The 56,398-nt window shown below is 55.6% G+C and carries 56 protein-coding genes and 3 pseudogenes (2 of these 59 running past the window's edge); 38 read left to right on the plus strand and 21 right to left on the minus strand.

The features are described 5' to 3' along the window. The 5 genes from abgT to uspE form a co-directional block, all read left to right on the plus strand. Positions 1-374, plus strand: partial view of a p-aminobenzoyl-glutamate transporter gene (gene abgT, locus A6013_RS00780; protein ID WP_045261473.1) — the 3' portion only. Its footprint begins 1,153 nt before the window's first position; 374 of the gene's 1,527 nt are visible here — the last part of the coding sequence; the start codon falls outside the window, past its left edge; its stop codon occupies positions 372-374. 10 nt (positions 375-384) lie between these two features. Beyond that, positions 385-900: a methylated-DNA--[protein]-cysteine S-methyltransferase gene (gene ogt / locus A6013_RS00785; RefSeq protein WP_028012946.1), complete on the plus strand. Its 516-nt coding sequence runs from the start codon at positions 385-387 to the stop codon at positions 898-900. A gap of 183 nt (positions 901-1,083) precedes the next feature. Further along, a complete protein-coding gene (fnr, locus tag A6013_RS00790) occupies positions 1,084-1,836 on the plus strand; it encodes a fumarate/nitrate reduction transcriptional regulator Fnr (RefSeq protein ID WP_006174991.1) in 753 nt (250 codons plus the stop codon). A 176-nt stretch (positions 1,837-2,012) separates the two neighbouring features. Then, a complete protein-coding gene (locus A6013_RS00795) occupies positions 2,013-2,165 on the plus strand; it encodes a hypothetical protein (RefSeq protein ID WP_223824746.1) in 153 nt (50 codons plus the stop codon). A 109-nt stretch (positions 2,166-2,274) separates the two neighbouring features. Beyond that, positions 2,275-3,225, plus strand: coding sequence for a universal stress protein UspE (gene uspE / locus A6013_RS00800; protein WP_028012944.1), 951 nt, complete (start codon positions 2,275-2,277; stop codon positions 3,223-3,225). Positions 3,226-3,265: 40 nt separating this feature from the next. Here uspE and A6013_RS00805 read toward each other — a convergent pair whose 3' ends face one another. The 3 genes from A6013_RS00805 to pntA form a co-directional block, all read right to left on the minus strand. Continuing rightward, complete coding sequence (locus A6013_RS00805) at positions 3,266-4,375, minus strand: mechanosensitive ion channel family protein (protein WP_045261475.1); 1,110 nt, start codon at positions 4,373-4,375, stop codon at positions 3,266-3,268. 106 nt (positions 4,376-4,481) lie between these two features. Continuing rightward, complete coding sequence (gene pntB / locus A6013_RS00810) at positions 4,482-5,870, minus strand: Re/Si-specific NAD(P)(+) transhydrogenase subunit beta (RefSeq protein WP_013096868.1); 1,389 nt, start codon at positions 5,868-5,870, stop codon at positions 4,482-4,484. Positions 5,871-5,880: 10 nt separating this feature from the next. Next, positions 5,881-7,410 (minus strand): Re/Si-specific NAD(P)(+) transhydrogenase subunit alpha, encoded by a 1,530-nt coding sequence (gene pntA / locus A6013_RS00815; protein WP_069732370.1) that lies wholly within the window; start codon positions 7,408-7,410, stop codon positions 5,881-5,883. Between the two features lie 535 nt (positions 7,411-7,945). Here pntA and ydgH point away from each other — a divergent pair. The 3 genes from ydgH (at position 7,946) to folM (ending at position 11,220) form a co-directional block, all read left to right on the plus strand. After that, positions 7,946-8,890 carry a DUF1471 family protein YdgH gene (gene ydgH / locus A6013_RS00820; protein ID WP_014883599.1) on the plus strand — a complete coding sequence of 315 codons (945 nt, stop codon included), beginning with the start codon at positions 7,946-7,948 and terminating at the stop codon, positions 8,888-8,890. Between the two features lie 185 nt (positions 8,891-9,075). Continuing rightward, entirely contained in the window at positions 9,076-10,458 is a 1,383-nt protein-coding gene (locus tag A6013_RS00825; protein ID WP_028012940.1) for an amino acid permease, read from the plus strand. A 39-nt stretch (positions 10,459-10,497) separates the two neighbouring features. Beyond that, positions 10,498-11,220: a dihydromonapterin reductase gene (gene folM / locus A6013_RS00830; RefSeq protein ID WP_069732371.1), complete on the plus strand. Its 723-nt coding sequence runs from the start codon at positions 10,498-10,500 to the stop codon at positions 11,218-11,220. On the opposite strand, the gene A6013_RS00835 is transcribed toward folM, so the two are convergent. After that, a complete protein-coding gene (locus tag A6013_RS00835) occupies positions 11,217-11,552 on the minus strand; it encodes a GlpM family protein (RefSeq protein ID WP_069732372.1) in 336 nt (111 codons plus the stop codon). The two genes, folM and A6013_RS00835, sit on opposite strands and share 4 nt — an antisense overlap. A 128-nt stretch (positions 11,553-11,680) precedes the next feature. Here A6013_RS00835 and rstA point away from each other — a divergent pair, with 128 nt between their 5' ends. Then, positions 11,681-12,397 carry a two-component system response regulator RstA gene (gene rstA, locus A6013_RS00840; RefSeq protein ID WP_028012938.1) on the plus strand — a complete coding sequence of 239 codons (717 nt, stop codon included), beginning with the start codon at positions 11,681-11,683 and terminating at the stop codon, positions 12,395-12,397. Between the two features lie 244 nt (positions 12,398-12,641). Continuing rightward, positions 12,642-12,902 carry a hypothetical protein gene (locus A6013_RS00845; RefSeq protein ID WP_069732373.1) on the plus strand — a complete coding sequence of 87 codons (261 nt, stop codon included), beginning with the start codon at positions 12,642-12,644 and terminating at the stop codon, positions 12,900-12,902. 175 nt (positions 12,903-13,077) lie between these two features. On the opposite strand, the pseudogene A6013_RS24875 reads toward A6013_RS00845, so the two are convergent. Beyond that, positions 13,078-13,224 (minus strand): annotated as a pseudogene (locus A6013_RS24875) (DJ-1/PfpI family protein); the annotation flags it as partial. 326 nt (positions 13,225-13,550) lie between these two features. On the opposite strand from A6013_RS24875, the gene A6013_RS00850 reads away from it, so the two are divergent. Continuing rightward, entirely contained in the window at positions 13,551-13,937 is a 387-nt protein-coding gene (locus A6013_RS00850; RefSeq protein WP_069732374.1) for a hypothetical protein, read from the plus strand. Positions 13,938-13,979: 42 nt separating this feature from the next. Here A6013_RS00850 and A6013_RS27485 read toward each other — a convergent pair. Further along, positions 13,980-14,153, minus strand: a pseudogene (locus A6013_RS27485) (KilA-N domain-containing protein); the annotation flags it as partial. A gap of 35 nt (positions 14,154-14,188) precedes the next feature. Here A6013_RS27485 and A6013_RS24880 point away from each other — a divergent pair. From A6013_RS24880 to tus, 3 genes and pseudogenes are all read left to right on the plus strand, one after another. Next, positions 14,189-14,440 (plus strand): annotated as a pseudogene (locus A6013_RS24880) (site-specific integrase); the annotation flags it as partial. A gap of 29 nt (positions 14,441-14,469) precedes the next feature. Then, positions 14,470-15,768: a two-component system sensor histidine kinase RstB gene (gene rstB / locus A6013_RS00860; protein ID WP_048999470.1), complete on the plus strand. Its 1,299-nt coding sequence runs from the start codon at positions 14,470-14,472 to the stop codon at positions 15,766-15,768. Between the two features lie 73 nt (positions 15,769-15,841). Further along, positions 15,842-16,771 carry a DNA replication terminus site-binding protein gene (tus, locus tag A6013_RS00865; protein ID WP_059356968.1) on the plus strand — a complete coding sequence of 310 codons (930 nt, stop codon included), beginning with the start codon at positions 15,842-15,844 and terminating at the stop codon, positions 16,769-16,771. Here the strand turns inward: tus and fumC are convergent, their stop codons facing one another. Next, a complete protein-coding gene (gene fumC, locus A6013_RS00870) occupies positions 16,772-18,166 on the minus strand; it encodes a class II fumarate hydratase (RefSeq protein WP_047368424.1) in 1,395 nt (464 codons plus the stop codon). Between the two features lie 137 nt (positions 18,167-18,303). Beyond that, positions 18,304-19,950, minus strand: a complete 1,647-nt coding sequence (fumA, locus tag A6013_RS00875) for a class I fumarate hydratase FumA (protein ID WP_028012930.1) — start codon at positions 19,948-19,950, stop codon at positions 18,304-18,306. A gap of 199 nt (positions 19,951-20,149) precedes the next feature. Between fumA and manA the strand changes: the two genes are divergently transcribed. Both manA and A6013_RS00885 read left to right on the plus strand, forming a co-directional pair. Continuing rightward, on the plus strand, positions 20,150-21,325 hold the full coding sequence (manA, locus tag A6013_RS00880) for a mannose-6-phosphate isomerase (protein WP_069732376.1): 1,176 nt from the start codon (positions 20,150-20,152) through the stop codon (positions 21,323-21,325). Between the two features lie 99 nt (positions 21,326-21,424). Next, on the plus strand, positions 21,425-22,957 hold the full coding sequence (locus tag A6013_RS00885; RefSeq protein WP_069732377.1) for a YdgA family protein: 1,533 nt from the start codon (positions 21,425-21,427) through the stop codon (positions 22,955-22,957). A gap of 38 nt (positions 22,958-22,995) precedes the next feature. Here A6013_RS00885 and A6013_RS00890 read toward each other — a convergent pair whose 3' ends face one another. Together A6013_RS00890 and A6013_RS00895 are read right to left on the minus strand one after the other, a co-directional pair. Next, entirely contained in the window at positions 22,996-23,850 is an 855-nt protein-coding gene (locus tag A6013_RS00890) for an alpha/beta fold hydrolase (protein WP_069732378.1), read from the minus strand. A gap of 15 nt (positions 23,851-23,865) precedes the next feature. Then, complete coding sequence (locus tag A6013_RS00895; RefSeq protein ID WP_048959888.1) at positions 23,866-24,846, minus strand: MBL fold metallo-hydrolase; 981 nt, start codon at positions 24,844-24,846, stop codon at positions 23,866-23,868. A gap of 107 nt (positions 24,847-24,953) precedes the next feature. On the opposite strand from A6013_RS00895, the gene A6013_RS00900 reads away from it, so the two are divergent. Beyond that, positions 24,954-25,850 carry a LysR family transcriptional regulator gene (locus tag A6013_RS00900; protein WP_045261486.1) on the plus strand — a complete coding sequence of 299 codons (897 nt, stop codon included), beginning with the start codon at positions 24,954-24,956 and terminating at the stop codon, positions 25,848-25,850. A 1-nt stretch (position 25,851) separates the two neighbouring features. Here A6013_RS00900 and A6013_RS00905 read toward each other — a convergent pair whose 3' ends face one another. Beyond that, positions 25,852-26,880, minus strand: coding sequence for a Mal regulon transcriptional regulator MalI (locus A6013_RS00905; protein WP_028012924.1), 1,029 nt, complete (start codon positions 26,878-26,880; stop codon positions 25,852-25,854). Positions 26,881-27,057: 177 nt separating this feature from the next. Here A6013_RS00905 and malX point away from each other — a divergent pair, with 177 nt between their 5' ends. The 3 genes from malX (at position 27,058) to add (ending at position 30,969) form a co-directional block, all read left to right on the plus strand. Beyond that, a complete protein-coding gene (gene malX / locus A6013_RS00910; RefSeq protein ID WP_028012923.1) occupies positions 27,058-28,650 on the plus strand; it encodes a maltose/glucose-specific PTS transporter subunit IIBC in 1,593 nt (530 codons plus the stop codon). Positions 28,651-28,698: 48 nt separating this feature from the next. Beyond that, the gene (locus tag A6013_RS00915) at positions 28,699-29,871 is read left to right on the plus strand and encodes a MalY/PatB family protein (protein WP_069732379.1); all 1,173 of its coding nucleotides are present in this window, start codon (positions 28,699-28,701) and stop codon (positions 29,869-29,871) included. Between the two features lie 96 nt (positions 29,872-29,967). Continuing rightward, on the plus strand, positions 29,968-30,969 hold the full coding sequence (gene add / locus A6013_RS00920; RefSeq protein ID WP_028012921.1) for an adenosine deaminase: 1,002 nt from the start codon (positions 29,968-29,970) through the stop codon (positions 30,967-30,969). A 55-nt stretch (positions 30,970-31,024) separates the two neighbouring features. Here the strand turns inward: add and A6013_RS00925 are convergent, their stop codons facing one another. Continuing rightward, complete coding sequence (locus A6013_RS00925) at positions 31,025-32,065, minus strand: oxidoreductase (protein ID WP_048956290.1); 1,041 nt, start codon at positions 32,063-32,065, stop codon at positions 31,025-31,027. A gap of 241 nt (positions 32,066-32,306) precedes the next feature. Here A6013_RS00925 and blr point away from each other — a divergent pair, with 241 nt between their 5' ends. From blr to gstA, 12 genes are all read left to right on the plus strand, one after another. Beyond that, complete coding sequence (blr, locus tag A6013_RS24885; protein ID WP_168733269.1) at positions 32,307-32,432, plus strand: division septum protein Blr; 126 nt, start codon at positions 32,307-32,309, stop codon at positions 32,430-32,432. Between the two features lie 233 nt (positions 32,433-32,665). After that, on the plus strand, positions 32,666-32,881 hold the full coding sequence (gene ydgT / locus A6013_RS00930; protein WP_013096896.1) for a transcription modulator YdgT: 216 nt from the start codon (positions 32,666-32,668) through the stop codon (positions 32,879-32,881). Positions 32,882-32,967: 86 nt separating this feature from the next. After that, positions 32,968-33,408, plus strand: a complete 441-nt coding sequence (locus A6013_RS00935; protein WP_025758365.1) for a DUF2569 domain-containing protein — start codon at positions 32,968-32,970, stop codon at positions 33,406-33,408. A 76-nt stretch (positions 33,409-33,484) separates the two neighbouring features. Next, complete coding sequence (gene rsxA / locus A6013_RS00940) at positions 33,485-34,066, plus strand: electron transport complex subunit RsxA (RefSeq protein ID WP_028012919.1); 582 nt, start codon at positions 33,485-33,487, stop codon at positions 34,064-34,066. After that, positions 34,066-34,644, plus strand: a complete 579-nt coding sequence (gene rsxB / locus A6013_RS00945; RefSeq protein WP_028012918.1) for an electron transport complex subunit RsxB — start codon at positions 34,066-34,068, stop codon at positions 34,642-34,644. The genes rsxA and rsxB overlap by 1 nt, the downstream gene beginning before the upstream one ends. Beyond that, positions 34,637-36,658 carry an electron transport complex subunit RsxC gene (rsxC, locus tag A6013_RS00950; protein ID WP_049138878.1) on the plus strand — a complete coding sequence of 674 codons (2,022 nt, stop codon included), beginning with the start codon at positions 34,637-34,639 and terminating at the stop codon, positions 36,656-36,658. The genes rsxB and rsxC overlap by 8 nt, the downstream gene beginning before the upstream one ends. After that, a complete protein-coding gene (gene rsxD / locus A6013_RS00955) occupies positions 36,659-37,711 on the plus strand; it encodes an electron transport complex subunit RsxD (RefSeq protein WP_028012916.1) in 1,053 nt (350 codons plus the stop codon). It begins immediately after the preceding gene. A gap of 10 nt (positions 37,712-37,721) precedes the next feature. Then, positions 37,722-38,342 carry an electron transport complex subunit RsxG gene (rsxG, locus tag A6013_RS00960; RefSeq protein ID WP_045261492.1) on the plus strand — a complete coding sequence of 207 codons (621 nt, stop codon included), beginning with the start codon at positions 37,722-37,724 and terminating at the stop codon, positions 38,340-38,342. A gap of 2 nt (positions 38,343-38,344) precedes the next feature. Further along, positions 38,345-39,031 (plus strand): electron transport complex subunit E, encoded by a 687-nt coding sequence (locus tag A6013_RS00965; protein ID WP_023617347.1) that lies wholly within the window; start codon positions 38,345-38,347, stop codon positions 39,029-39,031. Continuing rightward, positions 39,028-39,663, plus strand: a complete 636-nt coding sequence (gene nth, locus A6013_RS00970) for an endonuclease III (protein WP_028012914.1) — start codon at positions 39,028-39,030, stop codon at positions 39,661-39,663. The genes A6013_RS00965 and nth overlap by 4 nt, the downstream gene beginning before the upstream one ends. 592 nt (positions 39,664-40,255) lie before the next feature. After that, positions 40,256-41,764 carry a dipeptide/tripeptide permease DtpA gene (gene dtpA / locus A6013_RS00975; RefSeq protein ID WP_028012913.1) on the plus strand — a complete coding sequence of 503 codons (1,509 nt, stop codon included), beginning with the start codon at positions 40,256-40,258 and terminating at the stop codon, positions 41,762-41,764. A gap of 105 nt (positions 41,765-41,869) precedes the next feature. Further along, positions 41,870-42,475: a glutathione transferase GstA gene (gstA, locus tag A6013_RS00980; RefSeq protein ID WP_028012912.1), complete on the plus strand. Its 606-nt coding sequence runs from the start codon at positions 41,870-41,872 to the stop codon at positions 42,473-42,475. A gap of 60 nt (positions 42,476-42,535) precedes the next feature. On the opposite strand, the gene pdxY is transcribed toward gstA, so the two are convergent. The 5 genes from pdxY to anmK all read right to left on the minus strand — a co-directional run bounded on the left by pdxY (position 42,536) and on the right by anmK (position 47,118). Beyond that, positions 42,536-43,396, minus strand: a complete 861-nt coding sequence (gene pdxY / locus A6013_RS00985) for a pyridoxal kinase PdxY (protein ID WP_048956288.1) — start codon at positions 43,394-43,396, stop codon at positions 42,536-42,538. Positions 43,397-43,462: 66 nt separating this feature from the next. Continuing rightward, positions 43,463-44,737 (minus strand): tyrosine--tRNA ligase, encoded by a 1,275-nt coding sequence (gene tyrS / locus A6013_RS00990; RefSeq protein ID WP_028012910.1) that lies wholly within the window; start codon positions 44,735-44,737, stop codon positions 43,463-43,465. Positions 44,738-44,862: 125 nt separating this feature from the next. Then, on the minus strand, positions 44,863-45,519 hold the full coding sequence (gene pdxH, locus A6013_RS00995) for a pyridoxamine 5'-phosphate oxidase (protein ID WP_028012909.1): 657 nt from the start codon (positions 45,517-45,519) through the stop codon (positions 44,863-44,865). Positions 45,520-45,576: 57 nt separating this feature from the next. Then, positions 45,577-45,900 carry a C-type lysozyme inhibitor gene (mliC, locus tag A6013_RS01000; RefSeq protein ID WP_028012908.1) on the minus strand — a complete coding sequence of 108 codons (324 nt, stop codon included), beginning with the start codon at positions 45,898-45,900 and terminating at the stop codon, positions 45,577-45,579. Between the two features lie 93 nt (positions 45,901-45,993). After that, entirely contained in the window at positions 45,994-47,118 is a 1,125-nt protein-coding gene (anmK, locus tag A6013_RS01005; RefSeq protein WP_028012907.1) for an anhydro-N-acetylmuramic acid kinase, read from the minus strand. A gap of 255 nt (positions 47,119-47,373) precedes the next feature. Between anmK and slyB the strand changes: the two genes are divergently transcribed. Next, the gene (gene slyB, locus A6013_RS01010; RefSeq protein ID WP_028012906.1) at positions 47,374-47,841 is read left to right on the plus strand and encodes an outer membrane lipoprotein SlyB; all 468 of its coding nucleotides are present in this window, start codon (positions 47,374-47,376) and stop codon (positions 47,839-47,841) included. 195 nt (positions 47,842-48,036) lie between these two features. Beyond that, entirely contained in the window at positions 48,037-49,398 is a 1,362-nt protein-coding gene (locus A6013_RS01015; protein ID WP_063153894.1) for a GGDEF domain-containing protein, read from the plus strand. Between the two features lie 37 nt (positions 49,399-49,435). On the opposite strand, the gene slyA is transcribed toward A6013_RS01015, so the two are convergent. Further along, entirely contained in the window at positions 49,436-49,876 is a 441-nt protein-coding gene (gene slyA, locus A6013_RS01020; protein WP_028012904.1) for a transcriptional regulator SlyA, read from the minus strand. A gap of 186 nt (positions 49,877-50,062) precedes the next feature. On the opposite strand from slyA, the gene A6013_RS01025 reads away from it, so the two are divergent. From A6013_RS01025 to A6013_RS01035, 3 genes are read left to right on the plus strand one after another with little or no spacing between them, the layout of a single operon-like run. After that, the gene (locus A6013_RS01025) at positions 50,063-50,299 is read left to right on the plus strand and encodes a DUF1656 domain-containing protein (RefSeq protein ID WP_028012903.1); all 237 of its coding nucleotides are present in this window, start codon (positions 50,063-50,065) and stop codon (positions 50,297-50,299) included. Positions 50,300-50,301: 2 nt separating this feature from the next. Beyond that, on the plus strand, positions 50,302-51,162 hold the full coding sequence (locus tag A6013_RS01030; protein WP_069732380.1) for an HlyD family secretion protein: 861 nt from the start codon (positions 50,302-50,304) through the stop codon (positions 51,160-51,162). Further along, complete coding sequence (locus A6013_RS01035) at positions 51,162-53,195, plus strand: FUSC family protein (protein WP_049138886.1); 2,034 nt, start codon at positions 51,162-51,164, stop codon at positions 53,193-53,195. The genes A6013_RS01030 and A6013_RS01035 overlap by 1 nt, the downstream gene beginning before the upstream one ends. On the opposite strand, the gene sodC is transcribed toward A6013_RS01035, so the two are convergent. The 3 genes from sodC to A6013_RS01050 form a co-directional block, all read right to left on the minus strand. Further along, the gene (gene sodC / locus A6013_RS01040) at positions 53,174-53,692 is read right to left on the minus strand and encodes a superoxide dismutase [Cu-Zn] SodC (RefSeq protein ID WP_028012900.1); all 519 of its coding nucleotides are present in this window, start codon (positions 53,690-53,692) and stop codon (positions 53,174-53,176) included. The two genes, A6013_RS01035 and sodC, sit on opposite strands and share 22 nt — an antisense overlap. Positions 53,693-53,772: 80 nt before the next feature. Further along, positions 53,773-54,669 (minus strand): aldo/keto reductase family oxidoreductase, encoded by an 897-nt coding sequence (locus A6013_RS01045; protein WP_069732381.1) that lies wholly within the window; start codon positions 54,667-54,669, stop codon positions 53,773-53,775. A 48-nt stretch (positions 54,670-54,717) separates the two neighbouring features. Beyond that, positions 54,718-54,957: a DUF1289 domain-containing protein gene (locus tag A6013_RS01050; protein WP_028012898.1), complete on the minus strand. Its 240-nt coding sequence runs from the start codon at positions 54,955-54,957 to the stop codon at positions 54,718-54,720. A 149-nt stretch (positions 54,958-55,106) separates the two neighbouring features. Here A6013_RS01050 and eptA point away from each other — a divergent pair, with 149 nt between their 5' ends. Further along, positions 55,107-56,398: the 5' portion of a phosphoethanolamine transferase EptA gene (gene eptA / locus A6013_RS01055; protein WP_048960364.1), read on the plus strand. It continues 334 nt past the right edge of the window; 1,292 of the gene's 1,626 nt are visible here — the first part of the coding sequence; it begins with the start codon at positions 55,107-55,109; the stop codon falls past the right edge of the window.

The raw sequence follows: 56,398 nt of genomic DNA on the forward strand, positions 1-56,398 counted from the left end.
TACCGGCGTTTGTCGGCCTGGCGCTGCTGTCATCCCTGCTGTGCATGTTTATTGCCAGCGGCTCCGCCATCTGGTCAATTCTGGCGCCGATCTTCGTGCCGATGTTTATGATGCTCGGGTTCCACCCGGCGTTTGCCCAGATCCTGTTCCGCATCGCGGACTCCTCGGTGATCCCGCTGGCGCCCGTCTCACCTTTCGTTCCGCTGTTTTTAGGCTTCCTGCAGCGCTATAAGCCCGAGGCCAGACTGGGTACCTACTATTCGCTGGTTTTACCCTACCCGCTTATCTTTTTAGGGGTATGGCTGGTGATGCTGGTGGCATGGTATCTTGTCGGCCTGCCGATTGGGCCGGGGATATACCCGAGGCTAAATTAAGGGATTGAAAATGCTGAGATTACTCGAAGATAAAATTGCGACGCCGCTCGGGCCGCTGTGGGTGATCGCGGACGAGCAGTTCTGCCTGCGCGCCGTTGAGTGGGAAGAGCACAGCGACCGCATGGAGGAACTGCTTGATATTCATTACCGCGCACAGGGTTATGAACGCATCAGCGCCACCAACCCGGGCGGGCTGAGCGACAAGCTGGCGGCGTATTTTGAAGGCGATCTCAGCATCATTGACACTCTGCCAACCGCCACGGCAGGTACCCCTTTTCAGCGCGAAGTGTGGCAGGCGCTGCGGTCGATTCCGTGCGGGCAGGTCATGCATTACGGCCAGCTCGCGGAGCAGCTAGGCCGCGCAGGCGCCGCACGCGCGGTGGGTGCCGCCAATGGCTCTAATCCGGTCAGCATTGTGGTGCCCTGCCATCGGGTCATTGGCCGTAACGGCACCATGACAGGCTATGCCGGTGGCGTGCAGCGCAAGGAGTGGTTACTGCGTCACGAAGGGTATCTCTTGCTGTAGATCCCAGGCTTTTTGTGCTTAATTTTCTACCGGTTAGGCTAAAAATCCATAATCAAGCTGTGGAATTTCAAGAAGATGGCAACACGTTGCCGTCTCTTGTCCTTATTGAGGGTTTGTCAGGCTTACGTACTTACCAAAAAGATGTTAAAATTGACCAATATCAATTAAGGCTTGAGCAAACCTATGATCCCGGAAAAGCGAATTATACGACGCATTCAGTCTGGCGGTTGTGCTATCCATTGCCAGGATTGCAGCATCAGCCAGCTCTGTATCCCGTTTACCCTGAATGAGCATGAACTCGATCAGCTTGATAATATCATCGAGCGCAAAAAGCCGATTCAGAAAGGGCAGACGCTGTTTAAAGCGGGAGACGAACTGAAATCGCTCTATGCTATCCGCTCTGGCACCATCAAGAGCTACACCATCACCGAACAGGGTGACGAGCAGATCACCGGCTTCCACCTGGCAGGCGATCTGGTGGGCTTTGATGCCATCGGCACTGGTCACCACCCGAGCTTTGCTCAGGCACTCGAAACCTCGATGGTTTGCGAAATTCCGTTTGAAACCCTGGACGATCTGTCCGGTAAGATGCCTAACCTGCGTCAGCAGATGATGCGTCTGATGAGCGGTGAGATCAAAGGCGATCAGGACATGATTCTGCTGCTTTCCAAAAAGAATGCAGAAGAGCGTCTGGCCGCGTTTATCTACAACCTCTCCCGCCGCTTCGCCGAGCGCGGTTTCTCGCCGCGTGAGTTCCGTCTGACCATGACCCGTGGCGATATCGGTAACTACCTGGGCCTGACCGTTGAGACCATCAGCCGTCTGCTGGGTCGTTTCCAGAAGAGCGGAATGCTGGCCGTTAAGGGTAAATACATCACTATCGAAAACGGCGAAGCGCTGGCCGTTCTTGCCGGACACGCCCGCAACGTGGCGTAACTCTCCGCATGTTGATAACCAGACTGATAAATTCACTTGATTTATTGGTCTGGTATCATCGCTTCCGCTTTAAGACATTTGCACCGTAGCACGTCCCCATACAGCGCCTGAAAGGTTGTCGTTGAGGTTATGAATTGAGAGAAAGTTTGTTTTTCGTTTCAGTCGTGATCGCCTCAGTGACCTTTATATTCATCTGGATCATGCTTGTCGGTCCGATGAAGGGGGAGGAAAAAACCTACGTTCAGGATTCCACGACCTTTGCGATAGCGGTGATGGTGCTGCTATTCATTGCGTTTATCGCGGTGACATCCACCGTGCTTTTCCTCTGATAAATTTTCATGAATTATTGATCTGGCAAAAGCTCCCCTCTGTTTCATTCAGGATATATAGGTTACTCTTTTAATTACAGACTGTGGTGACAGTAGTAAGGAGACCTGTATGGCCAAGTATCAAAACATGCTGGTAGCTATCGATCCGAATCAGGACGATCAGCCGGCATTACGACGTGCTGTGTATTTACATCAACGGATTGGTGGCAAAATCAAAGCGTTTTTGCCGATCTATGACTTCTCGTATGAGATGACCACCCTTCTGTCGCCTGACGAGCGCACCGCTATGCGTCAGGGCGTCATCAGCCAGCGTACCGCGTGGATCCGTGAACAGGCGAAGTATTACCTGGAAGCGGGCGTGCCTATTGATATTAAAGTGGTCTGGCATAACCGACCTTTTGAGGCCATTATCCAGGAAGTGGTTGCCGGTGGGCACGACCTACTCCTGAAGATGGCGCACCAGCACGACAAGCTGGAGTCCGTAATCTTCACTCCGACCGACTGGCATTTGTTGCGTAAATGCCCTTGCCCGGTCTGGATGGTGAAAGACCAGCCGTGGCCTGAAGGCGGGAAAGCCGTTGTGGCGGTGAATCTCGCGAGCGAAGAGGATTATCACAATTCGCTCAACGAGAAGCTGGTGAAGGAGACCATCCAGCTTGCCGATCAGGTTAACCATACCGAAGTACATCTGGTGGGCGCCTATCCGGTTACCCCGATCAATATCGCCATTGAGCTGCCGGAATTTGACCCAAGCGTCTATAACGACGCGATCCGCGGTCAGCACCTGCTGGCGATGAAAGCGCTGCGCCAGAAGTTCAGTATTGACGAGAACATGACGCACGTGGAAAAAGGGCTGCCTGAAGAGGTGATCCCGGATTTAGCCGAACATCTGCAGGCCGGGATTGTGGTGCTGGGCACCATTGGCCGGACCGGTATCTCTGCTGCCTTCCTCGGCAATACCGCCGAACAGGTGATCGACCATCTGCGCTGCGACCTGCTGGTCATCAAGCCGGATGAGTATCAGACGCCGATTGAGCTGGACGACCCGGAAGACGATTAACGTAAACATCAAAGCCCGCCGCTCCGGCGGGCTTTTCTCATCAGCTCTCCATTACCGGCTTCGGCTGTTCACCTGACTCATCCTGCATCCACGGCGCGTGCAATACCATGCTGGGCAGCGCCAGCTTAATCTCCTGGGCGTTCAGCCCTTCAAGAATACGGATATTGATCTCCTGCTGGATATCCATGTATTTATTGTAATCCGCGGTATTAACGATATGGACGACTTCAAACGTCAGGCGGTCGCGGTCAAATCCCAGAAAATGGGCACGATCGAATTTTGTCTCGCCGACATCAGTAATGATCTGCCTGACCATATCCCCCACGTAGCGCAACTTATCGGGCGGCGTGTCGCTGGCAACGCCAAAGGTAAAGACGATGCGACGCGTCTGCATGCGTTTGTAGTTGTGAAGCGTCTGCTGAAGCAAAATGGCGTTACCGCAGACGATCTGCTCCCCGCTCAGGCTGCGGATGCGGGTCGTTTTCAGGCCAATGTGCTCTACCGTCCCCGCCACGTCGTTGAACACCACAAAATCGCCAATTTCAAACGGCTTATCAAAGCCGATAGAGAGCGAGGCAAACACGTCGCTGAGGATCGTTTGTACGGCGAGGGCGATGGCAATACCCCCTACCCCAAGGCTGGCAACCAGAGCAGTGATGTTGACGCCCGCGTTAGCAAGGATAGACAGCAGCATCACTGACCAGACGATGGCACGGAGAATAAGCCCCGTGATCACCAGCGTGACCGGGTTTTTATGGCTTCCAGGCGCCAGCATGACGTGACGAAGCCACGACACCACCCCCTGATCCATCCACAGCGCCACCTGGATGGCGAAAACCAGGAACCAGGCGTGGCTCACGGTGCCAAAGAGATGATCCGGCAAGTCAACGAAACGCAGGCTGAAGAGCAGCGCCACCACAAACAGCAGGAAGCGGCTGGTGCGGTTAAGCATATCGGTCAGGATAAAACGCATCCGGTTGGTGGTCGGGTGCTTGTCGCCCCAGGTGGTGATGCCTTTCTTAACGAATGCGATCAGGCGCGTTAGCAGCCAGTACACCAGCAGCGTCACAAAGACAACCGTGGCGGCGCCTATCCAGAATGTCGGCGTCATCATCAGCGCGATGATGTCGAAGCGGGACAGAAATTGCATTACACCTCCTCGTATTACACAAAGGGTAAAGTATAGACAGAGGAGAAACGCTGGCCGCAGAAATAGGAAAACCGCCCCGAAAGGCGGTTTGTCAGGAGAAAGCGAATTACAGCGCTTTCAGAATCGCATCCACGCTGGCTTTGGCGTCGCCAAACAGCATATGGGTATTCTCTTTGAAGAACAGCGGGTTCTGCACGCCAGCATAGCCGGTGTTCATCGAGCGTTTGAAGACAATGACGTTCTGCGCCTTCCACACTTCCAGAACCGGCATCCCGGCGATTGGGCTGCGCGGATCGTCCTGTGCCGCCGGGTTAACGGTGTCGTTAGCACCAATAACCAGCACGGTGTCGGTGTCGGCGAAATCATCATTGATCTCGTCCATCTCCAGCACGATGTCGTATGGCACCTTCGCTTCCGCCAGCAGTACGTTCATGTGGCCCGGCAGACGTCCGGCCACCGGGTGAATACCAAAGCGAACTTTGATACCGCGCGCGCGCAGCTTCTCGGTGATTTCCGCCACCGGATACTGCGCCTGCGCCACCGCCATACCGTAGCCTGGGGTGATGATCACTGAATGCGAGTTTTTCAGCATTTCTGCGGTGTCTTCCGCGCTGATCTCACGGTGTTCACCCACTTCTTCGTCAGAGCCGGTAGAAGATCCGTCAGAACCGAAGCCACCGGCGATAACGCTGATGAACGAACGGTTCATCGCCTTACACATGATGTAAGACAGGATGGCACCGGAAGAACCGACCAGCGCACCGGTGACGATCAGCAGGTCGTTGCTCAGCATAAAGCCCGCAGCCGCCGCTGCCCAACCGGAGTAGGAGTTCAGCATCGAGACAACCACCGGCATATCCGCACCGCCGATGGACGCCACCAGATGCCAGCCAAACGCCAGCGCGATGATGGTCATCACCAGCAACGCCAGTACCTGCAGGCCCACGCTTTCGGTACGCACGAAGACCACCAGGAGCACAAACGACACCACCAGCGCCGCCAGGTTCAGCTTGTGACGGTTAGGCAGCATCAGCGGTTTAGAAGAGATCTTACCGCGCAGCTTGCCGAACGCTACGATAGAACCGGTGAAGGTTACTGCACCGATGAAGATACCGAGGAACACTTCGGTCAGATGAATGTTGACCAGAATCGGCTCCATGCCCGGTTCGTGATACAGGTAGCTGTTGAAGCCCACCAGCACCGCTGCCAGGCCCACGAAGCTGTGCAGAATCGCCACCAGCTCCGGCATCTCGGTCATTTCCACGCGCTTCGCCAGGCGAATACCAATCGCGCCGCCGATGATCATCGCCACCAGGATCCACGCCACGTTGCCGGTATCCGGCCCGAAGATGGTGGCAATCAGCGCAATCGCCATCCCGGCGATACCAAAGTTATTTCCCTGCTGAGACGTTTCGTGTTTGGAAAGCCCCGCCAGACTGAAAATAAACAGGATTGCAGCAACAATGTATGCGGCTGTCACTAATCCTCCAGACATATGCTACCCCTTAGCCTTTACGAAACATTTTCAGCATGCGCTGAGTCACGGTGAAACCACCGAAAATATTGATACTGGCGATCAGCACCGCGATAAAGCTCAGGAAGCTGATCCAGCCGCCGTGTCCAATCTGCAGCAACGCCCCTACCACGATGATCCCGGAGATAGCGTTGGTCACCGACATCAGCGGCGTATGCAGCGCATGGGAGACGTTCCACACCACGTAGTAACCCACAACGCACGAGAGTGCGAAGACGGTAAAGTGGCCGAGGAACTCTTTCGGCGCGACGTCAGCCAGCCAGCCGAACAGAATAATGACCAGCGCCATGATGGCGTATTTGCGCCACGGAGAAGCCGGTTTTGCCGGTTCTTTTGGCTCGGGTGCCGCTTTCGGCGCTGCCTGGGGCTGGGCTGAAACCTTAATAGGCGGCGCAGGCCAGGTAATTTCACCTTCGCGAACGACGGTGACGCCGCGCACCACCACATCGTCAAAATCGACGGTGATGTTGCCGTCTTTCTCTTTGCAGAGCAGCTTCAGCAGGTTAACCAGGTTGGTGCCGTACAGCTGAGACGACTGGGTTGGCAGGCGGCCAGGCAGGTCGGTATAGCCGATCACCTTCACGCCGTTAGCGGTCGTGGTCACCTGATTGGCAACGGTATACTCGCAGTTACCGCCGTTTTGCGCCGCCAGGTCGACAATCACGCTGCCCGGCTTCATGGAGTCGACCATCTCACGGGTGATCAGCTTCGGCGCCGGTTTACCCGGAATAAGCGCGGTGGTAACAATAATGTCGACGTCTTTCGCCTGCGCGGCGAAGAGTTCCATTTCGGCTTTGATAAAGGCTTCGGACATCACCTTCGCGTAACCATCACCGCTGCCCGCTTCTTCCTTAAAGTCCAGCTCAAGGAATTCGGCCCCCATGCTCTGAACCTGTTCCTTCACTTCGGGACGGGTGTCGAACGCGCGCACGATAGCGCCCAGGCTGTTTGCCGCACCGATTGCGGCAAGACCCGCCACGCCCGCGCCAATTACCATTACTTTTGCCGGTGGGACTTTCCCCGCCGCGGTGATCTGGCCGGTAAAGAAGCGTCCAAATTCGTGGGCTGCTTCAACAATGGCGCGGTAGCCGGCAATGTTTGCCATGGAGCTCAGCGCATCCAGCGACTGCGCGCGCGAAATACGCGGCACGGAGTCCATCGCCATCACGGTCACGCCACGGGCCGCCAGCTTCTCCATCAGTTCAGGATTTTGTGCAGGCCAGACGAAGCTCACCAGCGTGGTGCCTGGATTCAGCAGCGCAATCTCACTCTCTTCCGGCGCGTTGACCTTCAGAATCACGGGCGACTGCCAGACTTCAGCACCGTCCACCACTTCCGCGCCAGCCTGAATAAAGGCTTCGTCATCGAAACTCGCCAGCTTGCCTGCGCCGCTTTCAACCGCGACGGTAAAACCCAGCTTAAGCAGTTGCTCCACCGTTTTCGGTGTTGCCGCTACGCGGGTTTCATTGGCTAACCGTTCTTTTGGTACCCCAATACGCATAGTTTTCCCTTCCATCGGTTTTTGATGATGGTTTGTCGATAAATGCCCGCGGTTTGTATCAATTTTCGCCAGCATGATAGCGACGAGAAATGAGTAACCCCGCAAAATAAAACAGTAACAAACTGTCTATAACCTACTGAAAATAGCGCTTGTGATCTACCGCCAGAAAACACTATTTCTTACTTTATCTGTGAAAAATAAGCGATCGGCGTCACTGACAGTGATATTTACCTTAAATTCATCGCCAGAACCGATAAATCGCGTAAGCGAAGCGGTAAAAACATGATATAGCGCCATAAGAGAACAAGTTATTAACATAAAATTAACTTGTAAAAGTCATATGCTTTATCAGTTTTGCTTGTCAAACGCCTGTTTTTTCAACATATCACTAAATGTTATCGAATTCGGTAATTGAGTGAGCACAGGCAGTGAAAAATGGCGCAGACAGCGACGGGTTTTAAATGCCATAATCGGGGCCGTCTCAAATAAACAACAATACCAGTACATGGTTTGCGCAAGGCGAAGGATTATTTTTATGAAGCTTAAGAACACACTCCTGGCGTCCGCACTTCTCTGTGCGACCGCCCTGTCTGCGAATGCCGCAACAGAGTTAACGCCAGAGCAAGCGGCAGCGTTAAAACCTTTTGACCATACGGTCATTGTGGGTCGTTATAATTCTATTGGCGATGCCGTCGCCGCCGCATCAAAAGCCGCGGATAAAAACGGGGCGGCCTCGTTTTACGTAGTTGACCAGTCCGATTACGGCAACAGCGGTAACCAGCGCGTGACCATTGCGCTGTATAAAGATAATGCACCAAAGGCTGACGCGCCGAAAAATCGCGTGATCAACGGTATCGTTGAGCTGCCGAAAGATCAGGCCATTGAGCTGGAACCTTACGACACCGTTACCGTTCAGGGCTTCTATCGCAGCCAGCCAGAAGTGAACGATGCCATCACCAAAGCCGCGAAAGAGAAAGGTGCCTACTCTTTCTATATCGTGCGTCAGGTGGATGCTAACCAGGGCGGCAACCAGCGTATTACCGCATTCATCTACAAAGAAGATGCGAAAAAACGCGTTCTGCAGAGCCCGGATGCCATCCCTGCGGATTCTGAAGCGGGTCGCGCGGCGATAGCCAAAGGCGGCGAAGAAGCGAAGAAAGTTGAAATTCCGGGCGTAGCGACCACTGCGGCGCCAAGCGCTGAAGTGGGCCGTTTCTTTGAAACGCAGTCCACGAAAGGTGGCCGTTACTCCGTGACGCTGCCGGACGGCACTAAAATTGAAGAGCTGAACAAAGCCACTGCCGCGCAGATGGTGCCGTTCGACAGCATCAAGTTTACCGGCAACTACGGCAATATGACGGAAGTCTCTTATCAGGTCGCGAAGCGTGCGGCGAAGAAAGGGGCGAAGTATTACCACATCACCCGCCAGTGGCAGGAACGTGGTAACAACGTGACCATCAGCGCCGATCTGTACAAGTAACAAAACCGTTGATGAAAGGCGGCGCAATGCCGCCTTTTTTTGTTACTTTTTTTGAAAATCTGCCACACATCATTGCATGCTTTCGTTACACTCCGTAAAATCCCGCGCCTTAGTGTGATCCACCATTTTTATGCGCCTTAGCGAAATAATTATTCTGGATTGGGACTTTTCATAACAGGAAGCCAATGGAAAAGAAACTTGGCCTGAGTGCTTTAACTGCACTTGTATTGAGCTCAATGCTGGGCGCGGGCGTATTCAGTTTACCGCAGAACATGGCGGCCGTCGCAAGCCCTGCCGCCCTGCTCATTGGCTGGGGCATTACCGGTGTCGGGATATTGCTGCTGGCGTTTGCCATGCTGTTGCTGACGCGCATTCGCCCGGATCTGGACGGCGGCATTTTCACCTATGCACGTGAAGGTTTCGGCGAGCTGATCGGCTTCTGTTCCGCCTGGGGCTACTGGCTGTGCGCGGTCATCGCCAACGTCTCTTATCTGGTGATTGTCTTCTCGGCGCTCAGTTTCTTTACCGATACCCCTGAGCTGCGCCTGTTTGGCGACGGTAATACCTGGCAGTCTATCGTCGGCGCCTCGGTGCTGCTGTGGATTGTTCACTGGCTGATTTTGCGCGGTGTCCAGACCGCCGCCAGCATCAACCTGGTGGCGACGCTGGCGAAGCTGGTGCCGCTTGGCCTGTTTATCGTGCTGGCCTTCATTGCGTTCCGTCTCGACGTGTTTTCGCTTGATTTCAGCGGCATTGCGCTGGGCGTTCCGGTCTGGGAGCAGGTGAAAAACACGATGCTGATTACCCTGTGGGTATTTATCGGCGTTGAGGGTGCCGTCGTGGTTTCTGCACGCGCGCGTAATAAGCGCGATGTGGGCCGCGCCACGCTGCTGGCCGTCCTGGCGGCGCTGGGCGTGTATCTGCTGGTGACCCTGCTGTCGCTGGGCGTGGTGGCGCGTCCTGAACTGGCCGAAATGCGTAACCCGTCCATGGCAGGACTGATGGTGAAAATGCTCGGCCCGTGGGGCGACGTGGTGATAGCCGCAGGGCTGATCGTCTCCGTCTGCGGCGCTTATTTGAGCTGGACCATCATGGCGGCTGAAGTGCCGTTCCTGGCCGCGACGCACAAGGCGTTTCCACGCCTGTTTGCCCGTCAAAATCAAAATAATGCGCCATCAGCCTCACTCTGGCTGACCAACATCAGCGTTCAGGTCTGTCTGGTGCTGATCTGGCTCACAGGTTCAGACTATAACACCCTGCTGACCATCGCCTCGGAGATGATTCTGGTACCCTATTTCTTAGTGGGTGCGTATTTGTTAAAAATCGCCACGCGTCCGGCGCACTATGTTGTGGGCGTAGGGGCCTGTATTTACGGCCTGTGGTTGTTGTATGCTTCCGGGCCGATGCATCTGCTGCTGTCGGTTGTGCTGTATGCGCCGGGTCTGCTGGTGTTTATCTATGCCCGCCGCACGCATCAGCTGGAGAACGCGCTGAAACGCCGTGAAATGGCCTTAATCGGGCTGTTACTGGTTGCTGCCGTACCGGCAACCTGGATGTTAATGGGATAGCACTGTCTTTCCCATTGTTGAACTGTAAAGGAGAATACGATGGGAAATGCACCGCTTCGCCCAATACTGATCACCGGTGGAGGCCGCCGTATCGGCCTCGCCCTCGCCCATCACTTTCTCAACCTTCGCCATCCGGTTATTGTCAGCTACCGTACGGAATACCCGTCGATTGAGGGGCTGCGCAAAGCCGGAGCGATCTGCATTCAGGCTGATTTTTCCACCGACGAAGGCATTCTGGCCTTTGCCGAACAGGTTAAATCCACCGCGACGGGGTTGCGCGCCGTGATCCATAATGCCAGCGCATGGTGTGCCGAGAAGCCCGGCACGTCCCTCAGCGATACGCTCTCCGCCATGCTGCAGATCCACGTTAACGCCCCTTATCTGCTTAACCACGCGCTGCAGGATCTGCTGCGCGGCCACGGGCATGCGGCGGGCGACATTATTCACTTTACCGATTATGTGGTGGAGCGCGGCAGCGACAAGCATATCGCCTACGCGGCCAGCAAAGCCGCGCTGGATAACATGACCCGCTCCTTTGCCCGCAAGCTCGCACCTGAGGTGAAGGTGAACGCCATCGCCCCGGCGATGATTTTGTTTAACGAACACGATGATGCGGAATACCGCCAGCAGACGCTGAATAAGTCGCTCATGAAAATAGCGCCCGGTGAGAAAGAGGTGATCGACCTGGTGGATTACCTGCTCACCAGCTGCTACGTCACCGGCAGAACCTTTGCCGTGGACGGCGGCCGCCCGCTGCGCTAGTGAAAGCGGCTCCAGAAGAAGATTAACACCCAGGCGCTGAGCCCCCAGCAGACCACTGCCCCGCCCAGCGCCAGGGGAAGCCGCAGAAAACCGGTGAAATACCACAGGGAAAGCAGGTAGAGAAAGTACGGTATGATTGACCACATGCCAAACACGATGGTCGTGCGTAGCGCTTCCGTACCCCGCTCAGAGGCCACAATATAGTGGGCAATCAGCGCAAAGGTCGGGAACAGCGGGATAAGCCCGGCAATATAGTAGTTTTTGTTTTTTGCCAGAATGCCAATCAGTAACACCACCAGCGCCCCCAGCGCGGCTTTGATCACCAGCCCCATATTTTTTCCTATAACAATCAAATAACAAGAAACGTCAGAATAACGGAAGCGGCGTTAATTTTGAAAGATTAATGGAAGGTTAAGGTTCCGCGGTGTATTTTGGCTTTTTTCACGAAAACAGACGCTGTATGAATAAGATTGTATATGTTGAAGACGAACCCGAAGTCGGGCAATTGATCGCTGCCTATCTGGGTAAACATGATATGGACGTCATTGTTGAGCCTCGCGGCGATCGTGCCGAAGAGGTGGTCGTCCGTGAAAACCCGGATTTAGTGCTGCTGGACATCATGCTGCCAGGCAAAGACGGCATGACGCTCTGCCGGGACCTGCGCGCCCGCTGGGACGGTCCTATCGTTCTGCTTACCTCACTGGACAGCGATATGAACCATATTCTGTCGCTGGAGATGGGCGCCAATGATTACATTCTGAAAACCACACCGCCTGCCGTCCTGCTGGCCCGCCTGCGCCTGCATTTGCGCCAGCACGCCAGCATTGAACGCGAAGCGCCCGCGCCGTCCCTGACGCCGCACAAAGCGTTGCGCTTCGGTACGCTGTCTATTGACCCGGTTAACCGCCAGGTCCTGCTTTCCGGCGAGCTTATCGCCCTTTCTACCGCAGACTTTGACCTGCTCTGGGAGCTGGCCACGCATGCCGGGCAAATCATGGACCGCGACGCGCTGCTGAAAAACCTCCGTGGCGTGAGCTATGACGGTATGGATCGCAGCGTTGACGTGGCGATTTCGCGATTACGCAAAAAACTGCAGGATAACGCCACCGAGCCCTACCGCATTAAAACCGTGCGTAACAAGGGTTATCTGTTTGCCCCACACGCCTGGGAAACCTGATCGTCGGATAGGATAATCTGCGCGAATTGAAGGCATTGTGCGAAAATGCCCTCCTTTCGCGCATTTATTTTTACGTTTGCGCAACATTTAACTTGCTAAGCACGCAAACTATTCCATAATTAGCTTCTCGACTCTCCTTTCTTCAGCTCATCCTGCTCTTACGATCGTTTTACTCATTTTCGCCGTGAAGCTTTCACGACATCGCTCCCAGAAATCTTGAAATGAGGATTTAAGCCCATGAATTATGTATAGCTACGGTCAGGTAGAAGCGATAAAAACCAATCTTGAGTGGATTGTTAATCAGGCAACCCTTAACCACACCTCCCCCTCACGCACCGATCAAAAAGCGCTCTTTGACCTGCTGGAACTCATCCAGTCTTACGAAATACTGCTGGATCTCATCAGCGAATACGGGGCGGATGTGATTGATACGCACATTGCGGAAGGCCTGGCCGTGACCGAAAAACTCATCGCCAAGGTAAAAAACAGCGCGAAAGCCATATAACACGCTCGACAGACGTGAAAAACCCGAAGGGTTTTCATGTATATTCTGCACATAGCGTTTTTGCGGTGAGATCCAATGAAAAAGCTGTTTGTGCAGTTTAGTGTGCAGAAAATCTGCAATTTACTGGAAAGGCTATAGCTTCTCTCCCGTTCGCAAAGCTATTAACGGCTCGTTACAACGCATCTGCCTCTACGATTATTTGGGGATGCCTGGCGGAAAGGGTTTTCGCACATGCCCAATGCGTGGTCACTCTTTTTCCATTTAGCTTTCCGGTGAGCGCCAGGAGTAATGCCCCCGTACAAACTGAACCAAACCGCTTGCTGCATAACTTTGTAAAAAATTCAACACCTTCAGAAACAAACGCTCGCATCAGATTGCTCATTTCAAAATTACCAGCAGTTAAATCGATTTCCTTGCAGGTTTAATGCATCTGTCGATGTAAGTCATGAACGTCTATTTATCCACTCAAGGGAATAGCAGATGATTTTTCCGCTGTAGGGATATCCCTTTTAAATCCACTTACAAATGCGCTCGTGTTGGAAGAATTTCATGTATGGTATTCTTTAGTTGTTTATATTTAGTACATTGTCCACAGTAGTTACATCCTATGCTCAATTACATTGTCATTAATTAGTTAGCGAGATAAGAATGAAATCAAATGTAAAGTATACTTTTCATCACTTCGGCATCCCGTTACAGGATGGCGTTTTTGAAGGTGCATACAGCGAAAAAGCGGGGATGTATACAGTCGATAACCCAGGTCAGTTTCGTGTGCAGTGGCATAGATTTAAAGATAGTTCTCCACTCCACAATCTGATAAAAACTGTGCCTCACGTCGCCTTTAAAGTGGACAACCTGCTAAGAGCTATCGAAGATGAAGAAGTCATTCTTGGTCCCTATGAGCCCATTGACGGTTTCGTTGTTGCCATGATTAATGACAATGGCGCACCGATTGAACTGATAGAAACTACACTCTCAGATGATGAAATCTGGGAAAGAGCAAGGTCCGGTCAAGGCGACCTTTACAGGAAGTAATTTTATCTGGGAGCCGTTGTGAAAGTGGCTCTCTGTGAATACTTATTTGAAGCCTGGCAAATAAATCTGAACTTCGCTCATCATCCACTCACGAGCCACATGAAGAAATTGTTTCCTACCACCAGCTTCCCACCGGGCCATTTTGCTGGCGCAATGACTAACCTCTTTCGTTTCGGTATTAATAATATGATTAAGCTTGTTCAGCCGAGAAATTGCTTCAAAACTGAACGAGAAGACAGGCCTACCGAACGATAAAACGATCGGGCATTCGCCGCAGACGCCCCTATCAGCTGCGTCATACATACGCGTGCTGGATGTTGTCGGCAGGTGCTAATCCTGCTTTTATAGCGAATCAGATGGGTGATGAGAATGCAGAGATGGTCTTCCATGTATACTCTGCGTGGATAAATGTTCTCGATAGCGATCAGGTACCATTTTTGAATCAGCGCTTTGGCGGATATGCAAATGTCCCTATAGTGCCCCTGAAGGTAAAAACAAAGTAGTTAATTACTTGATGTCCCGGTGATATTTAATGAAAAAGCTGTTTGTGCAGTTTTATCTTTTACTGTTTGTCTGCTTCCTGGTGATGACCATGCTGGTCGGGCTGGTCTATAAATTTACCGCCGAACGTGCGGGCCGGCAGTCGCTGGACGATCTGATGAAAAGCTCGCTGTATCTGATGCGCAGCGAGCTGAGAGAGATCCCGCCACACGACTGGGCGAAAACCCTGAAAGAGCTGGATCTTAATCTGTCATTCGATTTACGCATTGAGCCGTTGAAAGATTTTGAGCTGGATCCGCCCGCCATGCAGCGTCTGCGCGACGGGGACATCGTTGCGCTGGATGAAAAATACACCTTTATCCAGCGCATTCCGCGCAGCCATTACGTGCTGGCCGTCGGGCCGGTGCCCTATCTCTATTATCTGCACCAGATGCGCCTGCTGGACATGGCGCTGATGGCCTTTATCGCCATTTCGCTCGCATTTCCGGTCTTTATCTGGATGCGGCCCCACTGGCAGGACATGCTGAAGCTGGAATCTGCCGCGCAGCGTTTTGGCGAGGGGCATTTTACCGAACGCATTCACTTCGACAGCGGTTCCAGCTTTGAGCGTCTGGGCGTGGCCTTTAACCAGATGGCCGATAACATCAACGCCCTGATCGCCAGTAAGAAGCAGCTGATCGACGGAATTGCGCACGAGCTGCGCACGCCGCTGGTTCGCCTGCGCTACCGTCTGGAGATGAGCGAAAATCTGACCGAGGCAGAGAATCAGGCGCTTAACCGCGACATTGGCCAGCTTGAAGCGCTGATTGAGGAGCTGCTGACCTACGCGCGTCTCGACCGCCCGCAAAACGAGCTGAACCTCACCACGCCGGATCTGCCCGCCTGGCTGCAAACCCACATTGATGACGTTCAAAGCGTAAACCCGCAGCGCACGCTGTTGACGCGCGTCACGCCGGGTGACTACGGCGCGCTCGATATGCGCCTGATGGAGCGCGTGCTGGACAACCTGATGAACAACGCCATGCGCTACAGCGAAAGTACGCTCCAGATTGGCCTGGATTTGCAGGGCAACCGGGCCAGCCTGACGGTGGAGGACGACGGACCGGGAATTGCCCCGGAAGCGCGAGAGACCGTGTTTGAACCGTTTGTCCGCCTCGATCCCAGCCGCGATCGCGCCACCGGCGGATGCGGCCTGGGGTTGGCGATTGTCTACTCTATCGCGCAGGCGATGGGCGGCACGGTGCATTGCGAGGAGAGCGAGCTCGGCGGCGCGCGCTTCTGCTTTAGCTGGCCGGTGTACCATAACATCGCCCTTCCCGTCCCTGCCTGACCTCAAACGCACGCTGGCCTGACCCGGCGTGCTGTGCTATATGATAAGTATGTTGTAACTAATGAGAGTGTTTATGGCGAACTACGATCTCATCGAACGGCTTAACGGCACGTTTCGGGAAATAGAACACGAACTCCTGACCCTGACCGAGCGTTTGCAGGCCTGCCGCCTGCTGGCCGCGCGTGTCTTTACCCTGCCGGATGTGGCTAAAGGAGCCGAGCACGATCCGCTGGACACCATCGAGGTCGAACAGCACATCGGCAGCGCGGCCCTTGAGCTGGCGCTAAAACACTATCGTCGCCTGTTTATCCAGCAGCAGTCAGAAAACCGCAGCAGCAAGGCCGCCGTGCGCCTGCCGGGGGTCATCTGCCTGCAAACCGATGCGACATCGCGCGAAGCGCTGGAAAGCCAGATTGCGCATATCAACACCCTGAAAGCGGCCTTTGAAAAGATCATCACCGAAGAGTCCGGCCTCGCCCCTGCCGCGCGGTTTGAGTGGGTGCACCGACAGCTTCCGGGGCTGATTACCCTGAATGCCTATCGGACGCTGACGGTACTGCGTCACCCCGCTACGCTGCGCTTCGGCTGGGCGAATAAGCACATCATTAAAAACTTCACCCGGGATGAGATTCTGGCCCAGCTGGAAAAAAGCCTGAAGACGCCGCGCACCGTCGCGCCTTGGTCGCGGGAGCAGTGGATTGAGCGCCTGGAGCAGGAGTACCACAGCATCGCCTCGCTGCCGGCGGATGCGCGCCTGAAGATAAAGCGCCCGGTTAAGGTGCAGCCTATCGCTCGCGTCTGGTATTCCGGTCAGCAAAAGCAGGTGCAGTATGCCTGCCCGACGCCGCTGATTGCGCTTTACGATGCCGATCAGGGCGCGGTAGTACCCGATATCGGGGAACTGCTGAATTACGATGCTGACAATGTTCAGCACCGTTACAGACCTCAGGCGCAGCCGCTACAGCTGATTATTCCTCGGCTGCACCTGTACGTGGCGGGATGATTATTTCAGGCTACCGACCATCGCTTCCGGGCGAACCCAGGCGTCAAACTCCGCCTCCGTGAGATAGCCCAGCGCCAGGGCGGAGGCTTTTAGCGTTAGCCCTTCTTTATGCGCTTTTTTGGCGATCTCGGCGGCCTTGTCGTAGCCAATATGGGTATTGAGCGCGGTGACCAGCATCAGAGATTCATTGAGCAGCTGGCTGATGCGTTCGCGATTGGGCTCAATCCCCACCGCGCAATGCTCGTTAAAGCTCTCCATCCCGTCCGCCAGCAGACGAACAGATTGCAGCACATTGTGGATCACCATCGGGCGATAGACGTTCAGCTCGAAGTTGCCGGACGCACCGCCCATGTTGACGGCCACGTCGTTGCCCATCACCTGGCAGCAGAGCATGGTCATGGCTTCGCACTGGGTCGGGTTCACTTTACCCGGCATGATGGAGCTGCCCGGCTCGTTTTCCGGGATGCTGATTTCACCGATGCCGCAGCGCGGGCCCGAGGCCAGCCAGCGCACGTCGTTAGCAATTTTCATCAGCGAGGCCGCCAGCCCCTTCAGCGCGCCGTGGGTGTGGACCAGCGCATCGCAGGTCGCCAGCGCTTCGAACTTATTGGGCGCCGTGACGAACGGCTGTCCGGTGATGGCAGCAAGCTCCTCCGCCACGCGCACCGCGTATTCTGGATGGGTGTTTAACCCGGTACCGACCGCCGTCCCACCGAGCGCTAGCTCCGCCAGGTGCGGCAGGCTGTTCTCGATATGCTTCAGGTTGTGTTCCAGCATCGCCACCCAGCCGGAAATCTCCTGGCCGAGCGTCAAAGGCGTGGCGTCCTGCAGGTGCGTACGGCCAATCTTGACGATGTCGCGGAAGGCCTGCGCTTTCTCGTTAAGCGTGGATTTGAGCACGTTGAGCTGCGGGATAAGCTGCTCGCGAATGGCGATTACCGCCGCCACGTGCATCGCCGTCGGGAAGACGTCGTTAGAGCTCTGGCTTTTGTTGACGTCATCGTTCGGGTGGACCTTACGTTCCATGCCGCGCACGCCGCCCAGCAGCTCGCTCGCCCGGTTCGCAAGCACTTCGTTCATGTTCATGTTGCTCTGGGTACCGGAACCGGTCTGCCAGATAGCGAGGGGAAATTCGTCAGGATGCTTGCCCGCCAGCACTTCGTCTGCGGCGTTGATAATGGCGGTGGCTTTATCGGTGTCCAGCAGGCCCAAATCCTGGTTCACTTTCGCGGCGGCGCGTTTGGTCAGCGCCAGCGCCTGAATCAGCGAGACGGGCATTTTTTCGGTCGAAATACGGAAGTGCTCCAGCGAACGCTGGGTTTGCGCGCCCCATAGCTTGTCGGCCGGGACGTCGATGGCGCCCATCGAGTCTTTCTCATGGCGTACCGTGGTCATTACTTTCTCCTTGATAACAAAAGAGGGATTGCTCACATGCTTAAGGGATAAGTATTGATGACTTCTGAGAAACGGTATGGCGCTTTGTGCGCTCTTTTTGATGTCGGGTGGCGGCTGCGCCACCCGTTTTTTTCAATTTACTTCACGCACGCCGAACACTGGGACGACTGGATCTGCTTGAAGAAGTCGTTACCTTTGTCATCCACCAGGATAAACGCCGGGAAGTCTTCCACTTCGATTTTCCAGATCGCTTCCATACCCAGCTCCGGGTATTCCACGCACTCCAGGCTCTTGATGCTGCCCTGCGCCAGTACTGCCGCCGGGCCGCCGATGCTGCCGAGGTAGAAGCCGCCGTGCTTGTGGCACGCGTCCGTCACCTGCTGGCTGCGGTTGCCTTTAGCGAGCATGATCATGCTGCCGCCGTTGGCCTGCAACTGATCAACGTACGAGTCCATACGCCCTGCCGTGGTTGGGCCTAACGAGCCGGAGGCATAGCCTTCAGGCGTTTTCGCCGGGCCCGCGTAGTAGATCGGGTGATCTTTAATGTACTGCGGCAGCCCTTCGCCGTTGTCCAGACGCTCCTTCAGCTTCGCGTGCGCAATGTCGCGGCCCACGATGATCGTGCCGTTCAGGGAGAGACGGGTCGAGACCGGATACTGAGAAAGCTGCGCCAGAATCTCTTTCATCGGACGGTTCAGGTCAACGCGAACCGCTTCACCCTCACCCGCTTTACGCAGCGCTTCCGGGATGTATTTGCCCGGGTTATTTTCCAGCTTTTCGATCCACACGCCTTCGCGGTTGATCTTGGCCTTGATGTTGCGATCCGCAGAGCAGGAAACGCCCATCCCGACCGGACAGGAGGCACCGTGGCGCGGAAGACGGATCACGCGCACGTCGTGGGCAAAGTATTTGCCGCCAAACTGCGCCCCGAGACCCAGGTTACGCGCTTCTTCCAGCAGCTCCTGTTCAAGCTGCACGTCGCGGAAAGCCTGACCGTGTTCGTTACCCTCGGTTGGCAGGCCGTCGTAGTATTTGGTTGAGGCCAGCTTGACGGTTTTCAGCGTGCTTTCAGCTGAGGTTCCGCCAATCACGAAGGCGATATGGTACGGCGGGCACGCCGCGGTGCCGAGGGTACGCATCTTCTCAACCAGGTAATTTTTCAGCTTGCCCGGAGTGAGCAGCGCTTTGGTTTCCTGGTAGAGATAGGTTTTGTTGGCTGAACCGCCGCCTTTGGCGATACAGAGGAATTTGTACTCGTCACCGTCGACGCTGTAGAGGTCAATCTGTGCAGGCAGGTTAGTGCCGGTATTGACCTCTTTGTACATATCCAGCGCCGCGTTTTGCGAGTAGCGCAGGTTGTCTTCGGTGTAGGTGTTGTAGACGCCGTGAGCCAGCGCCGCTTCGTCACCGCCGCCGGTCCAGACGCGCTGGCCTTTTTTACCGACGATGATCGCCGTGCCGGTATCCTGGCACGTTGGCAGAATGCCTTTCGCCGCGATGTCTGAGTTACGCAGGAACTGCAGGGCAACGTACTTGTCGTTTTCGCTGGCTTCCGGGTCGCTCAGAATATCGGCAACCTGCTGCTGATGCGCGGGGCGGAGCATAAAGGAGGCATCGTGGAAAGCGTGCTGCGCCAGCAGCGTCAGCGCCTGCGGATCCACCTTGAGGATCTCTTGTCCTTCAAACTCAGAGACGGAGACGTGATCGCGGGTTAACAGGTAATACTCGGTCTGATCCTTACTGAGGGGGAAAGGATCCTGATAATGGAAGGGTTTATTCGACATTGTTCTCTCACTTACTGCTTCGGTCTGTTTATTCAGGGCAGATGTTCCGCTGCCCGGCTTAAAAGCGAGTCAGCTTATCCTACACAATTTTTTAACAAAAACTGAGACTAGTACGACTTTTTACATCCACAGGTTACTTCCACGTGGTTTATTGCTTTAATACCCGGAGTTAATTCCACATTTGAATCAGGGCTTGATAATGCAAAAACTCATTAACTCAGTGCAAAACTACGCCTGGGGAAGTAAAACTGCGTTAACGGATCTCTACGGTATCGCGAACCCGAACAACCTGTCGATGGCGGAACTATGGATGGGGGCGCACCCGAAGAGCAGCTCAAAAATTGAAGACGCCAGCGGCCAGGTACGCAGCCTGCGTGACGTGATTGATGCCGATAAAGCCGCACTGCTGGGCGACAAGGTGGCTCAGCGCTTTGGCGAATTGCCGTTCCTGTTTAAGGTGCTGTGCGCCGACCAGCCGCTCTCCATCCAGGTTCACCCGAACAAGAAAGCGTCTGAAATCGGCTTTGCCAAAGAGAACGCGGCGGGCATCCCGCTGGACGCCGCCGAGCGTAACTACAAAGATCCTAACCACAAGCCGGAGCTGGTGTTCGCACTGACGCCGTTCCTGGCGATGAACGCCTTCCGCGAGTTTTCAGAGATTATCTCCCTGCTGCAGCCGGTCGCGGGTGCCAACAAGGCTATTGCCCACTTCCTCGAAAACCCAAACGCGGACGCGCTCAGCCAGCTGTTTGCCAGCCTGCTGAATATGCAGGGTGAAGAGAAATCTCACGCGCTGGCGGTGCTGAAAGCGGCCCTGAACAGCCAGCAAGGGGAACCGTGGGAGACCATCCGCCTGATTTCCGAGTTTTACCCTGACGACAGCGGCCTGTTCTCCCCTCTGCTGCTGAACGTGGTGAAGCTGAACCCGGGCGAAGCGATGTTCCTGTTCGCGGAAACCCCGCACGCCTACCTGCAGGGCGTAGCGCTGGAGGTGATGGCCAACTCTGACAACGTGTTGCGCGCGGGCCTGACGCCGAAATATATCGACATCCCTGAGCTGGTTGCCAACGTGAAGTTTGTAGCGAAGCCTGCCGCGGAGCTGCTGACTCAGCCGGTGAAAAACGGTGCAGAGCTGGACTTCCCGATTCCGGTTGAGGATTTTGCGTTCTCCCTGCACGACCTCAATCAGACGGAAACGACAATCGCACAGGAAAGCGCGGCGATCCTGTTCTGCGTCGAGGGCGAAGCAACGCTGCGCAAAGGCGAGCAGCGTCTGGTTCTCCAGCCTGGCGAGTCAGCATTCGTTGCAGCCAATGAGTCCCCGGTCAGCGTAAGCGGCACCGGTCGCCTGGCGCGCGTTTTTAATAAGCTTTAAGCACTTACTGATTTTTTTAACAACTCTTGCTAAGCTAGTTGAAGGCTTAATATCTCCGGGCGGTTTTTACCGCCTGGTTTCATTTTAGGGATAGTCGCAATGAAAAAATCGGTCGTAGCGGTTGGAGTGATTGTAGCGTTAGGCGTGGTCTGGACGGGTGCCTCCTGGTTTACCGGGAAACAGCTGGAAGGCCGTCTGGCTGAGATGGTGGCGCAGGCTAACGGAGAAATTAAGCGCAGCGCGCCGGAGGCGGGTCTGGAGCTGAGCTACCAGAACTATCAGCGCGGCGTGTTCACCAGCCGCATGCAGCTGGTGGTGAAGCCGGTGGCCGGTGCGGCAAACGGCTGGCTGAAGCCGGGACAGAGCGTGGTGCTGGATGAAGTGGTAAGCCACGGTCCGCTGCCGCTGGCGCAGTTAAAGTCGTTTAACCTGATCCCGTCCATGGCGTCCGTTCATACCGTACTGGTGAATAACGACGTCACTAAACCGCTGTTTGACCTGGCGAAGAATGAATCACCTTTCGACATTAACACCCGTATTAGCTACTCCGGTGATACCAGTTCTGATATCGCGCTGAAACCGCTGAACTACGAGAAAGAGAACGAAAAAGTCGCCTTCAGCGGCGGCCATTTCAAACTTGATGCGGATCGGGACGGCAACGTCTTCTCCATGACGGGTGAAGCGGAAAGCGGCCTGGTCAACGCCGTGAACGAATATAACCAAAAAGTTCAGCTCACCTTCAACAACCTGAAAGCCGACGGCAACAGCCGTATGACCGACTTTAAAGAGCGTATCGGCGATCAGAAGCTCTCCGTGGATAAGATTGCTATCGCAATTGAAGGAAAAGAGATGGCCGTGCTGGAAGGCATGGACATTAACGGTCAATCCGACGTATCCAAAGACGGTAAGAGCATCAATACCCAGCTGGATTACACGCTGAAGAGCCTGAAAGTGCAGAATCAGGATCTGGGCACCGGCAAGCTGTCGCTGAAGATCGGCAATATCGACGGCCAGGCATGGCACGAATTTAGCCAGAAATACAGCAAAGAGAGCCAGGCGCTGCTGACCGACGCCGCGCTGCAGCAGAACCCGGAAGTGTACCAGCAGCAGGCGATGGCGGTGCTGTTCAATAACCTGCCAATCCTGCTGAAAGGCCAGCCGGTGGTCACCGTTGCGCCGCTGAGCTGGAAAAACAGCAAAGGCGAAACCAGCTTTAACCTGTCGCTGTTCCTGAAAGATCCTGCAGCCGCCACGGGTGAACCGCAGACGCTGGCGCAGGAAGTGGATCGCAGCGTGAAGTCGCTCGACAGCAAGCTAACCATCCCGATGGATATGGCGACCGAGTTTATGACCCAGATTGCGAAGCTGGAAGGCTACGGCGATGAAGATGCTGGCAAGCTGGCGAACCAGCAGGTGAAAGGTCTGGCGGCGATGGGTCAGATGTTCCGCATCACCAAAGTGGAAGACAACACCATTTCCACCAGCCTGCAATATGCCAACGGCCAGGTAACGCTGAACGGCGACAAAATGCCGCTGGAAGAGTTTGTTGGGATGTTTGGTATGCCGACGCTGGGAATGCCGGAACCGGCTGAACCCGCAGCGCCAGCCGTACCGGCGGCACCGCAGCAGTAAACGTCAAAACCCCTCGCAAGAGGGGTTTTTTATTGCCCTTATCCTTTCCATCCCTGCAGGAAATCCAGCAGCAAGGCGTTAACTTTCTCAGGCTGTTCCTCCTGAGGAAGATGGCCGCACTCGTCGATACCCTGCGCCCGCAGGTTATCCGCCATTTCAGCCCAGACGCTTTGCATATCGAAGAGCTTTCCAACCGCGTGAAAATCATTGCCCCACAGCGACATTACCGGACAGGCGATTTTCACGTCAGCGTCGGCAAGATCCTGCGCCACGTCTTCCGCGTTGGCGCGATAGTCAGCCATCGCGCCTCGCACTGCTCCGGGCGCCTGATACGCGCGAACATAGGTGTCAAACGCCTCGCCGCTGATGGTTGACGGATCGTAGGTCCAGTCCGAGAAAAAGTGGCGCAGCCAGATATTTTCACGTCCTGCAATCAGCGCTTCCGGCAGATCGGGCACAAGATGGAACAGGAAGAACCAGTATGCGCGGGCGATGGACGTATTCAAATCGCGCGCCACGATACGCGTTGGCACGTTATCCATGACCACCAGACGATCCACCAGCTCAGGGTAATCTTTTGCAAACCGCGTCGCGACGCGCGCCCCGCGATCGTGCCCCACCAGCACCACCTTCTGTAACCCCAGCGCACGCATTAGCTCCCGGATGTCCCGGGCCATGTTCCGTTTATCATAGCCAGAAGCCGGTTTATCCGTTTCGCCATATCCTCGCAAATCCGGCGCGATGACGCGGTAGTGCCGGGACAATACAGGTATCTGGTAGCGCCAGGCATAGTTTGTTTCAGGAAAACCGTGCAGAAGAATAACCGGCGCGCCTTCACCCTCTTCAACCACAAACTGGCGAATGCCGTTTGCCGTTACGGTGTAACTTTTCATATTCATAACCTTACTTTATTTCAGCAGAGGCACGTTGGCCGCACGTTGATAAGGACCGTAATTTACAGGGTTCCAGCTATAGCCCTGCTGCCAGGCGGTGATATGCCCAATACCGGGGAAAGGCAGATGCGCAGCGGCCATCCACTCGCCGTCTTTCGCCAGGGCGTTAAATTCCTGCGCCCGGGACGAGATGGCTTTTTTCGAATCGACATCAAAGCGAATAGACACTTCAGGATGCGGGAACTGGACGGCTGGCGCATGAATCAGATCCCCAATGAAGTTAATAGCCGTCCCCTGCGACGCAAAGCGATAAACGGTACTGCCGGGCGTATGGCCAACGGCATAGGCCGTCTGGACTTCCGGGATCGGCGAAGCTGGCGGAACGAAGGTTTTAAGATGTCCGGAGGCTTTATACTCAGACAATGCTTTTCGGGCGATAGCAAAATACTCTTTCGCATTAGCCGGCGCGCTCGCTTCTTTTGCAGGATCAAGCCAGTAGTCGGCCTCCCCCTGCGGTACATAGACGGTGGCATTGGGGAACAACGCTTTACCGTCTGCATCGCTCAGGCCACACACGTGGTCAAGATGCAGGTGAGTCAGGAAAATGGTATCAACCTGCTCGGGACGATAGCCTGATGCTTTCATATTGTTAACCAGCTGGCCGGCCGTTTCCGGCACGCAGTGCCCCGCTCCGCTGTCAATCATGACCAGATGTTTACCGGTATTAACCAGGAAAGCGTTAAAAGCGGTCGGCATGCGTTCGGCATCAATTTTATGCTGAGCCAGCAGTTTACGAACCTTGTCGTCTGAAAGACCGTGGAGTAATGACGGCGAAAGGTCGTTATAGCCGTCGAACAGCGCCGTGACCTCATATTCCCCTACCGCCAGACGATAATAGCCGGGGACCTGCTGCTTCACCTGCGCAGGTGCGTCAGCCCAGGCGGCACTTACCAGCAACAGGCTGCTGAATGCCAGAACCGTTTTCAACTTTTTCATCTTCACTCCAGATTGATATTTTTCAGGTTGTGAAGAGACTATGGCAGCGTAACGATAAATACTGTAGATATGTACTTTGATAAGTCAGCATAACGAAAATCGATATAATGAAACTGGAAGACGTTGAAGTGTTTGTCGAAGCGATTAAGGCGGGTAGCCTGGCGGGCGCCGCGCGTCGGCTCTCAATGAGCGCCATGGCGGCGTCACGCTCTCTTAACAATCTTGAGGCTGAGCTGGGGGTCAGGCTGGTGCATCGCACCACGCGATCCCTTTCACCCACCAGCGATGGTGACGTTTTTTTGCCGCATGCGCAGGCGTTGCTGGAAGATAAAAATAACGCGCTGGCCGATCTGTTTCCTGATGGTACGCACCTGTCCGGACGCCTTCGCATTACCGCCTCAGCGGCGTTTGGACGCAAGATCGTTGCACCGATGTTGCCGCTGTTTATGCAGCAACATCCTGCCCTGCAGGTCGACCTGCTGGCAACCGATGAGCAAATTGATATTGTCGGGAAAGGCATAGACGTGGCGTTACGCATTGCACCGCTGCGCGATAACCGGTTAGTTGCACACCGCATCTGTGATAACCCCCGCGAGCTTTGCGCCAGCGCGGAGTATCTCGCCGCGTACGGTTCACCGAAATTGCTTAACGATCTGGCTGGACATAGCTGCCTGACCACCTCAGATACGACACACTGGTCGTTTGAGAAGGGTGAACAGCGCTACAAACAAAAGGTGTCAGGCCGATTCTCGGCTAACTCTATTGAGGCGATTTTCGAGGCTTGTCTGGGGGGACTCGGCATCGCAAATTTATCTCGCTGGTACGTAGAGCCTGCCATTGCTGAGGGTAAACTCGTGCGGATCGTCCTGGAAGATGCTCAGCCGGAATCGCTGGCCATTTGGGCAGTTTACCCGACCTCCCGGCTGATCCCGGCAAAAGTACGAAAATTTGTAGAAGCCCTGGAGACACATCTGACGCTCAACCCGCTAACGCAGCAGAGCTGAGTTATTTCACCGTCACCAGCCGCGCCGCCACAATCTGGTGCCCGGACTGGACATCCGTGTTGTCGATGCGCTGCATAATTCTGTCTGCCAGCGTGTAGCCCATCTCCCGCGCAGGGGTGGTAGCCCAGACTATCGGCAGGTCATCCAGCGCGTTTTCACCAACGTCGGCGAACGCCCCTAACGCCACCTGATGGCCGAAGAAGGTTTCCACCCCACCCTCGCCGCTCTGACGCCCGGCGCGGATCAGGCCAAACCAGGCCCCCATGGCAATCACATCGTTGTAGCAAATCACGGCGCTGATCGTCGGATTGCTTCGCAGCAGCGCGCCTATCGCTTCCGCCGCTTTCTTCTGGCTGGATTCACACTCCACGACCCATTCGCTGTGGAACGGCAGGCCGTATTTAATCAGCGTCGCGCAGTAGCCGCCGACCCGCTCGGCGCGCGTCAGGGAGGAGCTTTTCCCTCCCAGCCAGGCAATGCGCTGATGCCCGCGGCGAATAAGATGTTCGGTCAACATTTGCGCGGCCTGCATGTTATCCGGGCGCAGCGTATCGGCCTCGTCCAGATAGCTGGCGCGCGAGGCGAACACCAGCGGCACGCCTTTTTCGGCGGCGCGCTCGCACAGTTCGCTACCCACGCCCGACGCTCCGGCGACGATCACTCCGTCAACCCCCTGGGTCAGCAGCATATCGAGACGGGAGAGAAGCTGCCCGGCCTCGCGCCCGCCGTGCAGCAGAAAGACCATCCGCCCCTGCGCTTCCAGCGCTTCGGTTAACCCGGCGGTCAGCTCCGCATAGAAAGGTGACGTCAGGTCGCGGACAATCAGGCCAATCACCCCGCTTTGCCCGCCGCGCAGCGCCGACGCCTGACGGTTACGCACAAAGCCCAGCTGTTCAACCGCCTCGTTCACCCTCTGGCCGGTTGCGGGCGAGATGCGCCCTTTACCACTGAGCACGAGAGAAACGGTGCTGACGGAAACCCCCGCCGCCAGCGCGACATCGTTGATGGTGACTTTTTTCGCTACAGCCATGTGTCAGCGTGACTCCCTGAAATGAGATCGGTAAAACGTTTTATCAATACGTTATCTTTATACTACCAGTCAAAGCCTGAGAATGTGATTTAGCGCGCACTAAACTTTGATAAAACGTTTTATCTTCTCGCAGCATTGAAGCAGGCAAACTGATTTTAACAATAAAGGAGTCGTTTTATGACGGCGAAAACAGCACAAAAAATATCGCTGTGGGAGTTTTTCCAGCAACTGGGTAAAACCTTTATGCTGCCCGTGGCGCTCCTCTCGTTCTGCGGGATCATGCTCGGGATCGGCAGCTCGCTGAGCAGTAAAGACGTCATCACGCTGATCCCGTTCCTCGGTACTCCCGTGCTGCAGGCGATCTTTATCTGGATGAGTAAGGTCGGCTCCTTCGCGTTTAGCTTCCTGCCCGTGATGTTCTGCATCGCCATCCCGCTGGGCCTGGCCCGCGAGAATAAAGGCGTCGCGGCGTTTGCCGGGTTTGTGGGTTACGCCGTGATGAACCTGGCGGTTAACTTCTGGCTGACCGCGAAAGGCATTCTGCCGACGACCGATGCTGCCGTGCTGAAGGCCAACAACATTCAGAGCGTGATTGGTATTCAATCTATTGATACCGGGATCCTCGGAGCGGTCATCGCCGGGGTCATTATCTGGATGCTGCACGAGCGCTTCCACAATATCCGCCTGCCGGATGCTCTGGCCTTTTTCGGCGGTACCCGCTTCGTGCCGATTGTCACCCTGGTGGTCATGGGTCTGTTCGGCCTGATCATTCCGCTGATCTGGCCAGTCTTTGCGATGGGCATCAACGGCATTGGCCGCATCATCAACGGCGCGGGAGATTTTGGTCCGATGATCTTCGGCACTGGCGAGCGTCTGCTGCTGCCGTTCGGCCTGCAACATATCCTGGTGGCCCTGATTCGCTTCACCGAAGCGGGCGGTACCATGGAGGTGTGCGGTCACGACGTGAGCGGTGCGCTGACCATCTTCCAGGCGCAGCTGAGCTGTCCGACTACCCACGGCTTCTCCGAAAGCGCCACCCGCTTCCTGTCTCAGGGTAAAATGCCGGCCTTCCTCGGCGGCCTGCCGGGTGCCGCGCTGGCGATGTACCACTGCGCGCGCCCGGAAAACCGACATAAAATTAAAGGGCTGCTGATCTCCGGCGTGATTGCCTGCGTCGTGGGCGGCACCACCGAGCCTATCGAATTCCTGTTCCTGTTTGTTGCGCCGGTGCTGTATCTCATCCACGCGCTGCTGACCGGCCTGGGCTTTACCGTGATGGCGGTGCTGGGCGTCACCATCGGCAACACCGACGGCAACGTGATTGACTTCGTGGTGTTCGGGATCCTGCACGGCCTGTCAACCAAGTGGTATCTGGTGCCGGTCGTGGCGGCTATCTGGTTCGCGGTGTACTACGGTATCTTCCGCTTCGCCATCACCCGCTTTAACCTGAAAACGCCGGGCCGCGATACCGATACCGCCACCAGCGTTGAGCAGGCGGTGGCCGGTACCGTGGGCAAATCCGGGTATAACACCCCTGCCATTCTGGCTGCGCTGGGCGGTGCGGATAACATTACCTCGCTGGATAACTGCATCACCCGCCTGCGTCTGTCGGTGGCGGATATGTCAAAAGTAGATACCAACGCCCTGAAAGCCAACCGGGCCATCGGCGTGGTACAGTTAAATCAGCACAATTTGCAGGTGGTTATCGGCCCGCAGGTTCAGTCGGTGAAAGATGAGCTGGCAACCCTGATGCGAACAGTAGAAGCCTGATGCCTCAACCCCCTCTCATGAGGGGGTTTTACTTTAAGGATTAACGTCATGTTTGATTTTTCTACCGTCGTGGATCGTCACGGCACCTGGTGTACGCAGTGGGACTACGTCGCCGACCGCTTTGGCGCGGCGGATCTGCTGCCCTTCACCATCTCGGATATGGACTTCGCCACCGCCCCCTGCATTACCGACGCGCTGCATCAGCGCATCAACCACGGCGTGCTGGGCTACAGCCGCTGGAAAAACGACGAGTTTCTTGCCGCTGTTGAGCACTGGTTTCGGCAGCGCTTTAACAGCCGCATTGATAAAGAAACCATCGTTTATGGCCCTTCCGTCATCTACATGGTGTCAGAGCTGATTCGCCTCTGGTCAAAGCCCGGTGACGGCGTGGTGGTCCACACACCGGCGTACGATGCGTTTTACAACGCCATTGGAGGCAATGCGCGTCAGGTTGTGGCCGTTGAGATGGAAAAGCAGGCGGCTGGCTGGCAGGGCAATATGGCGGCGCTTGAAGCGGCCCTGGCGAAACCGGAAAACAAAATTCTGCTACTGTGCAGCCCGCAGAACCCGACCGGCAAGGTCTGGACGCGGGATGAATTGACGCAGATGGCGGAACTCTGTGAGCGCTATGACGTGGCGGTTATCAGCGATGAAATTCATATGGACATGGTGTGGGGGGCGCATCGCCACACCCCGTGGAATGCGGTAGCGCGCGGCAAGTGGGCGCTTCTCACCTCCGGCTCGAAAAGCTTTAATATTCCGGCACTGACGGGCGCATACGGCCTGATCGGCGATGAAGAGAGCCGTAACGGCTATCTCAGCGCGCTAAAAGGACGAGATGGGCTCTCTTCCCCTTCAGTGCTGGCGCTGACGGCCCATATCGCCGCCTATCAGCAGGGAGAGCCTTGGCTTGATGCCTTGCGTCGTTATCTGGAAGAGAATCTGTTGTATATCGCACAGGAATTAAACAGTGCTTTTCCGAAACTGAACTGGCAGCCGCCGGAAGCAACCTATCTGGCCTGGATTGACCTGCGCCCGCTGAACATTGATGACAGGGCACTGCAAAAAGTGCTGATCGAGCAGCAAAAAGTCGCCATCATGCCGGGATACACGTACGGAAACGAGGGTAACGGCTTCGTTCGCCTTAACGCCGGCTGCCCACGCAGCAAGCTGGAACAAGGGGTGCAGCGCCTCATCGCCGGGATCAACACGCTCCTGTAATTTGTTTGCGCAACGGAATATTCCCTTGCGCAAATAGCTTTTTACCCCGTTTTGTTTTTATAATATGGCGCACTTTAACCCGAAAAGAGTGCGACCATGATTGATACACGCCTGCCCTTAACTGATATTCATCGTCACCTTGACGGTAACATTCGTGCCCAAACCATCCTCGATCTTGGCCGCCAGTTCAACTTAACGCTTCCCGCTCAGACGCTTGAGTCGTTGATCCCACACGTACAGGTTACCTCCAATGAACCAGACCTGGTCAGCTTCCTGAGCAAACTCGACTGGGGCGTGAAGATGCTGGCCTCGCTGGATGCCTGCCGCCGCGTGGCGTTTGAGAACATTGAAGACGCGGCCCGCAACGGTCTGCACTACGTTGAGCTGCGCTTCTCGCCGGGCTATATGGCGATGACCCACAGCCTGCCCGTTGCAGGCGTGGTGGAAGCCGTCATTGAAGGCGTCCGTGAAGGGTGTAAAACCTTCGACGTTCAGGCCCGCCTGATCGGCATTATGAGCCGCACGTTCGGCGAAGCCGCCTGCCTGCAGGAGCTGGAAGCGCTGCTGGCGCACCGCGATGCCATCACTGCCGTCGACCTCGCCGGCGACGAACTGGGCTTCCCCGGCAGCCTGTTCCTCTCCCACTTCAACCGCGCGCGCGATGCTGGCTGGCACATTACCGTCCATGCGGGTGAAGCAGCGGGCCCGGAAAGTATCTGGCAGGCCATCCGCGAGCTGGGCGCCGAGCGTATCGGCCACGGCGTGAAGGCGGTAGAAGACCGCGCGCTGATGGATTTCCTGGCGGAGCAGCGCATCGGCATTGAGTCGTGCCTGACGTCCAACATTCAGACCAGCACCGTGGCAACGCTGGCGCAGCACCCGCTGAAAACGTTCCTCGAGCACGGCGTGCTGGCCTCGCTGAACACGGACGATCCGGCGGTTCAGGGCGTGGATATCATCCACGAGTACAACATCGCCGCGCCGCAGGCGGGCCTGAGCCGCGAGCAGATCCGCCAGGCGCAGATCAACGGGCTGGAGATCGCCTTCCTTACGCCTGCAGAGAAGCAGGCGCTGCGGGATAAGGTGGCAACCGCGTAAACCCTTTTGCCGGGTGGCGGCTACGCCTTACCCGGCCTACAACAACGTCAAAAACTTATGCCAGACAGAGCGTCGCGCGATGTTTGGCAGATTCAATCCCCAGCTCAATCAGCTCCATAATCTGGATCGCCTGGCTGGCCGGAACCGGGTTCTCCCCCGTTCCGTTAAGCGCATCGCGGATGGCAGCATAATAAGCCGGATAGTTACCCGGGATCGTTAACAGGGTTTCCTCAACCAGCTCCTCACCTTCCGTCCGCGTCACGACGCCGTCGCGCATATCATAGCCCCAGTCTTCCTGCGGCAGACGTTCACCGTTTTTGAGGCGATCTTCCTGCGGATCGAGGCCAAACTTCACGTAGCTCCCGCGCGTGCCGTGGATGATATAGCGGGCAGATTCCGCGGCCGCGACCATCGTGCCGTGCAGCACAATCCGCCGCTGCGGGTAACTCAACACCGCGTGGAAGTAATCCGTTGTCTGCGCACCGGGCCTCAGTTGGGCCAGATCGACCGTCATGCTCACCGGCAGCCCAAACAGATTCACGGCCTGGTCCAGCAGATGCGGGGCTAAATCGTACCAGATGCCGCTGCCCGGACCGGCCTGCTCGCGCCAGCGGTTTCTCACCTGCGGACGGAAGCGGTCAAAATGCGATTCAAAAAAAACGATCTCTCCTAACGTGCCTTCCCCGAGAAGCGTTTTAACCGTCAGGAAGTCGCTGTCCCAGCGGCGGTTATGGAAAACGGACAGCACTCTGCCCAGGCTTTTTGCCAGCGCCTCCAGCTCACGCGCCTGTGACAACGTCACGGTGAAGGGTTTGTCAACAACGACGTGCTTCCCGGCTTCCAGCGCGGCTTTCGCCAGCGGGAAGTGCGTGTCGTTCGGGGTGGGAATAACAATTAAATCGATATTCGGATCGTTGAAAAGGTGTTTAGGCTCGGAGACAACCGGCACTGCGGGCCAGTCAGCGTGGACTTTGGCGGCGTCGCTGCTGGATACCGCCGCCAGCGCCATTCCCGGCGTTCCGGCTATCAGAGGCGCATGAAACGTTTTGCTCGCGTACCCGTAGCCTATAAGCCCGACGCGGATGTTATCACTCATCGTGTTGTCCTCTTTTTGCGTTTCTTATTTCATACTGGCCTTTCTGGCATTGCCCTCATTAATAATGAGCCATGGCGCTTAAAATAGCAGGCTGTACCGGCTATTTTTGTTACATAGTATTAACCTTCTGATTTTGTTTAAGGGAATCGTTCCCAAAGCGCTTGCCGTCAGAGAAACAGCGCTGTAACATTTGCGACCTGTATTTATGGATAAATTACAACAGTGAATCATGGCATCAATTATTAATCGAATCATTGAATTAGCGGGATGGATTGTTCTTGGGGTTTCGGTCATTTTGCTCGGCGTAGCCAGCCATATTGATAACTACCAGCCGCCGGAGCCTGCTGCCGTCACCCATCCTAAGTAACCGGTTGCTGCTTTAAAGAGTGACATAATGTGTCAGTTTCGTATTGCCAGCCCTGGTGAACACGGTTAACCTTCTCTTCCAGGCATCACCTTCGGTGCCTGAATTTCAGCAAAGAAAACTCCTAATTTCGTCGCGTTATCTGAGTGGGCTGTTTACGTCTGTATTAATCCGTTTATTATTCGACCGAATTACCTTAACTGGTATTACTCACTTTTATATGGAAAATTATTAATATGACAGTTCAGGACTATTTATTAAAATTTCGCAAGATCAATTCGCTTGAGAGCCTGGAAAAACTGTTTGACCATCTGAACTACACCCTGTCGGATAATCAGGACATCATCAATATGTATCGCGCCGCTGACCATCGCCGTGCGGAGCTGGTCTCCGGCGGTCGCTTGTTCAACGTCGGCGAGGTGCCGAAGTCCGTATGGCGTTACGTTTTATAAGAAAGTAGCCATCCGCGCGAAATGTTATATACTCTCCGCCCTGCAAACTGGCTGTACAACATTTCGCGCAGATAATGGGAGAGTTCATGACCGCAACGCCTGGAGAACGCATCGGAGGCTGGTTAATCGCCCCACTGGCATGGCTGCTGGTTGCCTTATTAAGCGCATCGCTTGCGCTGCTGCTTTATACCACCGCATTGATTACCCCTCACGCTATTCAGACCCTGATGTCGCAAAGTGTGCTGAATATAGCGATGTGGTTTGTGTCGTTCGTTTTCGCGATTGGGATGTGGTACTACACCCTGTGGCTGACTATCGCCTTCTTTAAGCGCCGCAAGAGTGTGCCTAAGCACTACATTATCTGGCTGCTGGTCTCGGTCCTGCTGGCGGTTAAAGCGTTTGCTTTCTCGCCCGTCTCTGACGCGCTTGCTGTCCGCCAGCTGCTTTTCCCGTTACTGGCCGCGGCGCTGCTGGTGCCCTATTTCAAACGTTCAACGCGTGTGAAAAACACCTTCGTGAACCCGTAATAACCTTACAGATAACCTGTTGTCGCCTGCCCCGGTTTGTCCGATAATAGGCGGCTTTTTTATTTCAGGCTAAATAATGACCGATTACTTACTGCTCTTTGTCGGCACCGTGCTGGTTAACAACTTCGTTCTGGTGAAGTTCCTTGGCCTGTGCCCGTTTATGGGCGTGTCCAAAAAGCTGGAAACAGCGATGGGCATGGGGCTGGCGACGACCTTCGTCATGACGCTGGCGTCTATCTGTGCGTGGTTGATTGACACCTGGATCCTCATCCCGCTGGGGTTAATCTATCTCCGTACGCTGGCGTTTATTCTGGTTATCGCGGTGGTGGTGCAATTTACCGAAATGGTGGTGCGTAAAACCAGCCCGGCGCTCTATCGCCTGCTGGGTATCTTCCTGCCGCTGATCACCACCAACTGCGCGGTGCTTGGCGTGGCGCTGCTGAACATCAACCTTGGCCATAACTTCATGCAGTCGGCGCTGTACGGCTTCTCCGCCGCTGTCGGTTTCTCATTTGTTATGGTGCTGTTCGCGTCGATTCGCGAACGTCTGGCAGCAGCGGATATCCCTGCGCCATTTCGCGGTAATGCCATTGCGCTGGTGACCGCGGGTTTAATGTCTCTGGCCTTTATGGGCTTTAGTGGTCTGGTGAAGTTGTAATGAATGCTATCTGGATTGCCATCGCCTCTATCAGCGTCCTGGGGTTGGTGTTTGGCCTTATCCTGGGCTACGCCTCCCGCCGTTTCGCGGTAGAGGACGATCCTGTTGTTGAAAAAATTGATGAGCTTTTGCCGCAAAGTCAGTGTGGACAGTGCGGCTACCCGGGCTGCCGCCCTTACGCTGAAGCGGTAGGCATTCAGGGTGAAAAAATTAACCGCTGTGCGCCCGGCGGCGAAGCGGTGATGCTGAAAATTGCCGCCCTGCTTAACGTCGATCCGCAGCCCGTTGATGGCGATGCGGAAGTCCAGGAGCCGGTTCGCGCCCTCGCGGTGATCGACGAAGCAAATTGCATCGGCTGCACCAAATGTATTCAGGCCTGTCCGGTCGACGCCATTGTCGGCGCGACCCGCGCCATGCACACCGTTGTGGCGGATCTTTGCACCGGCTGTAACCTCTGCGTGGCCCCCTGCCCGACGCAATGTATAGAGCTGCGCCCGGTTGAAACGACTACCGAAAGCTGGAAGTGGGATCTTCAAACCATTCCGGTTCGCAATATTCCTGTGGAACAACATGCTTAAGTTATTTTCTGCTTTCAGAAAAGAGAAGATCTGGGACTTTGACGGCGGTATCCATCCGCCAGAGATGAAAACCCAGTCCAACGGCACGCCGCTGCGTCAAATTCCGCTGGCGACGCGTTACGTCATGCCGCTCAAGCAGCATATTGGCGCTGAGGGCGAGCTGTGCGTGAAAGAAGGCGATACGGTGCTGCGCGGTCAGCCGCTGACCTTCGGACGCGGACGTATGCTGCCGGTACACGCCCCTACTTCCGGGAAAGTGGTGGCAATTGCCCCTCATACGGTGGCGCATCCGTCCGCGCTGTCGGAACTGAGCGTGATTATTGAAGCCGACGGTGAAGATCGCTGGATTGACCGTGACGGCTGGAGCGACTACCGCAGCCAGAGCCGCGAAGCGCTCATTGAGCGTATTCATCAGTTCGGCGTCGCCGGGCTTGGTGGCGCGGGCTTCCCGACCGGCGTCAAGCTGCGCGGCGGTGGCGATAAGATTCAGACGCTGATTATCAACGCCGCCGAGTGCGAGCCGTACATCACCGCCGACGATCGTCTGATGCAGGACTGTGCCGCCCAAGTGGTGGAAGGCATCCGCATCCTTGCGCACATTCTGCAGCCGCGGGAAGTGCTGATTGGTATCGAAGACAATAAACCGCAGGCTATTTCAATGCTGCGCGCCGTGCTGGCCGGTAGCCATGATATCGCCCTGCGCGTTATTCCGACCAAGTACCCCTCTGGCGGCGCAAAACAGCTGACGCAAATCCTCACCGGCAAGCAGGTCCCGCACGGCGGACGCTCGTCGGATATCGGCGTGCTGATGCAAAACGTCGGCACCGCTTACGCCGTCAAGCGTGCGGTGATTGACGGCGAGCCGTTGACCGAGCGCGTGGTAACGCTGACCGGAGAGTCTGTCTCTCGTCCGGGTAACGTCTGGGCGCGCCTCGGCACGCCGGTGCGCCATCTGCTGGAACAGGCTGAATTTTGCCCGGCCAGCGACCAGATGGTGATCATGGGCGGTCCGCTGATGGGCTTTACCCTGCCGTGGCTCGACGTTCCGGTAGTGAAAATCACCAACTGCCTGCTCGCCCCTTCCCCAACCGAAATGGGGGAGGAGCAGGAAGAGAAAGGCTGCATCCGCTGCAGCGCCTGTGCCGATGCCTGCCCGGCGGATCTCCTCCCGCAGCAGCTGTACTGGTACAGCAAAGGCCAGCTGCACGATAAGGCCAAAGCCCATAACCTGGCCGACTGCATCGAATGCGGCGCCTGCGCCTGGGTCTGCCCAAGCAACATTCCTCTGGTGCAGTACTTCCGCCAGGAGAAGGCCGAGATTTATGCCATCTCCATGGAAGAAAAACGCGCCGCGGAAGCCAAGGCACGTTTCGAAGCGCGTCAGGCGCGTCTCGAACGTGAGAAGATGGCTCGTCAGGAGCGACATAAGCAGGCCGCCGTTCAGCCTGCCGGGAAAGATCAGGATGCAATCAACGCCGCACTGGCGCGCGTTCGCGAGAAAAAAGCCAGTGCCGCCCAGACGCTGGTGATCCAGGCCGGTGAAAAACCGGATAACAGCGAAGCGATTGCCGCCCGCGAAGCGCGTAAAGCTGCGGCCCGCGCCCGTCAGGCGGAAAAAGCGCAAGCGGCGCAGCCGGATACTGAAATCGATCCACGCAAAGCCGCCGTCGAAGCGGCAATAGCCCGTGCCAAAGCGCGCAAGGCCGGGGAGCAGCCAGTGGTGGTTGAACAGGAACCGGTCGATCCGCGTAAAGCTGCCGTTGAAGCGGCGATTGCCCGCGCCAAAGCGCGCAAAGCAGCGCAGCAGGCGCCAGCCGCAGAACCTGAAGCACCGGTCGACCCACGCAAAGCCGCCGTTGAAGCGGCGATAGCCCGCGCCAAAGCGCGCAAAGCAGCACAGCAGGAAGAGCAGCCGCAGGCCGCCAACGATGACCCGCGCAAGGCCGCCGTCGCCGCCGCCATTGCGCGCGTTCAGGCAAAGAAAGCCGCACAGCAAGCCGTAAACGAGGATTAAATGGTTTTCAGAATCGCAAGTTCCCCTTACACCCACAATCAGCGCCAGACCTCGCGCATCATGATGCTGGTCTGCCTGGCCGCGCTACCGGGCATTGCCGTTCAGTGCTGGTTTTTCGGCTGGGGAACTCTGTTCCAGATAGCTCTTGGATGCGCCAGCGCCGTCGCGGCGGAAGCCCTCGTGCTGAAGCTGCGCAAGATGGCGGTTTCCCGCATCCTGGCCGACAACTCCGCGCTGCTGACCGGCCTGCTGCTGGCCATCAGCATTCCCCCGCTTGCCCCGTGGTGGATGGTGGTGCTCGGCACCGTGTTTGCCGTGATTATTGCCAAACAGCTCTATGGCGGCCTCGGTCATAACCCGTTTAATCCGGCAATGATTGGCTACGTGGTGCTGCTGATCTCCTTCCCGGTACAGATGACCAGCTGGCTGCCACCGCACGAGATTGCGGCCACGGTTCCCGGCTTTATGGATGCTCTGCAGGTGATCTTTACCGGCCATACGGCGCTGGGTGCTGATATGAACGCGCTGCGTATGGGCGTGGACGGTATCAGCCAGGCGACGCCGCTCGATACGTTTAAAACGTCCCTGCACGCCGGGCACAGCGTTGAGCAAATCATGAAGTCCGCCATCTACAGCGGCGTGCTGGCGGGAGCCGGCTGGCAGTGGGTCAACCTGGCGTATCTGCTGGGCGGCCTGTTCCTGTTGCAGCAGAAGGCCATCCGCTGGCATATTCCGGTCAGCTTCCTCGTGACGCTGGCGGTCTGTGCCACGCTGGGCTGGGTATTCTCTCCTGAATCCCTGGCCAGCCCGCAGATGCACCTGCTCTCCGGCGCGACCATGCTGGGTGCCTTCTTTATCCTGACGGATCCGGTGACGGCCTCAACGACTAACCGCGGACGCCTGATCTTCGGCGCGCTGGCTGGCCTGCTGGTTTGGCTCATCCGCAGCTTCGGTGGCTACCCGGACGGCGTGGCCTTTGCCGTCCTGCTCGCCAATATTACCGTTCCGCTCATCGACTATTACACGCGTCCACGCGTGTACGGCCATCGCTAAGGGTTTCGCCATGTTAAAAACGATGCAAAAACACGGCGTCACGCTGGCTGTCTTCGCCGCGGTCCTGACGGGGCTGACGGCACTGGTTAATGCGCTGACCAAAACGACCATCGAAGAACAGGCCTCGAAGCAGCAAAAGGCGCTGTTCGATCAGGTGATCCCGTCCGATTTCTACGATAATGACCTGCAAAAAAGCTGCTTTGTGGTAGACGCGCCGCAGCTTGGGAAAGGCCCGCACCGCCTCTTTATCGCCCGCAAAGGGGATAAACCGGTCGGCGCGGTGATGGAAGCGACCGCGCCTGACGGCTATTCCGGCGCCATTCAGCTGCTCGTGGGCAGCGATTTCTCCGGTACCATTCTGGGCACCCGCGTGACGGAACATCATGAAACGCCGGGCCTGGGCGACAAAATTGAAACGCGTTTAAGCGACTGGATTTTGCACTTTGCCGGTAAAGTGATCCATGGTGAAGATGACACCGCGTTTGCGGTGAAGAAAGACGGCGGCGAATTCGACCAGTTCACCGGGGCAACCATCACCCCACGTGCGGTGGTAAACGCCGTAAAACGCGCCGGGCTGTACGCTGAAACGCTGCCCGCGCAGATCAACAATCTTCCGGCCTGTGAGGAGTAATCATGAGCCAGGTTAAAGAGGTTATTGTCCAGGGATTGTGGAAGAACAACTCCGCGCTGGTACAGCTTCTGGGTATGTGCCCCCTGCTGGCGGTGACATCCACCGCCACCAACGCGCTCGGTCTGGGTCTGGCAACCACGCTGGTATTGACCCTGACCAACCTCTCCATCTCTGCCCTGAGACGCTGGACGCCGTCGGAAATTCGTATTCCGATTTACGTCATGATCATTGCGTCGGTGGTCAGTATCGTCCAGATGCTGATTAACGCCTACGCGTTTGGTCTGTACCAGTCGCTCGGGATCTTCATTCCTCTTATCGTCACCAACTGTATTGTGGTCGGGCGTGCGGAAGCGTTCGCGGTGAAAAACAGCCCGGCCATGTCGGCGCTGGATGGTTTTTCCATTGGCATGGGCGCCACGTGCGCCATGTTCGTGCTGGGCTCGCTGCGTGAAATCCTCGGCAACGGTACGCTGTTCGACGGCGCAGATGCGCTGCTGGGCGGCTGGGCTAAAGCGCTGCGCGTTGAGGTGTTTCACACCGATACACCGTTCCTGCTGGCGATGCTGCCGCCCGGCGCGTTTATTGGCCTCGGCATGATGCTGGCAATAAAATACCTGATTGATGAGAAACGTAAGCGCCGCGCGGCTGAGCGCAGCGTTCTGGAAGGGACACCCGAGAAGGCCTCATGAATAAAGAAAAGCGCATTGCGATCCTGACCCGTCTGCGGGACGAGAACCCGCACCCGACGACGGAGCTGAATTTTACCTCCCCGTTTGAGCTGCTGATCGCGGTGTTGCTCTCTGCGCAGGCGACCGACGTGAGCGTCAATAAAGCCACTGCCCTGCTCTATCCGGTCGCCAATACGCCGAAGGCCATGCTGGAGCTGGGCGTGGAAGGCGTGAAGTCCTATATCAAAACAATCGGCCTGTTTAACAGCAAAGCCGAGAACGTAATTAAGACCTGTCGGATCCTGCTGGAACAGCACGGAGGCGAAGTACCGGAAGATCGCGCCGCGCTGGAAGCCTTGCCGGGCGTGGGGCGTAAAACCGCGAACGTTGTGCTCAATACCGCGTTTGGCTGGCCGACCATCGCCGTTGATACGCATATATTCCGCGTCTCAAACCGGACCAACTTCGCCCCAGGGAAAAATGTCGAGCAGGTAGAAGAGAAGCTGTTAAAAGTGGTTCCTGCCGAATTCAAGGTTGACTGCCACCACTGGCTGATTTTGCACGGTCGTTATACCTGCATAGCCCGAAAGCCGCGCTGCGGCTCCTGCGTTATTGAAGATCTCTGCGAATATAAAGAAAAAGTCTATCCCTGACCCGTCATAATCCCCTACCAAAAGAAGGACTACCGTTCGTTCTTCTTTTGGCCGTTATTTGTCCGCTCTTACTTTCTTCTGACTTGTCACTTGTTCGGCTCTATAACGCTCAAACAGGTTAATACTTTTTTCATAGCCAAAAATTTCTATACATCTGTGATCGCGATCACTCTGATAACGTCATGTTGATTTTTTGTAGACAAAGTCATCGCAAACCCTTTGCCGGGCAAGATTTAAATGCGTTTACCCGGAAGATAAGACCAGCTATTTTTCAGAATATGGGCTATATCACTACAACAGACGGCAAATAGCAGAACATATTGCCAAAACCCCGTCACACAGGGTGTATACCAGTCGAAAAAACTACCTTTAGTTATCGTATAAAATTTAACGCTAAATAACATTTGTCGAAACCGACAATTATACCGCCCAAGATATATGTAACAGATTATTACAAACGTATTGCCAGACGGGGCAGGATAGTGAACATTACCCGCCGTTTCTCCTCCCAATATAACTATAAGGCGGATGGGCTACGGCCTTCACGCGATGAACACCCCCGTTAATATGGGATGTAAAAAAAGAGGTATATGTGTCGACTGCAAACAATAAACCAACAGATGAAAGCGTGAGTCTGAACGCTTTTAAACAACCGAAAGCGTTTTATCTCATCTTCTCTATCGAGTTATGGGAGCGTTTTGGTTACTACGGCCTGCAAGGGATCATGGCGGTTTACCTGGTTAAACAGCTGGGTATGTCCGAAGCCGATTCCATCACGCTGTTCTCCTCCTTTAGTGCCCTCGTTTACGGTCTGGTTGCTATCGGCGGCTGGCTGGGTGATAAAGTTCTCGGTACTAAGCGCGTCATTATGCTGGGTGCCATTGTTCTGGCTATTGGCTATGGTCTGGTTGCATGGTCAGGACATGATGCGGCTGTGGTCTACATGGGCATGGCAACCATCGCCGTGGGTAACGGCCTGTTCAAAGCGAACCCGTCTTCCCTGCTCTCAACCTGCTACAGCAAAGATGACCCACGTCTGGACGGTGCATTTACCATGTACTACATGTCCATCAACATCGGTTCCTTCTTTTCCATGCTGGCAACCCCATGGCTGGCCGCGAAATTCGGCTGGAGCGTGGCGTTTGCGCTGAGCTTCGTGGGTATGCTGATCACCGTGGTAAACTTCCTGTTCTGCCGCAACTGGGTGAAAGACTACGGTTCAAAACCTGACTTCGAGCCTGTCCACATGGGCAAGCTGCTGGCTACCATCGTGGGCGTTGTCGTCCTGGCGGCAATCGCCACCTGGCTGCTGCACAACCAGGGTATCGCTCGTGCCGTTCTGGGCGTAGTTGCGCTGGGCATCGTGGTCATCTTCGCAAAAGAAGCGTTCGCTATGAAGGGTGCAGCCCGTCGTAAGATGATTGTGGCGTTCATTCTGATGCTGGAAGCGATTATCTTCTTCGTGCTGTACAGCCAGATGCCAACCTCTCTGAACTTCTTCGCTATTCGTAACGTTGAGCACTCTATCCTGGGTATCGCATTCGAACCCGAGCAGTTCCAGGCGCTGAATCCATTCTGGATCATGATCGGTTCCCCGATTCTGGCCGCAATCTATAACAAGATGGGCGATCGTCTGCCAATGCCGCACAAGTTCGCGGTGGGTATGGTGCTCTGTTCTGGTGCGTTCCTGGTGCTGCCGCTGGGGACTAAGTTTGCGTCAGACGCCGGTATCGTGTCCGTTAACTGGCTGATCCTGAGCTACGCGCTGCAGTCTATCGGCGAACTGATGATCTCCGGTCTGGGTCTGGCGATGGTTGCACAGCTAGTTCCACAGCGTCTGATGGGCTTCATTATGGGTAGCTGGTTCCTGACCACTGCCGGTGCGGCGATCATCGCCGGTAAGATCGCGAACCTGATGGCTGTGCCAGAAAACGTGACCGATCCGCTGCTCTCCCTGAACGTCTACGGTACCGTGTTCATGCAGATTGGTATCGCTACGGCGGTTATCGCGGCGCTGATGCTGCTGACCGCGCCGAAACTGAATCGAATGACTCAGGACGACGACAAGACGGCGGAAGCGAACAAAACCGCTACCGCGTGATATTTGAGAGAAACGACAGAACAGAAGCCGCTAAGAGATTAGCGGCTTTTTTTTTGTCCCTTCGCGCACTAACATAGCTGAAACCTCAGCAAAAAGGAGTTACCGATGAAACTGTTCTACAAACCGGGCGCGTGCTCTCTTGCTTCCCATATCACCCTGCGCGAGAGCGGCAAAGATTTCACGCTGGATGGCGTTGATCTGATGAAAAAGCGCCTGGAAAACGGGGATGACTTTTTTGCGATTAACCCAAAAGGGCAGGTTCCGGCCCTGCTGCTGGATGACGGAACTCTGCTGACCGAAGGCGTGGCGATTATGCAATTCCTGGCGGACAACGTACCGGATCGCCAGCTCCTTGCCCCTACCGGCAGCGTCGCACGTTATAAAACGCTGGAGTGGTTGAACTATATCGCCACCGAGCTGCACAAAGGTTTTACCCCCCTCTTCCGCCCGGATACGCCGGAAGAGTACAAGCCGACCGTGCGAGCTCTGCTGGAGAAAAAGCTGCAGTATGTTAACGAATCGCTGAAAGACGATCAGTGGATTTGTGGTTCACGCTTCACCATTGCCGACGCGTACCTGTTTACCGTACTGCGCTGGGCGCGTGCGGTTAAGCTGAACCTGGAAGGGTTGGACCATATCGCATCGTATATGGCGCGCGTGGCGGAGCGTCCAGCAGTGGCCGCTGCGCTAAAAGCGGAAGGGTTGAATTAAGCGAGCCGTCTGTGTTGCCGGGTGGTGCTGACGCTCACCCGGCCTACGAACTCTGGACGATTATAGCCGTGTGGCGCTGAAATAGTGCTCCGGCTTCGCGATACGATCCTGTGCCGCGACCACCTGCAGTTCATATTCCTGCATCTGTTTCGTCGCAATCATGATTTCGTACACCGCTGCCGTCACGTGCTCCAGCGCGTCTCTCACCGTTGCACCCTGCAACAGTTTCACCAGCAGTAGCCCGCTGGTCACATCACCCACGCCCACCGGCTGACGCGTGCCGAAATCCACCAGCGGACGGCTGATATGCCATGCGTCATCTTTCGTCACCAGCAGCATCTCAAAACGCTCCTGGGTCAGCCCTGCGCGGGCGAGATGTTTTACCAGCACAATCTCAGGCCCCTGGGCTATCAGCTCGCGAGACGCGCGTACAGCCTCTTCTACGCTGTTAACCGGATGCTCGCAGAGGATCTCCAGCTCAATCAGGTTGGGCGCAATGATATCGCTGGCGGGCAGCGCATGGCGAACGTGAAATTCCGCTACGCCAGGCGCCACAATGCAGCCTTTCTCCGGGTGTCCCATGACGGGGTCGCAGAAATATTTTGCCGCCGGGTTTGCCGCTTTCACCTGACGCACGATGCCGAGAATGTGTTCCCCCTGCTCCGCTGAGCCGAGGTAGCCGCTCAGAACGGCGTCGCAGCGCTTGAGCTGGTCGATATCCGCAATACCCTGCACAACCTCTGTGAGGTGCGAAGGCGGCATCACGCAGCCGGTCCATTTGCCGTATTGCGTGTGGTTAGAGAACTGCACGGTATTGAGAGGCCAGACGTTGGCACCGAGGCGGCGCATCGGGAATTCCGCTGCGCTATTGCCAGCATGTCCAAACACAACGTGGGACTGAATGGCGAGGATGTTCTTCATCTTTTTCTTACCAAACCCTGAACAAACAAAAAGGGCGTGGTTTCCCACGCCCCTCGAGACTTTTACTTACTTCCAGCAGACCAGACAGTAGTTTTTCTTACCGCGGCGCAGTAGCGTGTAGCGGCCATACAGACGATCGCCGTCAACGAAGGTGTATTCCGGATCAGCCTGCTTTTCACCGTTGATGGTGATAGCGTTGGAGGCGATGGTTTTACGCGCCTGACCACGGGAAGGCTGGAGCTCAGAGTCCACCAGCGCCTGCATCAGGTCAGCTCCTTTTTCCATCTCAACCATCGGCACGCCGTCCTGCGCCAGCTGTTCGAAGTCCGCTTCGCTCAGATCGCTCAGCGTACCGTTGAACAGGCTTGCGGTGATGCGTTTTGCCGCGGCCAGGCCCTCTTCACCATGAACCAGTTTGGTCACTTCGTCCGCCAGCACGTACTGGGCACGCGGCGCTTTACCGCTGTTCTTATCTTCCTCTTCCAGCGCATTGATCTCTGCAATGTCCATGAAGGTGAAGAACTTCAGGAAGCGGTAAACATCGGCATCCGCCGTGTTGATCCAGAACTGATAGAATTTGTACGGGCTGGTTTTCTTCGGATCGAGCCACACCGCGCCGCCTTCGGTTTTACCAAATTTGGTGCCGTCTGCTTTGGTGATCAGTGGAACGGTCAGGCCGAAGACCTGGTTCTGATGCAGACGACGGGTCAGGTCGATACCGGAGGTGATGTTCCCCCACTGGTCAGAGCCGCCGATCTGCAGAGAGACGCCGTGCAGCTTGTTCAGGCAGGCAAAGTCATAGCCCTGCAGCAGGTTGTAGGAGAACTCGGTAAAGGAGATACCCTGATCGTCACGGTTCAGACGCTGCTTGACCGCTTCTTTGTTAATCATCTGGTTAACAGAGAAGTGCTTGCCGATGTCACGCAGGAAGGTCAGCACGTTCATGCCGCCAAACCAGTCGTAGTTGTTAGCAGCAATGGCAGAGTTATCACCACAGTTGAAGTCGAGGAACGGTGCAACCTGTTTGCGGATCTTATCCACCCACTCCTGCACGGTATCTTCGGTGTTCAGCTTACGCTCCGCGGCTTTAAAGCTCGGGTCACCAATCAGACCGGTCGCGCCGCCCACCAGGGCAACAGGCTTATGACCCGCCATCTGGAAGCGTTTCAGGCATAACAATGGAACAAGATGCCCCAAATGCAAGCTGTCAGCGGTGGGATCGAAGCCGCAATAGAGCGCGATCGGGCCTTGCGCCAGTCGCTCTGCTAACGCTTCCTCGTCCGTCACCTGGGCCACGAGGCCCCGCTCTTGCAATTGTTTAATCAAGTTACTGCTTGCCATCAAATTCTCCATGTATAAACGACTGCACCTTTGCCGGTACACGACTTTTCGCCTGATGCGAAAGGACCATAGAATAAAGCGCAAGCGCGGTGTGCGCTAGCGCTTAAATCAACAAATTTCGGGGATTACGGGGCCAGTCTGTCGATTTTCCAGCCGCCATTCTCGCGCTGGTATAAAAAGCGGTCATGCAGGCGATGCTCACCGCCCTGCCAGAATTCCATCTGCTCAATCGGAATGCGGAAGCCGCCCCAGAAGCTCGGCAGCGGAATTTCCCCCTGCTGGAACTTCTGTTTCAGCTCCAGGAATTTACTTTCCAGCACGCCGCGGGCAGAGATCCGGCTGGACTGTTTTGATACCCAGGCACCAATCTGGCTGTCGCGCGGGCGGCTGTGGAAATACTTCACCACCTCAAGGGTCGAGAGACGTTCCGCTTTACCGGTGACCATGACCTGACGTTCCAGCATGTGCCACGGGAACAGCAGGCTGATGCGCGGGTTGTTTTCTAAGTGGTGCGCCTTGCGGCTGCCCAGATTGGTATAGAACACCAGCCCTTTCTCGTCGTAATGCTTAAGCAAGACGATGCGCTGATACGGTTGACCGTTTTCATCTACCGTCGCGACGACCATGGCCGTTGGGTCGGCCAGCTTCGCGTCGCAGGCCTGTTTCAGCCAGCGCTCAAAAAGCACGAGGGGTTCAGCGGGAAGATCCTGGCGACGCAGGCCGCCTTTGGTGTATTCACGGCGCAGATGCGCAATTTGCTGCAGTTCGTCGTTATCTGACATGGCGTTAGCTGATCTTGAGATTGGGTGGCGCTATTGTGCGCCGCCCCTGTAAAAATCTCAACGCTTCGGATTTTCAAGCTGGCAGTTGTTCAGCACAATGCGGTCGCGTTTGTAGACCGTGGCGCTGTCGCCTTTCGACCAGAAGACATAGATGCCGTCCGAATAACGCGCCCCGGAGGCCGAGATACCCTGTTTAAGGGTTAGCAGCTTGTTATCGTAAACGAAGCTGGCTTCCTGACGCGGGTTATTCAGCTTCACGGTCAGCGGTTTTTCATCGCAGCGATACTCCAGCGTATCGGTCTGCATGCGCTCAAGGAACTGATTGTAGACGCTGCATCCTGACAGCAATAAAGGCGCGGCAATAAGAAGAAGTTTTTTCATGGGCGTATTCCGAAGACTTTCCTGGTCCTGGAGGGCATGGCTGCCCCCCTGTTTTATTCCATTCTAACGACGAGGCGCCGCGCTGAATTTCAGTTAACTCTGATTATGACGAGGATTTGCAGGGAAAATCGCCCCGAGGACGCTGGCCTCGCGCGCGCCGGTTACCGACGGCAAATTCCCTGGCAGCCCGGCGATGGTGCGCCAGGCAAGCCAGGCGAAAGCCAGCGCTTCCATATCATCCCCGCTGATGCCGGCCTCGTCCGTCGTCGTCACCTCGGTGCCCGGCAGCAGCCCGGCAAGACGTGCCATCACCAGCGGGTTTCGGCTTCCCCCGCCGCACACCAGCAGGCGTTCGCAGCCGCCGCTGAGCAGCACTTGCTCAGAGATCGACACGGCCGTTAATTCGGCAAGCGTCGCCTGGACATCCTGCGGGGCGAGTGCCGGGAACAGCGCAAGCTGGCGCTCGAGCCAGCCAAAGTTGAAGTATTCTCGTCCCGTGCTTTTCGGCGCCGGTAAGGCAAAATAAGGGTCGCTGAGCATGGACTGCAGCAGCGGGAGAACCACTTTACCCTCGCTCGCCCACTCGGCGTTTTTATCATAAGGTTGACCGCACTGTCGCCAGATCCAGGCATCCATTAACATATTTCCCGGGCCGGTATCGTAGCCGCGAACGGGCTGCCCTGGAATAAGCATTGAGAGGTTAGCAATCCCGCCTATGTTGAGCACCATGCGGCGTTCTGTAGGGTGCGCCAGCAACGCCTGATGGAAGGCAGGCACCAGCGGCGCGCCCTGGCCGCCAAGGGCAATATCGCGGCGACGAAAATCCCCGACGACCGTTACGCCCGTCTTCGCCACAATCTGGTTGTTATCGCCGATTTGCAACGTATGCGGCGCGTCGCCAGTCGGCTCATGCCAGACGGTTTGTCCGTGACACCCGATGGCGACCACATCCTGGGGACGAAGATGTTCTTTTTGCATTAACGCCTGCACCGCATCCGCAAACAGCGCACCCAGCCGAACATCAAGTTGACCAAGCTGGGAGAGGGTTAACTGCTGCCCCTGACAGATGCTCAGAATGTCCTCTTTCAGCGAAAGGGGGATTGGCCAGGTCAGGCTCGCCTGCTGTGCCACCATATGTTCGTCAATGGCGGCCAGAACGACATCTACCCCATCCAGACTGGTGCCCGACATCACACCAATGTAGCGACCCGATTTCATGCGCTTTCCTTACGTTGCGTGGGCTAAGGATATCCACTCAACCATAAACAGCGCTCCTTTGCCATCCGACGATAATATTTTTTAACAATGTCTTGCCGGTATGGCGAGTGGCTCCTGTTTATGTCTCGTTAAGTCAAATTCAAGTACAATTTTCTTATTGTTAGTGCAAAGATATGAACTATGGCTCTTTATGCCATATAATTTAGCCATAACGGATGCCTCCAGATGGGCGTTTTTGGTGAACAGGAGATTCAAATGATTGTACGTGTACTGGGCGTTTCGCTGATTGGTTTAACCCTGGCTGGCTGTGTGAACGACAGCTCGCTGTCTGGCGACGTTTACAGCGCTTCTGAAGCAAAACAGGTTCAGAGCGTGACTTACGGTACCGTTGTTAACGCCCGTCCTGTACAAATTCAGGGTGGTGATGAAAACAACGTGATGGGCGCAATCGGCGGTGCTGTACTGGGTGGTTTCCTGGGTAATACCGTTGGCGGCGGCACGGGCCGTTCTCTGGCAACCGCAGCGGGCGCTGTAGCGGGTGGTGTCGCGGGTCAGGGCGTACAGGGCGCGATGAACAAAACCCAGGGCGTAGAGCTGGAAATTCGTAAAGACGACGGCAGCACCATTATGGTTGTTCAGAAACAGGGCAACACCCGCTTCTCTGCGGGTCAACGCGTCGTGCTGGCGAGCAACGGCAGCCAGGTTACCGTTTCTCCGCGTTAATTAAAAATGGATGTGGTCATCAGGCCACATCCATTTACAATATATATCACTCTCACAAATATATTTACAGAATACATTCATCCCACACATTATTAAACGCGCCATATATTGTTTCTGCGCAAAGTATTTAGCGTGCTAATTGATTAAACTCTTCGCAATCATCTCTTCATAATTATTTTAATTTGTAAACTTTATATGCTTGCGAATAGTCGTTCTGTAAAAGGTCGTTATATCTCGTTCTGTTTCGGTTGCTTGGTCGTCATCGGAATATTACAGGCTTTATTTTCAAAACTGGTTGACTGGGTTCCGTCCTTTTCGCCTCTTTTGTTCCCCACACTCACCATTTTTTTACTCGTGTTTCACCTGTTTATTGCCTGTTTTATGGCAATGAAATACTGGTGTGATAAGCGGCGGCTCTATCTGATTGCCATCTCATTTGCCTTTGCCGGTTCGGCCTTGCTGATGGTCGGAACATTGACCAGCTTTCCGGCGTGGCTGGATCTCTATCAATTCAACGTTGTGAACTACAACGATGCGATGATCTACTATATGTTCCGCCACCTCTTAATGGCGGTGCTGATGATCGTTTCGGCATTACTTTATCCCACGCGCAATCTGCCCCTTTCACGGTTGGCGCATATCATCATCGTTAGCGGTTCATTTCTTTTTACCGCATGTATGGTGATTCTGGCCTGGATGTATTCCAGCCATTCCCCATTTCTATCCCTCGATCTGGTTGATAATGAAACGCGGCAGTTTATGGTTCTCTGGAGCCACAGCATTAATATTTCATTAATCGTTCTCTGGGTCGTGACACTAGCCACGCTGATGTTTATTACGCGCGTGCGTAATCTGTTCTGGGTAGGCGGTAATTTTCTGTGTGTCTGCTATGTCGTCACGCTCTCTATGCTGTTGGTAGGCGGACATGCAGAAGATATATCCTGGTATCGCGCCCGATTATTTGAAACCGTCGCGACGCTGATTATTATTTTTGTGCTGCTCTATGATGTCTTCAGGTTGTATCGTGACTCCCATTTGAAGTATCAGCAGTCGTATCAAAATTCGATTCGCGATCCGCTCACGCGCCTTTATAACCGCAGCTATTTTTATGAATCGTTAAACCAGGCGCTGGGCATCGCCAAACCCAGCCGCCCGGTTTCGGTTATCGTCAGCGATCTCGATCGTTTCAAGCGTATCAACGACAACTACGGTCACCTGCAGGGAGATAAAGTCCTGCAGTTTGTCGCCAATCTGCTGATGGACTCCGTACGTCCGCAGGATATCGCAGCGCGAATCGGCGGCGAAGAGTTTGTCCTGATGCTGGCAAACACCTCCGCAGAAGACGCATATCAGGTGGCAGAGCGCATTCGGTTGAAGCTAAGCGGTTTTGATAAAATTAGCAGCGAGGGTCAGTTACCAGAGCCGATTACCATCAGCATGGGGGTGTTTACGGCAACCTCTTCGTCGGTAAGCGCAGAAGCGTGCGTGGAAAGTGCCGATAAGGCGATGTATGAAGCGAAAGAGACGGGCCGTAACCGCGTCGTTGTATTTAAGTAAAAACAAGGCCTTGCAGATGCAAGGCCGTGTTGTCTGGTCAGTCGCGAGACTGTAGCTCGTGAATGTTTTGCTCAAGGCGCGCAATGAGGCTGATGAGCATTTCCAGCTCCGTCGGTGAAACGCCTGAAAGGATTTCACCGCGCGTTTTGGTGATCACCGCTTCCATTTCAGTGATGATAGGCGCCGCTTTCTCCGTCAGCTTAATGCGCTTGGCGCGACGATCGCTGGCGCAGGTTTGCCGGGAGATCAGTCCCTTCTCTTCCAGCTGGTCAAGCGTGCGCACCAGCGACGGTTGCTCAATGCCTATCGCTTTAGCCAGTTGAATTTGCGACTGGTCGGGCGGCAGCTGATGAATGTTGTGCAACGTGACCCAATGCGTCTGCGTCAGTTCCAGAGGTTTCAGGCGATGGTCAATCAGAGCACGCCAGACGCGTACCAACCTTGCCAGATCAGAACCTAATGGCGATTCCAATTTCATCTCCTTATAATTAGCTTGCTAAGTTATTATACTGATTTTAGAATAGTGTGCAGCATTTGTATTGGCAAAACAAATGCAATACTGCATTCATCGGACTCAAAAGTATGACTTACACTGAATTATGATGCTTCTTCATACTCAGACAAGCCAACGCGGCATTCTGTTCACTGCAAAGGATTTCTGCCTGTGATCTTTTTTCATCGCTCAGAAGGTTTACCCCTTCAGGACCTGATCTTCGGTGCGTCAGTCTACTTTCCTCCCCTGTTTAAAGCCGTGCTGGTGGGCTTTGTTCTCTGGCTCATCGCGCATCGCCTGCTTCGCGACTGGATGTACTCCGGCGAAATCTGGCACCCCATGCTGATGGATCTCTCCCTGTTTGCCCTCTCCGTATGCCTGGGCCTTGCTGTTCTGATCGTGTGGTGAATATGCCTCTGAAAACGCTGAAGTACTTTTCCACCCTGTTCGTTCTTGTCCTCGCCCTGGCTGCTGGCTGGTGGTTGTGGAATTATTATATGCAGTCCCCCTGGACCCGTGATGGCAAAGTTCGCGCTGAGCAGGTCAGCATCACCCCCCAGGTCTCGGGAAGTATCACAACGCTGCTGGTTAAGGATAACCAGTACGTTAAAAAGGGAGAGGTGTTATTCCGCATCGACGACACCCCGTATCACATTGCAATTCTGAACGCCCAGGCGCAGCTGGCAAAAGCCCAGTCTGACCTTGCTAAGGCCAATAATGAGGCCAATCGCCGCCGTCACCTGTCGAAAAACTATATCTCCGCGGAAGATTTAGATACCGCCAATATCAACGTCAAGGCCATGCAGGCGAGCGTCAACGTGGCTGAGGCCACGCTGAAGCAGGCGCAGTGGGAATTAACCCAAACCGTGGTCATCGCCCCCGTCGACGGATGGGTGACCAACCTCTCCGCCCGGGTGGGAAATTATGCCACCGCCGGTCAGCCAGTTTTTGCTCTCGTCGACAGCCACTCGTTCTACGTCGTGGGCTATTTCGAAGAGACCAAGCTTCGTCATATCCGTGAAGGCGCACCCGCCGCCATAACGCTGTATAGTGGCCCGCAAAAGTTACAGGGTCACGTTTCCAGCATTGGCCGCGCCATTTACGATCAAAGCGTTGAAACGGATTCCGGGCTGGTGCCGGACATCAAGCCGAACGTACCGTGGGTGCGCCTTGCTCAACGCGTGCCTGTGCGCGTGGAGTTTGACCGTTTACCCGAGGACATCACGCTGGTTTCCGGCACCACCTGCACTGTCTCTATCGGAACCCGTTAATGAAGCTGCAGGCGCTCTCCTGGCAAAACACGCCGTGGATGAAAGCGACGCGCCCCCAGTGGCGCTACGCGCTGCGTAACGGCATTGCCATGTGCCTGGCGCTGACTGTCGCCTATTATCTGAACCTGGATGAACCCTACTGGGCGATGACCTCCGCGGCGGTGGTAAGCTTCCCCACCGTTGGTGGGGTGATCAGCAAAAGCCTTGGCCGTATCGCAGGTAGCCTGCTGGGCGCCACCGCGGCGTTAATTATCGCGGGCCACACGCTGAACGATCCGTGGCTGTTCCTGCTGAGCATGGCGGCGTGGCTGGGGTGCTGTACCTGGGCCTGTGCCCATTTTACCAATAACGTGGCCTACGCTTTCCAGCTGGCGGGCTATACCGCCGCCATTATCGCCTTCCCGGTCGTCAACGTGCTCGACACTACCGAGCTGTGGGACATTGCACAGGCGCGCGTCTGTGAGGTCATTGTCGGGATCCTCTGCGGCGGATTTATGATGATGATCCTGCCCAGCACCTCTGACGGCACTGCGCTTATCACTGCGCTGAAAACCATGCATACCCGGCTGCTGGAACATGCGAGCCTGCTGTGGCAACCGGATACCAGCGATGACATCCGCCTCGCGCATGAAAAGGTTATCGGGCAGATCCTGACCATGAATCTGTTGCGAATTCAGGCGTTCTGGAGCCATTACCGTTTTCGCCGTCAGAACACGCTGCTTAACTATTTGCTGCACCAGCAGCTGCGCATGACCAGCGCTATCTCCAGCCTGCGCCGAATGCTGCTCAACTGGCCGACACCGCCAGAAAACACCCGCGCGGTAATCGAAACCCTGCTCGCGGCGCTCGCTCGACCGGATGCGGACATCTATACCGTCGCGAAGATCATCGCCCCGCTCGCCCCGGTGGATGAGTATGATTATCGCCATCGCGCCTTCTGGCAGCGGCTGAATTACTTTTGTCGGCTATACCTGCGCAGCAGCCGCTGGATTAAGGCGGTAGAGAATGCTACCCCGGTCACGGAGTTCGCCGTTCCCGGCAGCCCGGCTCTCGCACGTCACACCGATTATCTGGAAGCGCTGTGGAGCGGTTTTCGCACCTTCAGCGCACTGATGCTGGTGGGGGCGTGGAGCATTACCACGCAGTGGGAGTCAGGTTCGGCGGCGTTAACGCTTGCCGCTATCAGCTGCGTGCTTTACTCCGTCGCGGCCTCGCCGTTTAACTCGCTTACGCTGCTGCTGCGAACGCTTGTTTTGCTATCACTGTTCAGTTTTGTGGTGAAGTTTGGCCTGATGGTGCAGATAAGCGATCTCTGGCAGTTTCTGCTGTTCCTGTTTCCGCTGCTAACTACGATGCAGCTCCTTAAGCTGCAAATGCCGAAACTGGCGGGTCTGTGGGGGCAGCTGATTGTCTTTATGGGCTCGTTTATCTCCGTGACGAATCCGCCTGTGTATGATTACGCCGCTTTTCTGAATGACAACCTGGCAAAGATCCTTGGCGTCGGGCTGGCGTGGCTGGCCTTCGCGGTGTTGCGTCCCGGCTCTGACGCACGCAAAAGCCGTCGACATATCCGTGAATTGCGCAGAGGGTTTGTCGACCAGCTCAGCCGCAAGCCGCATCTGCAAGAAAGCGAGTATGAATCGCTGGTTTATCACCACGTTAGCCAGTTAAATAACAGCCAGGACGCGCTGTCCCGACGCTGGCTGCTGCGCTGGGGGGTGGTGCTGTTGAACTGCTCGCACGTGGTCTGGCAGCTTCGCGCATGGGAAACTCGCTCCGACCCGCTGTCGCAGGTACGTGATGTGTGTATCTCTCTGCTACGCGATGTGATGAGCGAGCGCGGCGTTCAGCAGCGGCCTCTGGAGGCCACGCTGGCTGAACTGCAGCGGATCTGCGACACCCTTGCCCGGCATCATCTTCCCGCAGCCCGCGATTTGGCCTCGATAATCTGGCGCCTGCACTGCTCGCTGTCGCAGCTGGAACAGGCGCCCCCGCCAGGAACGATTGGGGATCAGATTACGCCGCAGGCATAGCGCGCCCCGCCGCCGCCAAGCGGTTTAGGCTGATCGGACATGTTATCGCCGCCCACATGGATCATCAGCGCTTTGCCTTTGACCTCATCCAGCTTTTTCAGCCGCGGGGCCACGACCGGATCCGTGGCTTTACCGTCATTGTTTACCACCAGCACCGGCAAGTCGCCCAGGTGTCCCATACCTTCAGGCCCTTCATGTTTACCTGAATTCTGCGGGTCGAGGTGGCCCCCTGCTGCTTCCGCTGCCGACGGTTTACCCTCTTTCATGGCTGGCTGACAGCTCCCTTTGGCATGAACATGGAAGCCGTGTTCGCCCGGCGGGAGTGCTTTAAGATCGGGTGCGAATTCCAGCCCTTTATCGGTCTCGGTGATTTTCACCGTCCCGATGGACTGACCCACACCCTGTGAGGTGACGAGATTCATTTCTACTTCGTCGCTGGCTGCCTGCGCCCCTGCGCAAACAACCAGCGTGACCAATGCCAGAGTAAAACGCTTCATATGACCTCCGCTGGTTATTTTTTGCCCCTTAAGTGTATACCAGGGGCACAGATTTCACCGGAAAGTCACCTTCTTGCGGTTTAAGGCACGTCGTAACCCAGCGCGGCTTTGCGGATGCGGAACCACTGCTGGCGGGTCATCTGCAGCTCTTCGGCGGCCAGCGCGGAACGGACGCGTTCAATTTTCCCGGAGCCAATAATCGGCAGCGGTTTTGACGGCAGACGCAGGATCCAGGCGTAAACCACCTGCTCTATGCTCTGGGCGTTCAGCTCGCGGGCGATGGTTTCCAGCTCATTGCGCAGCGGCAGGAACGCATCATCATTAAACAGGCGTCCACCGCCGAGGCACGACCAGGCCATCGGGCGAATGCGCAGCTGCTGCAGCTGGTCGAGCGTACCATCCAGCAGCAGCGGCTGATGCACCGGGGAGATCTCAACCTGGTTAGTGGCGAGCGTAAACGGCAGACGAGACTGAAGCAGCGCAAACTGGGCCGGGGTAAAGTTGGAGACGCCGAAGTGACGCACCTTCCCGCTCTGATGCAGACTCAGGAAGGCTTCCGCCACCTCGTCGGCATCCATCAGCGGGTCCGGACGGTGAATCAGCAGCAGGTCGATACGATCGGTTGCCAGATTGACCAGCGACTGCTCGGCGCTCTTGATGATATGGGCGCTGTCGGTGATGTAGTGGCCGAGGGCATGCTCCGGTTTGGCCGTGGTGGCAATACCGCATTTGGTAACGATCTCCATGCGCTCCCGGAGTGCCGGAACCAGCTTGAGCGCCTCGCCAAAGGCGGCTTCACACTGATAGCCACCGTAAATATCCGCATGATCGACTGTTGTTACCCCTAAATCGATATGCTCTTCAATAAAGCTTGCCAGCTGGAGGGGGGACATATTCCAGTCCATCAGGCGCCAGTAGCCCATCACAAAACGGGAGAATTCTGGCCCCTGGGGGGCAAGGGTAATACGCTGAACCATAACATTTTCCTCAAGGACGTGATGTCATGAGTATACGCAATTACCGCATTAAAACAGTGAAGGTTGCTGGGGTTCTTCGGTCTCAGAGGCTTTGTTTGCGCGGATTTTGCGCAGAAGTCGCTGTCTGCAGAGGCGCAGCACATCCTGCTTTTGCGTGTCGCTGAAGTTTTGCCAGTTGAAACGCTCGTCACGGGTACGCATGCACCCGCGGCAATAACCACGTTCATCTGACTGACAAATCCCCCGGCACGGGCTCTGGATGGGGAAAAACTCCAGTTGCTCTGCCACACTCACCTCCGGTTAACCTCTCTCACCTACAGTGAAGACGCTAAAAGCGCCGCGTGCAAGGGCTTTACCACAGTTTTGTGGCATTAAGGTTTCACTAATCTTCCCTCTTTATACTCGCCACATCATGACAATGACAGGTTTTACGATCGATGTGGTTAAGTAAAAAGTTACAATGTAACGACATAAAATTTACTCTGGGCTGTGCACTCTTTTTTACTCTGCTTAACGGGCTGTTTATCCAGCGCAGCTGGGCCATTATTGCCCCTGCGCATCTGCACGATATTCTCTTCGCCGCATCCGTACCGGTGGTGCTGTTTTGTGGCTGGGTCATAGTATTTAGCCTGCTCAATATCCCGTATATCCGTAAGCCGCTGATGATCGTCTTAACTGTCGGGTGCGCTGCGGCAACTTACTTTATGTTTACCTACGGCGCGGTCATCGATCAGAACATGATTGTGAACGTGTTCGAAACTAACTCCCAGGAAGCCACCGCGCTGGTGACCCCGCAGATGATTCTGTGGATTGTCATAGCCGGTCTTGTTCCATCCCTGGTGCTGGCGCTGACCCGCATTCGTACCGGCAAATGGTGGTACGCCCTGCTGACGCGTGTTGCCGCGATGCTCGGTGCCCTGCTGGTGATTATTCTTATCGCCGCGGTGTTTTATAAAGATTACGCGTCGCTGTTCCGCAATAACAAAAGCATCGTCAAAATGGTCACTCCGGCGAACTACGTCAGCGCCGTGGTGAAATACAGCAAGATGCGCTGGTTTGCCGGCGATCAAACGCTGGTGCGGATTGGCGAAGATGCGCACAAAGGCGCGCTGATTACGGGTCAGCAGAAGAAAACCGTTCTGGTGCTGGTCATCGGCGAAGCGTCGCGCGCGGCGAACTACTCCCTCAATGGCTACGGGCGTGAAACCAACCCCGAGCTGAAAAAGCAGGATGTGATTAACTTCCCGCAGGCCTCCTCGTGCGGCACTGAAACCGCCGTATCCGTTCCGTGCATGTTCTCCGGTATGACGCGCAGCAAATACGATGCCGACCTGGCGCACCATCAGGAAGGGCTGCTCGACGTGCTCAACCATGCGGGTATCAACCTCCTGTGGCGCGACAACGACGGTGGCTGTAAAGGTGCCTGCGATCGTATTCCCCATACCGACATGACGCAGTGGAAGCTGGATCAGTTCTGCAAAGACCAGTCCTGTATTGATGACGTGAATTTCTACCGCCTGGACAACGTGCTGGACGGTCTGAAGCAGGACACGGTGCTGGTTATCCACCTGATGGGCAGCCACGGTCCGGCGTACTATCGCCGTTACCCGGATAATTTCCGTAAATTCACCCCCACCTGCGACACCAACGAAATTCAGGATTGCGACCATCAGGCGCTGATGAACACCTATGACAATACCATCCTGTATACCGACAGCATGGTCAGCAA

Origin of the sequence: Enterobacter sp. IF2SW-B1, assembly GCF_001743375.1 — a bacterium.
Taxonomy (GTDB): domain Bacteria; phylum Pseudomonadota; class Gammaproteobacteria; order Enterobacterales; family Enterobacteriaceae; genus Enterobacter; species Enterobacter bugandensis.

Excerpts from the sequence above, each read along its gene's own strand:
- ogt (WP_028012946.1), top strand. The coding sequence starts at position 385 with ATGCTGAGATTACTCGAAGATAAAATTGCGACGCCGCTCGGGCCGCTG.
- fnr (WP_006174991.1), top strand. The coding sequence starts at position 1,084 with ATGATCCCGGAAAAGCGAATTATACGACGCATTCAGTCTGGCGGTTGT.
- uspE (WP_028012944.1), top strand. The coding sequence starts at position 2,275 with ATGGCCAAGTATCAAAACATGCTGGTAGCTATCGATCCGAATCAGGAC.
- A6013_RS00805 (WP_045261475.1), bottom strand. The coding sequence starts at position 4,375 with ATGCAATTTCTGTCCCGCTTCGACATCATCGCGCTGATGATGACGCCG.
- pntB (WP_013096868.1), bottom strand. The coding sequence starts at position 5,870 with ATGTCTGGAGGATTAGTGACAGCCGCATACATTGTTGCTGCAATCCTG.
- pntA (WP_069732370.1), bottom strand. The coding sequence starts at position 7,410 with ATGCGTATTGGGGTACCAAAAGAACGGTTAGCCAATGAAACCCGCGTA.
- ydgH (WP_014883599.1), top strand. The coding sequence starts at position 7,946 with ATGAAGCTTAAGAACACACTCCTGGCGTCCGCACTTCTCTGTGCGACC.
- A6013_RS00825 (WP_028012940.1), top strand. The coding sequence starts at position 9,076 with ATGGAAAAGAAACTTGGCCTGAGTGCTTTAACTGCACTTGTATTGAGC.
- folM (WP_069732371.1), top strand. The coding sequence starts at position 10,498 with ATGGGAAATGCACCGCTTCGCCCAATACTGATCACCGGTGGAGGCCGC.
- A6013_RS00835 (WP_069732372.1), bottom strand. The coding sequence starts at position 11,552 with ATGGGGCTGGTGATCAAAGCCGCGCTGGGGGCGCTGGTGGTGTTACTG.
- rstA (WP_028012938.1), top strand. The coding sequence starts at position 11,681 with ATGAATAAGATTGTATATGTTGAAGACGAACCCGAAGTCGGGCAATTG.
- A6013_RS00845 (WP_069732373.1), top strand. The coding sequence starts at position 12,642 with ATGTATAGCTACGGTCAGGTAGAAGCGATAAAAACCAATCTTGAGTGG.
- A6013_RS00850 (WP_069732374.1), top strand. The coding sequence starts at position 13,551 with ATGAAATCAAATGTAAAGTATACTTTTCATCACTTCGGCATCCCGTTA.
- rstB (WP_048999470.1), top strand. The coding sequence starts at position 14,470 with ATGAAAAAGCTGTTTGTGCAGTTTTATCTTTTACTGTTTGTCTGCTTC.
- tus (WP_059356968.1), top strand. The coding sequence starts at position 15,842 with ATGGCGAACTACGATCTCATCGAACGGCTTAACGGCACGTTTCGGGAA.
- fumC (WP_047368424.1), bottom strand. The coding sequence starts at position 18,166 with ATGACCACGGTACGCCATGAGAAAGACTCGATGGGCGCCATCGACGTC.
- fumA (WP_028012930.1), bottom strand. The coding sequence starts at position 19,950 with ATGTCGAATAAACCCTTCCATTATCAGGATCCTTTCCCCCTCAGTAAG.
- manA (WP_069732376.1), top strand. The coding sequence starts at position 20,150 with ATGCAAAAACTCATTAACTCAGTGCAAAACTACGCCTGGGGAAGTAAA.
- A6013_RS00885 (WP_069732377.1), top strand. The coding sequence starts at position 21,425 with ATGAAAAAATCGGTCGTAGCGGTTGGAGTGATTGTAGCGTTAGGCGTG.
- A6013_RS00890 (WP_069732378.1), bottom strand. The coding sequence starts at position 23,850 with ATGAAAAGTTACACCGTAACGGCAAACGGCATTCGCCAGTTTGTGGTT.
- A6013_RS00895 (WP_048959888.1), bottom strand. The coding sequence starts at position 24,846 with ATGAAAAAGTTGAAAACGGTTCTGGCATTCAGCAGCCTGTTGCTGGTA.
- A6013_RS00900 (WP_045261486.1), top strand. The coding sequence starts at position 24,954 with ATGAAACTGGAAGACGTTGAAGTGTTTGTCGAAGCGATTAAGGCGGGT.
- A6013_RS00905 (WP_028012924.1), bottom strand. The coding sequence starts at position 26,880 with ATGGCTGTAGCGAAAAAAGTCACCATCAACGATGTCGCGCTGGCGGCG.
- malX (WP_028012923.1), top strand. The coding sequence starts at position 27,058 with ATGACGGCGAAAACAGCACAAAAAATATCGCTGTGGGAGTTTTTCCAG.
- A6013_RS00915 (WP_069732379.1), top strand. The coding sequence starts at position 28,699 with ATGTTTGATTTTTCTACCGTCGTGGATCGTCACGGCACCTGGTGTACG.
- add (WP_028012921.1), top strand. The coding sequence starts at position 29,968 with ATGATTGATACACGCCTGCCCTTAACTGATATTCATCGTCACCTTGAC.
- A6013_RS00925 (WP_048956290.1), bottom strand. The coding sequence starts at position 32,065 with ATGAGTGATAACATCCGCGTCGGGCTTATAGGCTACGGGTACGCGAGC.
- ydgT (WP_013096896.1), top strand. The coding sequence starts at position 32,666 with ATGACAGTTCAGGACTATTTATTAAAATTTCGCAAGATCAATTCGCTT.
- A6013_RS00935 (WP_025758365.1), top strand. The coding sequence starts at position 32,968 with ATGACCGCAACGCCTGGAGAACGCATCGGAGGCTGGTTAATCGCCCCA.
- rsxA (WP_028012919.1), top strand. The coding sequence starts at position 33,485 with ATGACCGATTACTTACTGCTCTTTGTCGGCACCGTGCTGGTTAACAAC.
- rsxB (WP_028012918.1), top strand. The coding sequence starts at position 34,066 with ATGAATGCTATCTGGATTGCCATCGCCTCTATCAGCGTCCTGGGGTTG.
- rsxC (WP_049138878.1), top strand. The coding sequence starts at position 34,637 with ATGCTTAAGTTATTTTCTGCTTTCAGAAAAGAGAAGATCTGGGACTTT.
- rsxD (WP_028012916.1), top strand. The coding sequence starts at position 36,659 with ATGGTTTTCAGAATCGCAAGTTCCCCTTACACCCACAATCAGCGCCAG.
- rsxG (WP_045261492.1), top strand. The coding sequence starts at position 37,722 with ATGTTAAAAACGATGCAAAAACACGGCGTCACGCTGGCTGTCTTCGCC.
- A6013_RS00965 (WP_023617347.1), top strand. The coding sequence starts at position 38,345 with ATGAGCCAGGTTAAAGAGGTTATTGTCCAGGGATTGTGGAAGAACAAC.
- nth (WP_028012914.1), top strand. The coding sequence starts at position 39,028 with ATGAATAAAGAAAAGCGCATTGCGATCCTGACCCGTCTGCGGGACGAG.
- gstA (WP_028012912.1), top strand. The coding sequence starts at position 41,870 with ATGAAACTGTTCTACAAACCGGGCGCGTGCTCTCTTGCTTCCCATATC.
- pdxY (WP_048956288.1), bottom strand. The coding sequence starts at position 43,396 with ATGAAGAACATCCTCGCCATTCAGTCCCACGTTGTGTTTGGACATGCT.
- tyrS (WP_028012910.1), bottom strand. The coding sequence starts at position 44,737 with ATGGCAAGCAGTAACTTGATTAAACAATTGCAAGAGCGGGGCCTCGTG.
- pdxH (WP_028012909.1), bottom strand. The coding sequence starts at position 45,519 with ATGTCAGATAACGACGAACTGCAGCAAATTGCGCATCTGCGCCGTGAA.
- mliC (WP_028012908.1), bottom strand. The coding sequence starts at position 45,900 with ATGAAAAAACTTCTTCTTATTGCCGCGCCTTTATTGCTGTCAGGATGC.
- anmK (WP_028012907.1), bottom strand. The coding sequence starts at position 47,118 with ATGAAATCGGGTCGCTACATTGGTGTGATGTCGGGCACCAGTCTGGAT.
- slyB (WP_028012906.1), top strand. The coding sequence starts at position 47,374 with ATGATTGTACGTGTACTGGGCGTTTCGCTGATTGGTTTAACCCTGGCT.
- A6013_RS01015 (WP_063153894.1), top strand. The coding sequence starts at position 48,037 with ATGCTTGCGAATAGTCGTTCTGTAAAAGGTCGTTATATCTCGTTCTGT.
- slyA (WP_028012904.1), bottom strand. The coding sequence starts at position 49,876 with ATGAAATTGGAATCGCCATTAGGTTCTGATCTGGCAAGGTTGGTACGC.
- A6013_RS01030 (WP_069732380.1), top strand. The coding sequence starts at position 50,302 with ATGCCTCTGAAAACGCTGAAGTACTTTTCCACCCTGTTCGTTCTTGTC.
- A6013_RS01035 (WP_049138886.1), top strand. The coding sequence starts at position 51,162 with ATGAAGCTGCAGGCGCTCTCCTGGCAAAACACGCCGTGGATGAAAGCG.
- sodC (WP_028012900.1), bottom strand. The coding sequence starts at position 53,692 with ATGAAGCGTTTTACTCTGGCATTGGTCACGCTGGTTGTTTGCGCAGGG.
- A6013_RS01045 (WP_069732381.1), bottom strand. The coding sequence starts at position 54,669 with ATGGTTCAGCGTATTACCCTTGCCCCCCAGGGGCCAGAATTCTCCCGT.